The 57,671-nt window shown below is 61.0% G+C and carries 48 protein-coding genes, 2 tRNA genes and 2 pseudogenes; 24 read left to right on the forward strand and 28 right to left on the reverse strand.

Annotated elements, in window-relative coordinates:
* Positions 1 to 95: 95 nt before the first annotated feature.
* From NTD84_RS16390 to NTD84_RS16400, 3 genes are read left to right on the forward strand one after another with little or no spacing between them, the layout of a single operon-like run.
* Positions 96 to 755: a paraquat-inducible protein A gene (locus tag NTD84_RS16390; protein ID WP_262167434.1), complete on the forward strand. Its 660-nt coding sequence runs from the start codon at positions 96 to 98 to the stop codon at positions 753 to 755.
* Positions 742 to 1,365, forward strand: coding sequence for a paraquat-inducible protein A (locus NTD84_RS16395; RefSeq protein ID WP_262167435.1), 624 nt, complete (start codon positions 742 to 744; stop codon positions 1,363 to 1,365). Before NTD84_RS16390 ends, NTD84_RS16395 begins: the two co-directional genes overlap by 14 nt.
* Entirely contained in the window at positions 1,358 to 3,661 is a 2,304-nt protein-coding gene (locus NTD84_RS16400) for an intermembrane transport protein PqiB (RefSeq protein ID WP_262167436.1), read from the forward strand. Before NTD84_RS16395 ends, NTD84_RS16400 begins: the two co-directional genes overlap by 8 nt.
* A 170-nt stretch (positions 3,662 to 3,831) precedes the next feature.
* Here NTD84_RS16400 and mksF read toward each other — a convergent pair whose 3' ends face one another.
* The 3 genes from mksF to mksB are packed head-to-tail and all read right to left on the reverse strand — an operon-like array spanning position 3,832 to position 8,637.
* Positions 3,832 to 6,672, reverse strand: coding sequence for an Mks condensin complex protein MksF (gene mksF / locus NTD84_RS16405; RefSeq protein ID WP_262167437.1), 2,841 nt, complete (start codon positions 6,670 to 6,672; stop codon positions 3,832 to 3,834).
* Positions 6,669 to 7,370: an Mks condensin complex protein MksE gene (gene mksE, locus NTD84_RS16410; RefSeq protein ID WP_262167438.1), complete on the reverse strand. Its 702-nt coding sequence runs from the start codon at positions 7,368 to 7,370 to the stop codon at positions 6,669 to 6,671. The genes mksF and mksE overlap by 4 nt, the downstream gene beginning before the upstream one ends.
* Positions 7,360 to 8,637 (reverse strand): Mks condensin complex protein MksB, encoded by a 1,278-nt coding sequence (gene mksB, locus NTD84_RS16415; RefSeq protein ID WP_262167439.1) that lies wholly within the window; start codon positions 8,635 to 8,637, stop codon positions 7,360 to 7,362. Before mksB ends, mksE begins: the two co-directional genes overlap by 11 nt.
* 238 nt (positions 8,638 to 8,875) lie before the next feature.
* On the opposite strand from mksB, the gene NTD84_RS16420 reads away from it, so the two are divergent.
* Together NTD84_RS16420 and rimI are read left to right on the forward strand one after the other, a co-directional pair.
* A complete protein-coding gene (locus tag NTD84_RS16420; protein WP_262167573.1) occupies positions 8,876 to 9,616 on the forward strand; it encodes an energy transducer TonB in 741 nt (246 codons plus the stop codon).
* Positions 9,609 to 10,061, forward strand: a complete 453-nt coding sequence (rimI, locus tag NTD84_RS16425) for a ribosomal protein S18-alanine N-acetyltransferase (protein WP_214378714.1) — start codon at positions 9,609 to 9,611, stop codon at positions 10,059 to 10,061. The genes NTD84_RS16420 and rimI overlap by 8 nt, the downstream gene beginning before the upstream one ends.
* 97 nt (positions 10,062 to 10,158) lie before the next feature.
* Here the strand turns inward: rimI and NTD84_RS16430 are convergent, their stop codons facing one another.
* On the reverse strand, positions 10,159 to 10,563 hold the full coding sequence (locus tag NTD84_RS16430) for a serine kinase/phosphatase (RefSeq protein WP_262167440.1): 405 nt from the start codon (positions 10,561 to 10,563) through the stop codon (positions 10,159 to 10,161).
* A 168-nt stretch (positions 10,564 to 10,731) separates the two neighbouring features.
* On the opposite strand from NTD84_RS16430, the gene can reads away from it, so the two are divergent.
* The gene (can, locus tag NTD84_RS16435) at positions 10,732 to 11,376 is read left to right on the forward strand and encodes a carbonate dehydratase (RefSeq protein WP_262167441.1); all 645 of its coding nucleotides are present in this window, start codon (positions 10,732 to 10,734) and stop codon (positions 11,374 to 11,376) included.
* 4 nt (positions 11,377 to 11,380) lie between these two features.
* Here can and NTD84_RS16440 read toward each other — a convergent pair whose 3' ends face one another.
* The 4 genes from NTD84_RS16440 to NTD84_RS16455 all read right to left on the reverse strand — a co-directional run bounded on the left by NTD84_RS16440 (position 11,381) and on the right by NTD84_RS16455 (position 15,385).
* Positions 11,381 to 11,905, reverse strand: coding sequence for an SET domain-containing protein-lysine N-methyltransferase (locus NTD84_RS16440; protein WP_262167442.1), 525 nt, complete (start codon positions 11,903 to 11,905; stop codon positions 11,381 to 11,383).
* A gap of 180 nt (positions 11,906 to 12,085) precedes the next feature.
* Positions 12,086 to 13,258, reverse strand: coding sequence for a hypothetical protein (locus NTD84_RS16445; RefSeq protein ID WP_262167443.1), 1,173 nt, complete (start codon positions 13,256 to 13,258; stop codon positions 12,086 to 12,088).
* 223 nt (positions 13,259 to 13,481) lie between these two features.
* Positions 13,482 to 13,802, reverse strand: a complete 321-nt coding sequence (locus NTD84_RS16450; protein ID WP_262167444.1) for a hypothetical protein — start codon at positions 13,800 to 13,802, stop codon at positions 13,482 to 13,484.
* A 164-nt stretch (positions 13,803 to 13,966) separates the two neighbouring features.
* Positions 13,967 to 15,385 (reverse strand): short-chain fatty acid transporter, encoded by a 1,419-nt coding sequence (locus NTD84_RS16455; protein WP_262167445.1) that lies wholly within the window; start codon positions 15,383 to 15,385, stop codon positions 13,967 to 13,969.
* A 200-nt stretch (positions 15,386 to 15,585) separates the two neighbouring features.
* On the opposite strand from NTD84_RS16455, the gene NTD84_RS16460 reads away from it, so the two are divergent.
* The 4 genes and pseudogenes from NTD84_RS16460 (at position 15,586) to NTD84_RS16470 (ending at position 19,007) form a co-directional block, all read left to right on the forward strand.
* Positions 15,586 to 16,902 carry an MFS transporter gene (locus NTD84_RS16460; RefSeq protein ID WP_262167447.1) on the forward strand — a complete coding sequence of 439 codons (1,317 nt, stop codon included), beginning with the start codon at positions 15,586 to 15,588 and terminating at the stop codon, positions 16,900 to 16,902.
* A 220-nt stretch (positions 16,903 to 17,122) separates the two neighbouring features.
* A pseudogene (locus NTD84_RS30090) lies at positions 17,123 to 17,809 on the forward strand (PAS domain-containing protein); the annotation flags it as partial.
* Between the two features lie 105 nt (positions 17,810 to 17,914).
* A pseudogene (locus NTD84_RS30095) lies at positions 17,915 to 18,349 on the forward strand (methyl-accepting chemotaxis protein); the annotation flags it as partial.
* A 58-nt stretch (positions 18,350 to 18,407) separates the two neighbouring features.
* Entirely contained in the window at positions 18,408 to 19,007 is a 600-nt protein-coding gene (locus NTD84_RS16470; RefSeq protein WP_262167450.1) for a flavin reductase family protein, read from the forward strand.
* Positions 19,008 to 19,017: 10 nt separating this feature from the next.
* Here the strand turns inward: NTD84_RS16470 and NTD84_RS16475 are convergent, their stop codons facing one another.
* Complete coding sequence (locus NTD84_RS16475; RefSeq protein ID WP_262167451.1) at positions 19,018 to 19,386, reverse strand: cupin domain-containing protein; 369 nt, start codon at positions 19,384 to 19,386, stop codon at positions 19,018 to 19,020.
* Positions 19,387 to 19,462: 76 nt separating this feature from the next.
* On the reverse strand, positions 19,463 to 20,272 hold the full coding sequence (locus NTD84_RS16480) for an AraC family transcriptional regulator (RefSeq protein WP_262167575.1): 810 nt from the start codon (positions 20,270 to 20,272) through the stop codon (positions 19,463 to 19,465).
* 155 nt (positions 20,273 to 20,427) lie between these two features.
* On the opposite strand from NTD84_RS16480, the gene NTD84_RS16485 reads away from it, so the two are divergent.
* Complete coding sequence (locus NTD84_RS16485) at positions 20,428 to 21,069, forward strand: LysE family translocator (RefSeq protein WP_262167452.1); 642 nt, start codon at positions 20,428 to 20,430, stop codon at positions 21,067 to 21,069.
* Positions 21,070 to 21,076: 7 nt separating this feature from the next.
* Here NTD84_RS16485 and NTD84_RS16490 read toward each other — a convergent pair whose 3' ends face one another.
* Positions 21,077 to 22,333 carry an MFS transporter gene (locus NTD84_RS16490; RefSeq protein ID WP_262167453.1) on the reverse strand — a complete coding sequence of 419 codons (1,257 nt, stop codon included), beginning with the start codon at positions 22,331 to 22,333 and terminating at the stop codon, positions 21,077 to 21,079.
* Positions 22,334 to 22,491: 158 nt separating this feature from the next.
* Between NTD84_RS16490 and ddlA the strand changes: the two genes are divergently transcribed.
* The gene (gene ddlA, locus NTD84_RS16495) at positions 22,492 to 23,586 is read left to right on the forward strand and encodes a D-alanine--D-alanine ligase (protein WP_262167454.1); all 1,095 of its coding nucleotides are present in this window, start codon (positions 22,492 to 22,494) and stop codon (positions 23,584 to 23,586) included.
* 51 nt (positions 23,587 to 23,637) lie between these two features.
* Here the strand turns inward: ddlA and ggt are convergent, their stop codons facing one another.
* Positions 23,638 to 25,470: a gamma-glutamyltransferase gene (ggt, locus tag NTD84_RS16500; protein WP_262167455.1), complete on the reverse strand. Its 1,833-nt coding sequence runs from the start codon at positions 25,468 to 25,470 to the stop codon at positions 23,638 to 23,640.
* 151 nt (positions 25,471 to 25,621) lie between these two features.
* Here ggt and NTD84_RS16505 point away from each other — a divergent pair, with 151 nt between their 5' ends.
* Entirely contained in the window at positions 25,622 to 26,731 is a 1,110-nt protein-coding gene (locus tag NTD84_RS16505) for a M14 family metallopeptidase (protein ID WP_262167456.1), read from the forward strand.
* A 289-nt stretch (positions 26,732 to 27,020) separates the two neighbouring features.
* On the opposite strand, the gene NTD84_RS16510 is transcribed toward NTD84_RS16505, so the two are convergent.
* On the reverse strand, positions 27,021 to 27,899 hold the full coding sequence (locus tag NTD84_RS16510; protein ID WP_262167457.1) for a LysR family transcriptional regulator: 879 nt from the start codon (positions 27,897 to 27,899) through the stop codon (positions 27,021 to 27,023).
* Between the two features lie 131 nt (positions 27,900 to 28,030).
* Here NTD84_RS16510 and NTD84_RS16515 point away from each other — a divergent pair, with 131 nt between their 5' ends.
* The 9 genes from NTD84_RS16515 (at position 28,031) to NTD84_RS16555 (ending at position 39,793) form a co-directional block, all read left to right on the forward strand.
* Positions 28,031 to 28,897: an alpha/beta hydrolase gene (locus NTD84_RS16515; protein ID WP_262167458.1), complete on the forward strand. Its 867-nt coding sequence runs from the start codon at positions 28,031 to 28,033 to the stop codon at positions 28,895 to 28,897.
* Positions 28,898 to 29,023: 126 nt separating this feature from the next.
* Positions 29,024 to 30,592, forward strand: a complete 1,569-nt coding sequence (locus tag NTD84_RS16520; protein ID WP_262167459.1) for an ABC transporter substrate-binding protein — start codon at positions 29,024 to 29,026, stop codon at positions 30,590 to 30,592.
* 11 nt (positions 30,593 to 30,603) lie between these two features.
* Complete coding sequence (locus NTD84_RS16525; protein WP_262167461.1) at positions 30,604 to 31,545, forward strand: ABC transporter permease; 942 nt, start codon at positions 30,604 to 30,606, stop codon at positions 31,543 to 31,545.
* The gene (locus tag NTD84_RS16530) at positions 31,542 to 32,411 is read left to right on the forward strand and encodes an ABC transporter permease (protein WP_262167462.1); all 870 of its coding nucleotides are present in this window, start codon (positions 31,542 to 31,544) and stop codon (positions 32,409 to 32,411) included. The genes NTD84_RS16525 and NTD84_RS16530 overlap by 4 nt, the downstream gene beginning before the upstream one ends.
* Positions 32,412 to 32,413: 2 nt before the next feature.
* Positions 32,414 to 34,045, forward strand: a complete 1,632-nt coding sequence (locus NTD84_RS16535; protein WP_262167463.1) for an ABC transporter ATP-binding protein — start codon at positions 32,414 to 32,416, stop codon at positions 34,043 to 34,045.
* A gap of 129 nt (positions 34,046 to 34,174) precedes the next feature.
* A complete protein-coding gene (locus NTD84_RS16540; RefSeq protein WP_262167464.1) occupies positions 34,175 to 35,455 on the forward strand; it encodes an OprD family porin in 1,281 nt (426 codons plus the stop codon).
* Between the two features lie 68 nt (positions 35,456 to 35,523).
* Positions 35,524 to 37,038: a serine hydrolase domain-containing protein gene (locus tag NTD84_RS16545; protein WP_262167465.1), complete on the forward strand. Its 1,515-nt coding sequence runs from the start codon at positions 35,524 to 35,526 to the stop codon at positions 37,036 to 37,038.
* Complete coding sequence (locus tag NTD84_RS16550; protein WP_262167466.1) at positions 37,035 to 38,360, forward strand: aminotransferase class III-fold pyridoxal phosphate-dependent enzyme; 1,326 nt, start codon at positions 37,035 to 37,037, stop codon at positions 38,358 to 38,360. The genes NTD84_RS16545 and NTD84_RS16550 overlap by 4 nt, the downstream gene beginning before the upstream one ends.
* A 14-nt stretch (positions 38,361 to 38,374) precedes the next feature.
* Positions 38,375 to 39,793, forward strand: a complete 1,419-nt coding sequence (locus NTD84_RS16555; RefSeq protein ID WP_262167467.1) for an aldehyde dehydrogenase family protein — start codon at positions 38,375 to 38,377, stop codon at positions 39,791 to 39,793.
* Positions 39,794 to 40,031: 238 nt separating this feature from the next.
* Here NTD84_RS16555 and NTD84_RS16560 read toward each other — a convergent pair.
* The 6 genes from NTD84_RS16560 to NTD84_RS16585 all read right to left on the reverse strand — a co-directional run bounded on the left by NTD84_RS16560 (position 40,032) and on the right by NTD84_RS16585 (position 45,632).
* Positions 40,032 to 40,108 (reverse strand) — tRNA-Met (locus NTD84_RS16560).
* An 80-nt stretch (positions 40,109 to 40,188) separates the two neighbouring features.
* The gene (locus NTD84_RS16565) at positions 40,189 to 41,649 is read right to left on the reverse strand and encodes an amidase (RefSeq protein WP_262167468.1); all 1,461 of its coding nucleotides are present in this window, start codon (positions 41,647 to 41,649) and stop codon (positions 40,189 to 40,191) included.
* Between the two features lie 60 nt (positions 41,650 to 41,709).
* Positions 41,710 to 42,744, reverse strand: a complete 1,035-nt coding sequence (locus tag NTD84_RS16570) for an extracellular solute-binding protein (RefSeq protein ID WP_262167469.1) — start codon at positions 42,742 to 42,744, stop codon at positions 41,710 to 41,712.
* Between the two features lie 27 nt (positions 42,745 to 42,771).
* Entirely contained in the window at positions 42,772 to 43,578 is an 807-nt protein-coding gene (locus NTD84_RS16575; RefSeq protein WP_410017362.1) for an ABC transporter permease, read from the reverse strand.
* Positions 43,578 to 44,498, reverse strand: coding sequence for an ABC transporter permease (locus NTD84_RS16580; RefSeq protein ID WP_262167470.1), 921 nt, complete (start codon positions 44,496 to 44,498; stop codon positions 43,578 to 43,580). The genes NTD84_RS16575 and NTD84_RS16580 overlap by 1 nt, the downstream gene beginning before the upstream one ends.
* 15 nt (positions 44,499 to 44,513) lie before the next feature.
* Positions 44,514 to 45,632 carry an ABC transporter ATP-binding protein gene (locus tag NTD84_RS16585; protein WP_262167471.1) on the reverse strand — a complete coding sequence of 373 codons (1,119 nt, stop codon included), beginning with the start codon at positions 45,630 to 45,632 and terminating at the stop codon, positions 44,514 to 44,516.
* 226 nt (positions 45,633 to 45,858) lie between these two features.
* Between NTD84_RS16585 and NTD84_RS16590 the strand changes: the two genes are divergently transcribed.
* A complete protein-coding gene (locus NTD84_RS16590) occupies positions 45,859 to 46,764 on the forward strand; it encodes a LysR substrate-binding domain-containing protein (RefSeq protein WP_262167473.1) in 906 nt (301 codons plus the stop codon).
* Positions 46,765 to 46,804: 40 nt separating this feature from the next.
* Here the strand turns inward: NTD84_RS16590 and NTD84_RS16595 are convergent, their stop codons facing one another.
* Complete coding sequence (locus tag NTD84_RS16595; RefSeq protein WP_410017363.1) at positions 46,805 to 49,066, reverse strand: methyl-accepting chemotaxis protein; 2,262 nt, start codon at positions 49,064 to 49,066, stop codon at positions 46,805 to 46,807.
* Between the two features lie 156 nt (positions 49,067 to 49,222).
* Here NTD84_RS16595 and NTD84_RS16600 point away from each other — a divergent pair, with 156 nt between their 5' ends.
* Positions 49,223 to 50,440, forward strand: coding sequence for an MFS transporter (locus NTD84_RS16600; protein WP_262167475.1), 1,218 nt, complete (start codon positions 49,223 to 49,225; stop codon positions 50,438 to 50,440).
* Positions 50,441 to 50,616: 176 nt separating this feature from the next.
* On the opposite strand, the gene ychF is transcribed toward NTD84_RS16600, so the two are convergent.
* The 8 genes from ychF to NTD84_RS16640 form a co-directional block, all read right to left on the reverse strand.
* Entirely contained in the window at positions 50,617 to 51,717 is a 1,101-nt protein-coding gene (gene ychF, locus NTD84_RS16605) for a redox-regulated ATPase YchF (protein ID WP_008011955.1), read from the reverse strand.
* Positions 51,718 to 51,739: 22 nt separating this feature from the next.
* Complete coding sequence (gene pth / locus NTD84_RS16610) at positions 51,740 to 52,324, reverse strand: aminoacyl-tRNA hydrolase (protein WP_095169011.1); 585 nt, start codon at positions 52,322 to 52,324, stop codon at positions 51,740 to 51,742.
* Positions 52,325 to 52,494: 170 nt separating this feature from the next.
* On the reverse strand, positions 52,495 to 53,097 hold the full coding sequence (locus tag NTD84_RS16615) for a 50S ribosomal protein L25/general stress protein Ctc (RefSeq protein WP_131059496.1): 603 nt from the start codon (positions 53,095 to 53,097) through the stop codon (positions 52,495 to 52,497).
* Positions 53,098 to 53,238: 141 nt separating this feature from the next.
* Positions 53,239 to 54,180, reverse strand: a complete 942-nt coding sequence (locus tag NTD84_RS16620) for a ribose-phosphate pyrophosphokinase (protein ID WP_003208392.1) — start codon at positions 54,178 to 54,180, stop codon at positions 53,239 to 53,241.
* A 47-nt stretch (positions 54,181 to 54,227) separates the two neighbouring features.
* A tRNA-Gln gene (locus tag NTD84_RS16625) sits at positions 54,228 to 54,302 on the reverse strand.
* 36 nt (positions 54,303 to 54,338) lie between these two features.
* Positions 54,339 to 55,190, reverse strand: a complete 852-nt coding sequence (ispE, locus tag NTD84_RS16630; protein ID WP_262167476.1) for a 4-(cytidine 5'-diphospho)-2-C-methyl-D-erythritol kinase — start codon at positions 55,188 to 55,190, stop codon at positions 54,339 to 54,341.
* Positions 55,191 to 55,192: 2 nt separating this feature from the next.
* Positions 55,193 to 55,810, reverse strand: a complete 618-nt coding sequence (lolB, locus tag NTD84_RS16635) for a lipoprotein insertase outer membrane protein LolB (RefSeq protein WP_262167478.1) — start codon at positions 55,808 to 55,810, stop codon at positions 55,193 to 55,195.
* Between the two features lie 4 nt (positions 55,811 to 55,814).
* The gene (locus tag NTD84_RS16640) at positions 55,815 to 57,539 is read right to left on the reverse strand and encodes a tetratricopeptide repeat protein (protein ID WP_262167479.1); all 1,725 of its coding nucleotides are present in this window, start codon (positions 57,537 to 57,539) and stop codon (positions 55,815 to 55,817) included.
* Positions 57,540 to 57,671: the final 132 nt, after the last annotated feature.

The raw sequence follows: 57,671 nt of genomic DNA on the forward strand, positions 1-57,671 counted from the left end.
GAATAAAAGCTTTAACTGGCCCAGTACAAATTTGCGCAGTTATTTTCGACTCATGACACTAGAATAGGTCGATCTTTTTCGGAGTCAGAGCCTTTATGCCAGATCCGGTTGACGCCTCCGGGCTGTCAGAATTACCGCTGGACGACTTGGTAGCGTGTCATGAGTGCGACCTGCTGATGCATAAGCCCAAGCTCGCCCATGGCGAGAAAGCCTTGTGCCCGCGATGCGGTTATGAGCTCTATGTTCATCGGCACAATGTCGTACAGCGCAGTCTCGCCTTGGTCATCGCCGCGCTGTTGTTGTACATCCCGGCGAACTTTTTACCCATCATGCAGCTCAATCTACTCGGGCAGTCGTCGCAAGACACTGTCTGGACCGGCGTTGTCGGCTTGTTCGATACCGGGATGCAAGGTGTCTCGGTCATCGTATTTCTGTGCAGCATGGCAATCCCGCTACTCAAACTGCTCTGTCAGCTGGCGGTATTGCTGACTATCCGTTTTGATATCGGCCGTAGCTACGGCTTGTTGCTTTATCGGATTTATCACCATTTACGCGACTGGGGGATGCTCGAGGTTTACCTCATGGGCGTTCTGGTGGCGATCGTAAAGCTGGCAGATATGGCAGCAATCACCGTAGGTCTTGGCCTGGCGTGCTTTATCGGCTTGTTGTTGGTCCAAGTCTGGTTGGAGGTGGTGATGTCGCCCCATCAGATCTGGCAGGCTTTATCAGGAGAGGATGCCCATGCGGGCGATTGATGCAGGCATTCTGATTTGTACCGAATGCCATGAATTGAACAAGCAGGACGCTGACACCAACGAGCAGGTCTGCACCCGTTGTGGTGCGCTGGTTCACGCTCGCCGACCGAATAGCGTCGTACGAACCTGGGCGCTGCTGATCACCGCGGCGATCCTCTACATTCCGGCCAACGTCCTGCCGATCATGACGGTCAGTTCTCTTGGTCAGGGCGATCCCAGCACCATCATGTCCGGTGTAATCCAGCTGGTTCAGCACGGCATGATTCCCATCGCCGCCGTGGTATTCATCGCCAGTATCCTGGTGCCGACATTCAAGCTGGTGGGCATCGCCTTGCTGCTGTTTTCAGTGCAACGCCGCCAGCCGCTGTCGGCTCGTCAACGCATCTGGATGTACCGCTTCATCGAGTTCATTGGCCGCTGGTCGATGCTCGACATTTTTGTGATCGCCATCCTTGTGGCGGTGGTGAATTTTGGACGGCTCGCCAGTGTCGAAGCCAATCTTGGCGCCATCGCTTTCGCCAGCGTGGTGATTCTGACGATGCTTGCCGCAGTAACTTTCGATCCCCGACTGATTTGGGATAACACGGAGTCGGACGACGACCATGACTGATTTGCCTACAGCGAAAACCCGACCGGCCTCGAATTGGTCTGCCATCTGGGTGTTGCCCCTGATCGCCCTGATCATCGGCGGCTGGCTCGGCTGGCGTGCCTACAACGAAACCGGCATCGAGATTCAGGTGCGTTTCGAAAGTGGTGAAGGCATCCAGGCCAACAAGACCGAAGTTGTCTACAAAGGCATGTCGGTCGGCAAGGTAAAAACTCTCAAGCTCGACGACGAAGGCGCCTCGAAAGGCGTGATCGCCACCGTCGAAATGAACAAGGACGTGGAGCAATACCTGCGCACCAGCACGCGCTTCTGGCTGGTAAAACCGAGCGTGACGCTGGCCGGTATCACCGGCCTGGAAACGCTGGTGTCCGGCAATTATGTCGCGATCAGTCCGGGGGAGGGCGAGCCCACGCGCAAGTTCAAGGCGTTGGCCGAAGAGCCACCGTTGTCCGACGCAAAACCCGGCCTGCACCTGACCATCAAAGCGGATCGCCTCGGCTCGCTGAACCGTGGCAGTCCGGTGTTCTACAAGCAGATCAGGGTGGGTCAGGTCAAAAGCTACCTGCTCTCTGAAGACCAGAGCACGGTTGAGCTCAAAGTGTTCATTGAGCCGACCTACGCCAAGCTTGTGCGCAAACACACACGTTTCTGGAATGCCAGCGGCATCAGCATTGACGCTAATCTGTCCGGTGTGAAAGTGCGCAGCGAGTCGCTGGCGAGCATCGTCGCCGGCGGCATCGCGTTTGCCACGCCGGAGAACCGCAAGGACAGCCCGCCCACCGATCCGAGCCTGCCGTTCCGTCTCTACGAAGACTTTGATGCGGCCGCCGCCGGTATCCGGGTCAAGGTCAAGCTCAGCGATTTCGAGGGCCTGCAGGCCGGCCGGACGCCGGTCATGTACAAAGGCATTCAGGTTGGCAATCTGAAAGCATTGAAGATCGATCCTGATCTGTCCGGTGCGACGGCCGAATTGACCCTTGATCCGCTGGCCGAAGATTATCTGGTCGAAGGCACTCAGTTCTGGGTGGTCAAGCCATCGATTTCCCTCGCAGGCATCACCGGCCTGGAAGCCTTGGTCAAAGGTAACTACATCGCCGTGCGTCCCGGCGACAAAGGCGCGGCACCGCAACGCGAGTTCGTGGCGCGACCGAAGGCACCGCCGCTGGACCTGCGTTCGCCGGGCCTGCACCTGGTGTTGTTCACCGAGAACCTGGGGTCGCTGGAAGTCGGCAGTCCGATTCTCTACAAGCAGGTCAAGGTCGGGTCGGTTCAGAGCTATCAGTTCTCCAAGACCAAGAAGCAGCTGGTGATCGGTGTCCACATCGAGAAGGAATACGAAGGCCTGGTCAACGCGTCGACGCGGTTCTGGAACGCCAGCGGGATCACCCTCTCGGGTGGGTTGACCGGTGGAATCCAGGTCAAAAGTGAGTCGCTGCAAAGCCTGATGGCCGGCGGGATCGCTTTCGAAACACCGCTCGCGAAAGCGCCGCTGCAAAAGAAAATCCCGCGTTTCCGTCTGTTCGCCAACCATGACGACGCCAATCAGAAAGGCACCGTGGTCACGATCAAGGTTGATCGCGCGGATGGCTTGCGCCATGGCACCCCAGTGAGATTCAAAGGCCTGGATGTCGGCAAGATTGAAGATGTCGACCTCAGCGATGATCTGCAGTCTGTCCTGCTCACGGCGCGGATCACCGAAGTGCCGGAGCGCATTGCCCGGGTTGGCAGTCAGTTCTGGGTGGTCAAGCCTGAGCTGGGCCTCATCAAGACCTCGAACCTCGAAACCCTGGTGACCGGCCAATACATCGAAGTGCAGCCTGCCGCGAAGAACCTGGGGCCGCAGAAAAACTTCGTCGCCCTGGCCACGCCGCCTGAGGTGACAAAACAGGAAGCCGGCTTGAGTCTGGTCCTGAGCGCCGCGCGCCGTGGTTCGTTGAAAACCGGCGTGCCGGTGACGTACCGCGAAGTTACGGTGGGCAAGGTCACGGGTTATGAACTGGGCCAGACCGCGGATCGCGTGTTGGTGCACATCCTGATCGAGCCGAAATACGCGCCGTTGGTGCGCAGCGGCTCCAGGTTCTGGAACACCAGCGGCTTCGGTTTCGACTACGGCTTGTTCAAAGGCGCGACGATGCGCACTGAATCGCTGGAAACGCTGTTGCAAGGCGGCATCGCCTTCGCTACCCCGGAGGGTGACCGCATGGGCAGCCCGGCGCGAGCGGAGCAGACATTCCCGCTGTTCGACAAGTTTGAGGATGAGTGGCTGACCTGGGCACCGAAGATCTCGCTCGGTAAATAAGCCTGTGGTGTATGGGCTGACGCCATCGCGAGCAGGCTCGCTCCCGCAGGGTTACGGGCATCCAAAGTGGGAGCGAGCCTGCTCGCGATAGGGCCCTCAAGGCACAACAAACAAAAAGGCCGCGATCCCTCTGGATCGCGGCCTTTTTTATTGCTGTCGATTAACGCTAATCAAACCGCATCCAGTTCCGGCTCATCGGTTTCAGCGTTTACCACTGCCTTCACCTCATCATGCCGACGGATGTATTTCCAGTCCGCCTCGTCGATGTAGATCCCGTTCGGCCCGCTGCCACCTTCCAGATCGATCGCGACACTGGCGCAGACCTGCGGCTTCACACTCGCCAGAATCGGCACGAAGCCCAGTTGCAGACTGGTTTCCAGCAGCGCTGCCTGGTTCTTCTCGTCGATGTCCGCCGCCTCGTCGAGGTAGTACGGCAAACGCACGCGACCGGCCTGATCGCGATCCATCAAGTGCAGCAACAGGTACATGTTGGTCAGCGCCTTGATGGTCATCGTCGTGCCGTTGGACGCCGCGCCGTCGATGTCGGTGTGGATCACTGGCTGGCCATTGACCTTGGTGATCTCGAAGGCCAGCTCGAACAGGTCCTTGAGCCCGAGCTGGTTGTGATTCGCCGCGACCAGGCGTGCCAGGTATTCCTTGGCCTCTTCGTTCTTGTTGTCTTGATCGGCGCTTTGGCTAAGGTCGAACACGGAGAGCGTTTCGCCTTCTTCGTACTGGCCGGCGCTGTGGATGATCTGGTCGATGTGCTTGAGCGCTTCCTTGTTCGGCGCAAGCACAATGCGGAAGCTCTGCAGGTTGGACACCTGACGCTTGTTGATCTCGCGGTTGAACAGCGCCAGTTGATGCTCGAGGCTGTCATAGTCGCTGCGGATGTTGCGCAGGGTCCGGGCGATGTCGGTGACCGCGGCGCGGCGGGCCTTGCCGAGGGTCAGGGCTTCGTCGGTGCGGTGCGCGTACGCGTTGATCAGCAGTTGCAGGCGACGCTCCATATCGTCTTCGCTGTCGAACTTGGCCACGCCCTTGAGCCGAACCTGCGCGTACAGCGCGTCGATCTGCCCGTCGCTGCGCAGCAAGCCCTGCCAACTGTCCTGATAGTCATTGAGCAGCGGCAGCAGGTTGTCCATGGAATCGTCGATAGGGTCCATGAACGGCGTGCCAAACGGCAAGTCTGCCGGCAGCAACTGACGGCGGCGCAGGGCGTCGTCAAGGGTGCGTTGTTTGGCTTCCATGTCGCCGATTTGCCGGCCGACCAGTTGCAGCTTGGCCGACAGTTGCTGGACGCGTTCGGTGAAGGCGTCACTGGAGCGCTTCAGCTCGTCCTGCGCGGCTTCCATCTGCGCCAGTTGCTCAAGCTTGTCGCCTTCTTCGGCACTCAGGGTTTGCGAGCGACGGAAATCTTCCAGGGCTTTCTGCGCATCGAGCACCTGCTGATAGAGCGCTTCAGTCTGGGTCTTGCTCGCCGCACGGTCGGCTGCCACGGCTTGCTGGGTTTTCAGTTGCTTGAGTTCTTTTTCCAGACGCTCTTTCTGATCGCGCAGGGCTGCGCGGTCTGCCAGCGCTTGCAATGCCGGAGGCTCAATGTGCGAGAGGTCGATCGACAGGCCCGGCACTTCGAAGCGTTCGCCTTTGAACCCGTCGAGGATCAGCTCCATGGATTTGACCCACTGACCGTCCTCGTCCAGCGCAATGCCGTGTTCGCCCAGCGGCAGGCTGAACAACGCGCTGTTGAACAGGCGCATCAGGCGCTCGACATCCTGTTGCGAAAACTCTTCGCGCAGGCGGGCGTAGCTGTTGTTGTCGGCGTGGTCGAGTTGCTGCTTGACTGACTTCAGGCGCTTTTCCAGATCCCGTAGACGTTCTTCCAGATCTTCGGCGGAGAACTGCCGAGACTGCGCCAAGGCGCCGGCCAGTTCGTCGTGAGCGTCCTTGGCCGCGAGCAGTTGCTGTTCGAGCACTTTGACGTCATCGACCAGCGCGAAACGATTCTTCAGCGCCGAAAGTTCGCCAAGCCAGCGCTGGATGCCAGTGATTTCCCGCTCCAGGCGCATCAGCTCCTGCGTGCCGCCACGCTGATCGTTTTGCAGCGCGTCCTGCTCGTTGCGGTAATGCTCGGCCTGAAGGGTCAGCTCTTCCTTGCGCGCGCTGGCGTAATCCGACCAGGTGCCCAGCAGCGAATCGAGCAGTGGCGAAATCCGGTGCAGCTTGCCGCGCAGGATATTGCGCTGGGTCACGCCAGCAGCGAGGGCTTCAACCAAGGGGCCGGCGGTGACCAGAGAGTTGTAGTCCTGCTCCATGCGTCTTACATCGCGGAACGCTTCTTCGCACGCGGCGATGTAATCGACGCTGCCGGAACGCAAGCTGTGCTCGAAGGCATCGAGAAACAGCTGCTTGAGCTTGGCTGCGGTGATTTCGCGCATGTGCAGCAGGTTGATGAACAGCGCGCGGAAGGTCTTCAGGCTCTGTTCGCTGGTGGAGCGCAGCGGGATCAGGGTCAGGTCCAGCGGAATCGAGGTGTGACCACCGACCAGCAAGCGCCGCAGTTCATCGGGCTTGAGCTCGTAGGCTTTCAGGCCTTCGCGTTCAAGGTTGGTGAACAGCTCTTTCTGACGCAGGCAGGTGTCGTTCTTCTGGTAGTGCGCCAGATCCAGCTTGCCGGCGTAGGCAAAGAACTGGTGACCGAAACCGCCGCCCGGACCGCGACCGACCACGCCGATCACGTGCGGACCGTGGGGCAGCGAGACTTCGACCAGGATGTAACTGGTGTCCGAGGCGAAGTAGAAGCGCCGGGATTGTTCCAGGCTGTATTTGCCGAAACTCATGTCCGACATGCGCGCCAGAATCGGAAACTGCAACGCATTGATCGACGCGGATTTGCCGAGGTTGTTCGCGCCGTAGACCGATAACGGTTCTTCCAGCGGGAACAAACCGAGGCTGTAACCGGCTGTGTTCAAAAGGGCAAAGCGGCGAATGCCGTAGCGTTCCTTGCTCATGCGTCGGTCTCCTGTTCTTCGGCAATGGCGCGGGCCAAGGCGTCTTCTTCGCTTTCGCCCTCGAACTCACTCAGATCGAGGGGATCGTCGGTCTCCAGCAATTTTTCGTCGCTATCGTCGTCGATCAGCACTGGAACCGGCAGTGGCAACACGCTGTGCAGGCTGGCCGCCAGGTCGCGGTCCTGCTGCACCGACAGGCAGACGTCGAGGAAGCGGTGCATCGGCGGCAGGAAACGGTAAATGCCTGTCTCTTCGCTGGCGAACCCGAGCTGAGTCATGCGGCGCATGATTTTTTCTTCGAGCTCTTCGACGGTCTGCACTTCGGCCTGGATGAACAGGTCGCGGTACTTTTCCAGCAACGACGGCAATTCGTCGCGACCGAGGCTGCCGCCGTCGAGCACGGCAATCGGGTCGCGGCCCTGATCCGCCAGGTGCTCGACGAGGATGAAGGTGAACAGCGCCAGGCGTTGCGCGGTCTTGTTCACCGCCGCCGCCGCAAGGTCCGGAACGAAGTAGTAGAAGCCGCGGGTGTCGCAGACCAGTTCAAAACCCAGCGCCTTGAACAGCATGCGGTACTGGTCCTGGAAGTTCGACAATTGCGCGTACAGCTCCGGATCGCGGCGGCTGACGTGGTAGCCCTTGAACAGCTCGCGGAAGATCGGCGCCAGCTGGGACAGTTCTTTTAGATCAAGATGCATGAGGGATGCTCGCAGAATCCTCGGCGGCGCTGTCGCGGGCCGAGAGCAGGGCGAAGGAGCGCAGGCTGACCTGGTGCTCATGAGTGTGGTAATCGCGGCGCTCCAGACGCTCGCGCTTGAAGCGCTTCTCCCGCGACAAGCGCGAGAACCAGTACAGCAATTCATCGGTGGCGCCGTTCGGTTCCTGTTCCAGCAGCCAGGTCATCAGGTCCGGCAGCGGCAGGGCGTCTTCGCAGCGTTCGAGCATTTCCCGAACGGTGCGTGGCGCGCGCGGCGCTTCGCCTTTCTGGGTTTTGTGCGCTTTCGGGAACCGCGCCGGCTTCGGCTCGAAGCGGGCGAGGGCGTAAACGTAGGCCTCGACCTGACTGGCGCTGCCGAGGAAGGTGCTTTGCGGCCGGGTGAACATCGGCATTGCCGCTTGCGGCACCGCATCGAGGCCTTTGCGGCGGATCGCTGACAGCGCCAGCGCCGCACCACGGGTCACGGCGTTATGCCGGCGTGCTTCTTCACGCAGCGGCAGCAGCAGTTCCCGCGCATGACGCAAGGTCAACTGGGCGCTGGTCTGCATTTCGAGAATGCGCGCGTGGGTTCGCAGCAACATGTCGTCATCGACCAGGTGGCCGAGGCGTTGTTGCTCGGTGAGCATTTTCAGTAGGACGTTCTCGACTTTGCGCACGCCTTGCTCGAAGGCGCCGTCGGCATTCACCAGCTGAATCATCGGCTCGACGTATTCGTCCCAGGTCGCCAGCACTTCGGCGTATCGCTGACGCAACGGGATCTGCCGGTCGCTGGTCTTGGCGCGCTCGGCGACGGCCACAAGGGCCTGCTCGTCGTTGGCGAGTTTCTTCAGGACGTCGCGTACGCGCATGTCGAGCAGGCGCAATTGGCGCGCGAGGTCGTGGCCGTCACGGACGTCGAAGGCGTCCTGGATGTAACCGGCCAAGCGTTCGAGGTGGCGCAGATAGGCTTCGATTTCCAGGCACAGACCCAGGCGGTGTTCACGGCGCAGGTAAGCGAGGAAGTCGTGGATCTGCGCGTTGAGCTCGAAACGGTTCGGGCTTTTCGCCACGGGCACCAGAATATCGAGGCGGATCCACACGTCCAGCAGGCTGGTGATGTCCTGCGGCGTGCTGTCGAGTTGCTGGGCGGCCAGTTGCGTGCGCAGTTCGTTGAGGCTCAGTGTGCCTTGGTCGAAGTGCTCGCACAGTGGCTCCAGAAGTGCCCAGTGTTCAGCGAGGGCGCGCAAGACGCGCTTGGGTTCGATCATCGGAATGGCCGGCTGGTTGGCAATTAAAAGCCGCGATTGTACTGCATCGCGGCCGATGCGATTCACTCTCGGGACGGGCTGTCGCCATTTTTCACCGGTGCAAAGGCTATCGATGAAGTCTATCGATCAACAGCGCGGGCGATCTTGAGCGAAGGGCGGTAGAATCAGCGCACTTTAGTTATCCACAAGTGGCCGACCTTTGCTTATCGAGTCCCGTCGTCGCGCTTATCTGACCGCCATGCAGGTGGTCAACTGGCTGCCGCGCACCGAATTGCCTTTTGCCGCGCCGTCGCGGCCCGAGTTGCTGGAGATGCCCGAGCCGCTGGTCGTCGCTTCAGTGGCACCGGTATCCGTGGCCGATGCGCCCGTGGAACCGGGGGGCAAGCCGGCCGAGCGGGTAAAGATCGAAGTGCCGCGGCCGTCGTTGGCCAGCACGCGCACCCAGGCGAAGGCCGAAGAAGAGGAAGCCCCGGTCGCAGTCAGGGCGCCGGTCGTGCCACCACCGCGATTCGCCCTGCAATTGCTGCGCGCCGGTCGCTGCCTGCTGCTGGTGGAGTTACCCACAGGCGAGGCCTTCCAGACCCGCGATCCCGCGTACCTGCTGCTCAAAGACATGTTGCGCGCCGCCGGCCTGCCGGACAGCCCGCAGATCGTCGGCGAGCCGGTGCGCTGGCCGCTGCTCTCCCGCGGCACGATGGATCAAGGCCCCGAGGCGGCTCGCGACTTCGTGCAGGGTTTTCTTTCGGCCCGGCTGGAAGATGCGCCGTGCGTCTGCGTCTGGCTGATCGGACTGCCGGCGGTGCGTTTCGCCGGGGAAGCCACTGCCGAATCGTTCAACCGTGAACTCGAGGTCGAAGGCCTGGGCTCGGTCTGGGCCCTGCCGGGCCTGGAATTATTAATGGAAGAGCCACAGCGTAAGGCTGACGTCTGGCAAGCCATGCGTCGGCTGATGACGCGCTGGAAAGAATCGAATGAGTGACGCTGTATCGTTTCGCCCGATGACCGAGGCGGACCTGGACGCTGTACTGAAGATCGAATACGCGGCGTACAGCCATCCCTGGACCCGCGGGATTTTTCTCGACGGGCTGGGCAAGTACCAGATCTGGTTGATGTTCGAAGGCTCGCAGCAGGTCGGGCACGGGGTGGTGCAGATCATTCTGGATGAGGCGCATCTGCTGAACATTACCGTCAAGCCGGAAAACCAGGGGCGTGGGCTGGGCTTGACGCTGCTGGAGCACCTGATGTCGATTGCCTACAAGGCCGAGGCGCGGGAGTGTTTTCTGGAAGTGCGCGACAGCAACCGGTCGGCCTTCCGATTGTATGAGCGGTACGGGTTCAACGAGATTGGTCGGCGTCGCGATTATTATCCGGCGGTCGGTGGGCGCGAAGATGCCGTGGTCATGGCCTGCACCCTGGTGGATTGACCATCTGGCCCGCTCCCACAAAGCACTGAACCTGCGGGAGCGAGCCTGAGCGCGAAGGCGTCCTGTCAGGCGCTACAGAATCTCAGGCGCTACAGAATCATCGGTTCCCGTCCAGCGGATCCCGCCGCGCCAATTCCTCTTCATCCAGCCCGTTACCCCCGCCGATCTCATCTTCATCGACAACGCTCAAATCCCAATCGGCCTGGCCCTCTTCACCCGCCTCCCGGGCATCGCGCGCACCGTCTTCCCGGATCAACGTCTCCGGGCTCATGTCATCGTCGGTCGGTTCATGATCCGCGGTCGAGGCGCCGGTCATGCCGGCTTCGCGCACGCGCTCTTCGGGCATCAGTTGTTCGCGTTCGTTTTCGGGCAGTTCGTCGCCGATTTTCGCGCTGGGTTCTTCCTCATCGAAATCCAGCTCGTGCATCGAGCCCATGCGGTCTTCGTTGTCGTCGATGGGCTCGGGTTGTGCCGCATCGAACGGACGTCGTGAATCAGTCATGGCAATTCCTCATACTGTGGGCCTTACTAGGGTGGACCCACTGGGCTGCCGAGAATTCCGCCGGCATGGAACACCGATAACAAGCTTCATCGGCAATCTGCACCTGACGCGTGACCCCGACGGACGGACGTCTGTCAAAGCAGCGCATCATTAACGAGGCTCCCTTGCATGAACGAATTACAAGATCTGATCGATAATAACGAGCGCTGGGCTGACGCGATCACCAAAGAAGATCCTGACTTCTTCGCCAAACTAGCCCGTCAGCAAACGCCGGAATACCTCTGGATCGGCTGCTCCGACGCCCGCGTGCCGGCGAACGAGATCGTTGGCATGTTGCCCGGCGACCTGTTCGTACACCGCAACGTGGCCAACGTGGTGCTGCACACCGACCTGAACTGCCTGTCGGTGATTCAGTACGCCGTCGACGTGCTCAAGGTCAAACACATCCTCGTGACTGGCCACTATGGCTGCGGTGGCGTGCGGGCCTCGATGCAGGACCGTCAGCTGGGCCTGATCGACGGCTGGTTGCGCTCGATTCGTGATCTTTATTACGAAAAACGCGACGAACTCGTCCAACTGCCGACCGAGGAAGAGCGGGTCGATCGTCTGTGCGAACTCAATGTGATCCAGCAAGTGGCCAACGTCGGGCATACCACCATTGTGCAAAATGCCTGGCATCGCGGGCAGGCGCTGTCTATTCACGGCTGCATCTACGGGATCAAGGACGGTCGCTGGAAGAGCTTGAACGCCAGCATCAGCGGGTTTGAGCAATTGCCGCCGCAGTACCGCTTGCGCCCAGTCGGCGCGCCATAACCACTCAGTCCGGCCTTCGCCGGCGCCGGTTCTGCAAAAACAGCAGGCCATTGGCATTCGGCGACTCGTCGTAGCCGGTGATCCAACCACGGCAGCCGGGACAACCGCAGCGGCAGGCGAACTGCCGCTGCAGCTTGTCTTCCGTGGCGGCGAGGTCCATCGTCAGCCGATTACCTTTCTTGATGTCTTTCAGCGCCCATAGCCACATTTCGCTCATATCGAGGAAGACGGTGGGGTCGCAGCTGTGGTTCAGCAGGCTGCAGAACAATGGGTCGTAGACGTGGATTCCCGGTGCAAGCTGGCGCGTGTGCGCGCAGCGATAGGGCAGAAGATGGCCGGAAATCCGGCAGATTCGGCTAAAGCGCGGGAAGTTGCGCAGTACCTTGACCCCTATCGCCGAGCCTTTTCCATTGCGAACGATTGCAAAGTCGTCCCTGGACGGAAATCCGAGGTCAACCGGCAGCTCCTTGAAGGGATAAATGCCATGGGGTGGCGGTTGGACAAGCGCTTGATTCGCATGAGCTTTCATAACGGTCCCTGTTGGCTGAGTGCTGCGACCTCCGTCAGCTGACATCCCGTCAGCCCTGCAGCACGTGGGTGTGACTCAAGCCTCTCGCATAAAAAGGCCCCGGTCTACTGTCACAAGTGACAGGGGGAAAACGCGCATTTCCGCGTCAGCCATGGATCACACGGGAATGCGCGTCGATGTTCACAGGTGTGGAGCAGGCAGCGCGGTCGCCGGTGCCGGGGCCTTGAGCTGTTTGAGTTGAGCCTTGATCGGTGTGGTTGCGCACTTGGCCGTGGCTTGCCCGGGCGTCAGGTTGCGGATCGAGGTGTAGAACAGCTCGCAGGTCTTTTCTGTCTGGGCGACCTGCCATGTCTGGGTGCAGCTTCGCAGTTCGATATCCGGGTTGCTGTCGGGGTCGCGGCCCATGGCGGCCTGCCAGCACGCGGCACTCAGGTCTTGCCCCATGACTTTCAGGCCCGCCGCATCGGCCTTGGCCTGGGCGTCGCTGCCGGTATAACTCGCAGGATCGGCGGCGTACCAGATGTAACTTGGGTGGTTGGAGCCCAACACCGGCACTTTGACCCCTTCGTTCGGGCTGATGCTGACCAGGCCCAGCACGTTCACCGTCGGCCCGTATTGCTGCTTGATCCAGTTACGCACCGGCGCGCCGAACGCGACCATCGGCAGCGCCGCGCCACTGGCGTTCTGGCTGATCTGCTTGACCATGGTGGTCTGGTAGTCCTTGAAATAGTCGTAGACCCCTTCCAGGTCCTTGCCCGCCGTAGACGGCGCGGCAATCGGCGCGATGTCGATGATGGTCTGGTAAGCCGGTGTCTGCTCCGCGGGGATGCCGTTATCCGCCAGCAGCGTGGCCCAACGATCGGTGGTGGCCGACTTCAGGTAATCCTGCGCCTGAGTCAACGAGTAGTCCGGCGGGAAGTGCAGCAGTTCGACGCTTTTACGATTCTCCAACGCCATGCCCAGCGGCAGGAACAAGTACCAGCTATACGCCCACTTGCCATCGGCATTCAGCTTGCTGGCGCCGGTATAAGCCAGGTCCCCCGCATCGAGCAGCGCCGCGAGCGGTTTTTCATAGCCCTTGGGCACGCCGGTGATGGCGGCGTAGAGCTGATCGTTATCAGTTTTGACCACCACCTTCGCCGCGCTGTAGCCATCGCGCTGCACGCTTTGTGTCAGGTAATGCTCGACGGTTTGCTCCAGCGTCCAGTTGCGAAAGCAGATCACATTGCAGTTGTTGGGGTAAGCGAACAGCCGGGTGACGCGCTCGGTGCTGCCCAGCTTCAGATCGGCATCCGCCTGGGCGACGGCGCTCAGGGTGAGGGCGGCAAGGGTGAGTGCAGCGAGTTTGAACATGCTCAGATCCTTTTCAGCGTGATCCCGTTGGTAGGAGACAGCATAGTGGATCAATCGCATTACACAGAGGAGCAGGCGCAGGCAGCTTTTTGGGTTATTCACGCAGCGCCGGGATACCGGTAAAACTGCAGGAGACGGTCTGCTCGGGAAGGTCTGCAGTGAATAGCCCGGTATAGGGTCCGGCTCGCAGCAGAAGTCTACGAACCGGAGGAGGGTTGAGACGTTACAGCAGCTTCAGGGCCAGATGGGTTCCGGCGCGCAGGTATTCGACTTGTGCAAATACGGCATCTTTGACGATCGCCTCTCCGGTGTCGGTCAGGTTGGCTTTTTTCGAATCAATGATGGACGTTTGCGTCAATTGCATGACCACGTCCATGGCTTTTTGAAGGGCGGTCAGATTATTGTGCAGGCCGAACTCGCGGACGACGGCGTCCATTCGACGGTCAGCGTCATCACGCAGTTGTTTATACTCGGCGACCGACACCCTGCCGTCCTGATAGGTGTCGTTGATCATCTCTTCCAGCGTTTTTGATATTAAAGACATGTCTTGTTCATCCTTGGTCAGTGCTTTGAAGGGTTGAGCTGTCGGAGTCTACTCAACGAGTCACTGGCAAGAGATAGGACCCGCCCGAGGTTTATGTCAGGCGCAATCGAACGGGTCTGTAGGACAAATTGCACCCGCACAACAGCAGGCGCAATCAATGACATTTAAGGCATCACTGGCGGCGTATACGTCAACGTCGTGCCCAGCGCCCACAGCAGGAAGAGCACCAGCGGCGTGTGTACCAGCAGTTGCACGAATGAGAAGCCGATCAGGTCCCGCGCCTTCAGCCCGAGAACGCCCAACAATGGCAGCATGTAGAACGGGTTGATCAGGTTCGGCAGTGCTTCCGCCGCGTTGTAGATCTGCACGGCCCAGCCCAGGTGGTAGTTCAGGTCGGTGGCCACTTGCATCACGTACGGCGCTTCGATGATCCACTTGCCGCCGCCCGAGGGGATGAAGAAGCCGAGGATTGCCGAGTACACGCCCATCAGCAGCGCGTAGGTGTCGTGGGACGCGATCTGTACGAAAAAGGTCGAGATGTGGTGGGCCAGGGTCTGCGCGTCCGTGCCTTTGACGGTGGTCATCAGCGCAGCAATCGAGCCGTACAGCGGGAATTGGATCAGCACGCCGGTGGTGGTGGGCACCGCGCGGGACACTGCATCGAGAAAGCTGCGCGGACGCCAGTGCAGCAAGGCGCCGAGCATGATGAACAGGAAGTTATAGGTGTTTAGTCCGGAAATCGCACTGATCGCCGGTTTGGTCGAGAACTCGTGGAACAGCCACCCGGCCGCCAGCAGCACCAGCAAAATGATCAGCAGCGGGCTGTGTTCCAGCCATTCGCCCGGCCGGGTACGCGGTTGCAGTGGCGGCAGGTTGAAGCTTGGATCGATGCCGCACGCGTGTGCATCACGAGCCGAATTCGGGCCCGGCGCGGTGGCGTAGGCAATGATCAGCGAGATCACGATCAGTGCCAGCAACATCGCTCCGGATTGCCAGAGAAAGATTGTTTGCGTGAAAGGAATCACCCCGGTGATCGACAGGATCGACGGCGGCAGGCTGGCCGGGTTGGCCTGCAATTGCGCGGCGGACGACGACAGGCCCAGGGCCCACACCGCACCAAGGCCCAGATACGCGGCGGCGCCGGCGGCGCGGTAATCCATTTTGAGGTCAGTGCGACGGGCGAGGGCGCGCACCAGCAGGCCGCCGAATACCAGCGACAGGCCCCAGTTCAACAGCGACGCGACCATGGATATCAGCGCCACCCAAGCCACGGCGGAACGGCCGTTCTTCGGGATCCGCGCCAGGCGGTCGATCAGTTTCACGGCGGGCGGCGAACTGGCTACCACGTAACCGCCAATCACCACGAACGCCATCTGCATGGTGAACGGGATCAGGCTCCAGAATCCGTCACCGAACGCCATGGCGGCATCGGTGGGTTTGGCGCCCATGAACAGGGTGGCCACGGCGACGATGATCACCGCCAGTGCGGCGAACACCCAGGAGTCGGGGAACCAGCGTTCGGCAAAACTTGAACAACGCAGGGCGAAGCGGGCAGAGCGGGTATCTTCGATATCTGCAGCCACGGGAATACCTCGATTTTTATGTTTATTTTGGTCGTGAGGGCCGGGAAGGCCCGTCTGGACAGGTGCCAACAGTAAATCAATCGGTCACGTTTTGTGACGAAGTTTTGGCTATTCGGGACTATGGTCTAACGGGTTGTCCGCTGGCGCGTTTGCGTAGACCATGGGCGCCTTGGTTTTTTGCCTACGCCAGAGTTCTTTTGATGACTGCCCATAACGATTCGCGCCCGGCACCGTTCAGCCGCTCGGACTACAAGACCCTCGGCCTTGCGGCCCTTGGCGGCGCGCTGGAAATCTACGATTTCATCATTTTCGTATTTTTTGCCCTGACCCTCAGTCAGCTGTTCTTCCCGCCGGAAATGCCCGAATGGCTGCGCCTGCTGCAAAGCTTCGGGATTTTCGTCACCGGTTACCTGGCAAGGCCGTTGGGCGGGATTCTGATGGCGCATTTCGCCGACCGGTTGGGGCGCAAGAAGGTCTTCAGCCTGAGCATTCTGATGATGGCGTTGCCGTGCCTGCTGATCGGCATCATGCCGACTTACGCGCAGATCGGTTATTTCGCCCCGCTGCTGTTGTTGGTGTTGCGGGTCCTGCAAGGCGCCGCGGTGGGCGGTGAAGTGCCGAGCGCCTGGGTGTTCGTCGCCGAGCACGCGCCGGCCGGGCATCGCGGTTACGCGCTGGGTTTCCTTCAGGCCGGGCTCACGTTCGGCTACCTGATCGGAGCGCTGACTGCGACCTTTCTGGCGCAGGCCTTCACTCCGGCGGAGATCCTCGATTTTGCGTGGCGGTATCCGTTCCTGCTGGGCGGCGTGTTTGGCGTGATTGGCGTGTGGCTGCGCCGCTGGCTCAGCGAAACCCCGGTATTCATGGCGATGCAGGCCAAGCGCGATGCCGCCGTCGAACTGCCCTTGCGCACGGTATTGCGTGAGCATCGCCTGGCGATCCTGCCGGCGATGATCCTCACCTGCGTGCTGACCTCCGCCGTGGTGGTCTTCGTGGTCATCACCCCGACCATGATGCAGAAAACCTTCGGCATGACCGCCAGCCGTACCTTCGGCCTGAGCGCCCTAGGCATCGTGTTCCTGAACATCGGCTGCGTGCTGGCCGGGTTGCTGGTCGACCGCATCGGTGCCTGGCGCACGGTGATGCTGTACAGCCTGCTGCTGCCGCTGGGCATCGGCGTGCTCTACACCTGCCTGATCGTCGGCGGCGACTGGATCGGTCTGGCGTACGCGATTGCCGGCCTCGGCTGCGGCGTGGTCGGCGCGGTGCCTTCGGTGATGGTCAGCCTGTTCCCGGCGCGGATCCGCGTCTCGGGAATTTCCTTCACCTACAATATTGCCTACGCCGCGTGGGCCAGCGTCACACCGCTGTTGCTGATCGGCCTGATGCCGTGGAGTCCGTGGATCTGCGTGATTTTCTGCGCAGTGATGGGCGCGGTGGGTGTGAGCAGCGCGATGTATTTCGGCGCACGGATACCCTACGCGGAAGGCCGAAACGAGGCGCCCTGCATCCAGTGACGTTCAGTGGATTGCGCAGCCGTTGCAAACTATTTTTGTAGGACAAGCCTGAAATACTCTTCAGAAAATATCCCGAATGCCGATGGCTAGGCTGCATGCCGCTTTCTATCCCTGTCCATCGGTGCTTTCCATGTTCAATAAACGCTTGAAGCAAGAGTTGTCGGCTCTTCGTGAAGAACTCTCCAGCCTTCAGCAAGTGAGGGACAGTCTGGAAAGCGAGATGCTGGTCCTGACCCTGGATCCCGATGGCCGGATTCAATCGGCCAACCAGAACTTCATTGGCGAGATGCATTACAAGGGCCACGACCTGGTCGGGCGACCGATCGAAGACCTCGTGCCGGCTCACGTGAAGGCGGATGAATTTCACCACCGCTTCAGGGCTGCGCTAAGCCGTGGCGAGCACTTCGCCGGAGCGGTGCGCCTGTTGCGTGGTAATGGCCAGGAAGCCTGGTTGCGTTCGATCGTCCAGCCGGTGCGTTGTTCGGACGGACGGATCAAGGCGTTCTCGATTTTTTCCAGCGACCTCACCCGCACCATCGAGGCCTCCCGCGAGCACGAGAACCTGATCAGTGCGCTGGTGCGCTCGACGGCGGTGATCGAGTTCGACCTCAATGGCAACGTGCAGACGGCCAATGACCGGTTTCTCAACGGCATGGGTTACAGCCTGGCGCAGATCCAGGGCAAACATCACCGCATGTTCTGCGAACCGCAGGAGCAGAACAGCCCCGAGTATCAGGATTTCTGGCGCCGCCTGAATGCTGGCGAGTTCGTGGCCGGGCGCTTCAAGCGTGTCGACAGCCACGGGCGTACGGTCTGGCTGGAAGCGTCTTATAACCCGGTGGTCGACGCCAATAACAAGCTCTACAAAGTGGTGAAGTTCGCCACGGTGATTACCGATCAGATCAACCAGGAACAGGCCGTCGCTGAAGCGGCCAACATTGCCTACGGTACATCGCAGCAAACCGATCAGAGCGCCCAGCGCGGTACGGCCGTGGTGACTCAGGCGGTGAATGTGATGCGTGACCTGGCCAAGCACATGCAAACCGCAGGTGACGGCATTGAAGCGCTGAACGAGCAATCCCTGGTGATCGGCACCATCGTCAAGACCATCAGTGGCATTGCCGAACAAACCAACCTGCTGGCGCTCAACGCCGCCATCGAAGCGGCCCGCGCCGGTGAGCAGGGCCGAGGTTTCGCCGTGGTGGCGGACGAGGTCCGGCAACTGGCCTCGCGGACCAGCCAGGCTACCGATGAAATTGTGCTGGTGGTGCGTCAGAACCAGGACATGGCGCGTAACGCCGTAGCGCTGATGACCGACGGCAAACTCCAGGCTGAACAAGGCCTGGCGCTGGCGGCTGAGGCGGGCACGGTGATTGTCGAGATTCAGGACGGCGCGAAGAAAGTGGTGAACGCGGTGGGGCAGTTCGCCAATCAATTGTCGAGTTGATGGCTGCCACCCGGGCGGAAATCGCTACAATCGGCTCTTTTCCCTGGAGCAGATGTCCATGAGCGCCTTCCATCGCCGCCCGGTTCCCTTGTCCAAGGCTTATCGTCTGCTCAATCATGGGCCGACGGTGCTGGTCAGCGCGGCCCATGACGGGCAGCGCAACATCATGGCGGCGGCCTGGGCCATGCCGCTGGATTTCGAACCGCCGAAAATTGCCGTGGTCCTGGACAAGTCCACCTGGACCCGGCAACTGCTGGAAGGGGCGGGCACCTTCGTACTGAACGTACCCTGCGCCGCCCAGGCCGATATCGTGCAAACCGTCGGCTCGACGTCCGGCCTGGAGCTGACCCAAACCCAGGGCCGGGACAAATTCCAGGCCTACGACCTGCAGACCTTCAGCGGCGAGTTGATCGACGCGCCGATGCTCGAAGGCTGCGTGGCCTGGCTGGAATGTCGATTGCTGCCAGAGCCCGGAAACCACCAGCAGTACGACCTGTTCCTGGCCGAAGTGATTGCCGCCCAGGCGGATGAGCGCGTTTTCAGCGACGGCCGCTGGCACTTCGAGGGGCATGATGCGTTGCGCACCTTACACCACGTCGCGGGCGGGCATTTCCTGAAAATCGGTGATCCGGTGGATGGCAAGACGTTAACCTCGTAAACCGGCGCAATCACACCCAGACATCATTCTGCGCCGTGCGCTCGCCCCCTTCGGTGCCTGTGTTCAACACGCCGCGGGGTTCTATCAGCAGGAGTTTCACCTCCTGCTCCGCGCACGGTTTGTGCTCGACCCCCTTGGGCACCACGTACATTTCGCCGGCATTGATCAACACATGGCCATCGCGAAAATCAATGCGCAGCTGGCCCTCGAGCACAATGAACGCCTCGTCGGTATCGAGGTGGTCGTGCCAGATGAAATCCCCCAGCAACTTCACCACTTTGAACTGATAGTCGTTCATTTCGGCAATGACCCGCGGCGTCCAGTGTGGGCCGATCCGGGAGATTTTTTCGGCGAAGTTCAGGCTCTCGTAGGTTTTCATGAAGCAGCTCTCATGGTTGAACGAGAAACCACGATAGCCAGCGCTCGGGCGCGCTTCTTGAACGATTGTGCGTGGCTCAGCGCAGGTGCATTTTTATCCAGCGTGCGGGCGACAGGCCGTAGGTTTTACTGAACTGGCGGGTCATGTGGCTCTGATCGGTGAAACCGGCGATCAGTGCGGCGCTGACCAGCGACTGCCCCTGGATCAGCAGCGAGCGGACCAGATCGAGGCGACGCATGGTCAGGTAGCGATAAGGGCTGGTGCCGAACAACAGGCGGAAATCCCGCGACAGGCTCCAACGATCCCGACCGCTGTGATGCGCCAGTTCCTCCAGCGTCACCGTGCGATCCAGGGCGCTGTGCATGTACTCCCGCGCGCGCTCGGCGGCCACATAATCGAAGCGTTGGCGCACCATGGGTACTCCGCCAGCGCTGTTCAAGGCTTGCGCCAGATCGAACATCGCGTCCTGTTCTTCCAGTGGTTCGAAGGGGCTATCGAGGCTGCGCAGCAGCACTTCGGTGGCGGCGAACAGGCGTGGGTCGGTCGACAGGCCGTTCTTGATGAAGGGCAGCGGTTGGCCGCCGAGCATTTGCTGGATCAGCGCGGGTTCGATGTACATCATCCGGTAATGGAACCCGGTCTCGGTGCCGGCCTCGCCGTCGTGGACTTCGTCCGGGTGCAGCACCATAGTCCCGCCCGGCAGGCTGTGACGCCAGCCGCCGCGGTACTGAAAACGCTGCACGCCGGCCAGGGTATGGCCGATGGCGTAGGTGTCGTGGCGGTGCAGGTCGTAGCCATGACCGGCAAAAAATGCTTCGAAACGCTGAAGCCCTGTGACATCAGGTGCGCGGTGGAACCAGTCATTGCGCAGCGCAGGATGGGTCATGGTGATCGTTGCCGTGGAGTCGATGCTGACCACGTTAACCCAGTGAGCAGGCACCTGTCTTTCCGCCGATGGAAGGGGCTCGCCCCTGTAGAAAGTCGACGACAACTGTTGCATTGTGTTGCACATCCCTCGAAGCCATGAAGGCGATCGTCATTATGGAAATGTTCCATCTGAGCTACGCCGCTCCGTTGCTATCGCTGGCGCTATTGTGGACGGTTGCCGTCATCACGCCGGGACCGAATTTCTTTAACGTTGCGCAGCTGGCGGCCAGTCAATCCAAACGCCATGGCGTGGTGGCCTCCCTGGGCGTGGCGACCGGCACGGTGCTCTGGGGGTTGGCGGGTGGCCTGGGCATCAAGTCACTGTTCAGCGCGGCGCCGACGCTGTACCTGGTTTTCAAGGTTGCCGGCGGCTGCTACCTGATCTATCTGGGGCTGAAGCAGTTCAGGCGAAAACCGCCGATCGTCGCTGACGATAATGGCTCGATGGGCGGAGTGGGGCGTACGTTGTTGTCAGTGTATGGCCAGGGCTTTCTGGGCAACATGACCAACCCCAAAGCGGCATTGTTCGTTGCGACGATCTTCGCCACCGCCATGCCCGCAACCGTGCCGCCGATGTTGCTGGCGCTGGCGGTGCTGACCATGTCGACCTTGTCCTTCAGTTGGTATTGCAGCGTCGCACTGCTGTTTTCCAGCCGTCGAATGGCGCGGGTCTATGACCGTTCGCGCAAATGGCTGGATCGCTTTGCCGGCAGTTGCTACCTGCTGTTCGGGGCGCACCTGGTGGCCAATCGTTGAGGGTGCGTCAGCTCAACATGTTCGCTTCATGAGCCGGCGGGCGAGGCTGGGCAGTCCTCGGGTTGAACGTCTCCGGCATGGCCAGTAGCAATAAAACAAACGCCGTGGCTGCCACTGCCGCCAGGGTCAGGAACGCCGCGCTGTAGCCGGCCTGTTGAACCACCAGACCGGCCAGGCCATTACTCAGCGCGGCGCCGAGGCCGAACACCGTCGACAGGGCACCCAGACTGACGTTGAAGCGTCCGGTGCCTTGGGTCAGGTCCTTGACCACGACTGGAAACAGCGCGCCGAATATTCCCGCCCCAATCCCGTCGAGCAATTGCACCGCGACCAGCCAATAGGGATCGTCCGACAGCACGTAGAGCACGCCGCGCAAGGGCAGGATCAAAAAACCGGCGAGCAGCAGCGGCTTGCGGCCCCATACATCGGCTTTCCACCCCACCAGCAACGCTACCGGCACCATCACCAACTGCGCGGCCACGATGCACGCGGACGTCAGTGGCGTGGCCATCTGCAAATTCACCAGTGACAGTTTTTGGCTCACCAGCGGCAACATCGCCGCATTCGCCAGATGGAACAGCCCACAGCAGATGGCGAACACCAACAGCGGACGGTTGTGCAGCAGCACCTTCATTGCCGAGGGATTCTCCCCCTGCGCCGGTGCGTCAGGGTCAAAACCCCGCGCCACGTCGTGATCGATGGCCTGCGGGGAGATAAAGCTGATCGCGATCACACTGGCCAGTGCCATCACCGCCATCAGGTAAAACACCGCCACCGGGCCCAAGAGATAGGAAAAACCTCCGGCGAGCAACGCCGCAACGGCGTTACCTGCATGATTGAAGGTTTCATTGCGACCGGTGCGTCGGGTGAAGGCGCGAGGCCCGGTGATGCCCAATGAAATCGCGGCAATCGCGGGGGCGAACACCGACGCGGCGACGGAGCTGAGCGCCTGGGTTACGGCCACGAGCGTGAAGGAGGTAATAAATGGCAGCAGCAGGCAACCCAGCGTCACTAAAAGCGCCGCAACGATGACGACGCCACGCTTGCGTCGAGTCTTGTCGATCAGTGCCCCCGCCGGTGTCTGCGCCAGCAACGCCGCAATCCCGGCGATGGTCATCACCAGACCAATGCTCGCCGGCTCCCAGTGATGCACGGCCAGCAAATAGATGGCCAGGTACGGGCCGAGACCATCCCGTACATCGGCAAGAAAAAAGTTGAGCCCGTCCAACGAAAGGGCATTGCGGCGATGCGAATCAGCGTTCAAAGGGCGGCCTCTTCATGGCGCAAATGCAAATTCGGGCTGTGCATTAGCAATGACTGGCGACGCGCCAGGGAAGTTTCAGTTTCCCGGGTAGCGTCCGGTGCTTTAATTCGTGCCATTGGCCGTGGTATGAAACGGCACATTTACGATGAGGCCGGGTCATGAGCAAACTGCGGGTAGGCATAATTTTTGGCGGCCGTTCGGCTGAGCATGAAGTGTCGCTGCAATCAGCGAAAAACATCGTCGATGCGCTGGATCGGTCGCGCTTCGAACCCGTGCTGATCGGTATCGACAAACAGGGCCACTGGCACCTCAACGACCCGTCAAATTTCCTGCTGAACCAGGAAAACCCGGCGCTGATCGCCCTCAATCAGTCCAACCGCGAACTCGCCGTAGTACCGGGCAAGGCCAGTCAGCAACTGGTGGAAACATCAAGTCAGGAACTGCTGGGGCACGTCGACGTGATCTTCCCGATCGTCCACGGCACCCTGGGTGAAGACGGCTGCCTGCAAGGGTTGCTGCGCATGGCGGATCTGCCATTTGTCGGCTCCGACGTGCTCGGCTCGGCGGTGTGCATGGACAAGGACATCAGCAAGCGCCTGCTGCGCGATGCCGGGCTGGCGGTCACGCCGTTCGTGACCCTGACCCGCGCTACGGCGAAGCGCACCGGGTTCGCCCAGGTTCAGGGCAAACTCGGTCTGCCGCTGTTCGTCAAACCGGCGAACCAGGGTTCTTCGGTGGGGGTGAGCAAGGTCAGCGATGAAGCCGAATACCTGGCTGCGGTAGAACTGGCGTTGGGGTTCGATGAGAAAGTATTGATTGAATCCGCCGTCAGCGGTCGCGAGATCGAGTGCGCAGTGCTTGGCAACGAAGAAGCCATCGCCAGTGGCTGCGGCGAAATCGTGGTGCGCAGCGGGTTCTATTCCTACGACAGTAAATACATCGACGCACAGGCCGCTGAAGTGGTGGTCCCGGCCGACATCAGCAGCGAGGCCAGCGAGCGTATTCGGGCGCTGGCCGTGGAGGCGTTTCATGTGTTGGGGTGTTCCGGCCTTGCGCGGGTCGATGTGTTCCTGACCGATAACGGCGAAGTGCTGATCAACGAGATCAACTCGCTCCCCGGTTTTACGCGCATCAGCATGTACCCCAAGCTGTGGCAGGCCACTGGCATGGCCTATAGCGAACTGGTCAGCCGCCTGATCGAGCTGGCGCTGGAAAAACACCAGGCGCGAAAGGCGCTGAAGATTTCTCGCTAGGCTGGGTGCGGTGTACCTGGCTCCTACAGGGGCGCGCGGGCATGCAAATCTTCAATCCCCTAACGCTTCCCCTTCACGCCGCGGGTCCGCGCCGCCTGCCAGCGCTGCGTTTCCCTGGGCATCCTTGACCCGAACAATCGCCTGGGTGCCGCTCGTCATGTCGATCTCATTCACGCTGTGCCCTTTGTCCTTCAACGCCTGAATCGTCTCCGCACTGAACTGTCCCTGCTCCAGTTCGGTCGGGCCGTTGCGGCTGCCGAAATTGGGGAGGTTGATAGCGGTTTGCGGGTCGAGCTGCCAGTCGAGCAGGCCGATGGTGGATTTGGCGACGTATTCGATGATCTGCGAGCCGCCGGGAGAGCCAAGGGTGGCGAGGAATTCGCCGTTCTGGCGGTCGAAGATCAGGGTCGGTGCCATGGACGAGCGCGGGCGTTTGCCCGGTTCGACGCGGTTGGCGACTTTCTGCCCGTTTTCTTCGGGGATGAATGAGAAGTCGGTCAGCTGGTTATTGAGCATGAAGCCCTGGACCATGAGGTGGGAGCCGAATGCCGATTCGACCGTGGTGGTCATCGAAACCGCGTCGCCGCGGTCATCGACCGCCACCACCTGCGAGGTGGAAATGCGCAGGGGCGAGCGGTCCGGCGCGTAGGCGACTTGAATGCCGGGCGGGGTGCCGGGTTTGGCCATGCCCATGCTGCGCTCGCCGATCAGGGCGGCGCGGCTGGCCAGATAGGTTGGGTCCACCAGGCCTTTGACCGGCACGGGCACGAAGTCGCTGTCGGCGACATACTGCGCACGGTCGGCGTAGGCGAGGCGTTCGGCCTCGGCAATCAGGTGCACGGCTTGCGGTGTCGGTTCGATGCCGGCGGGTGCCGTGCTCTTGAGTGGTTTCAGGGACGCCAGGGCGAAGCGTGGGTCGCGGCTTTCCAGCGCCTGCAAGGTGCCGAGGATCTGCGCCACGGCGATTCCGCCCGATGACGGCGGCGGCATGCCGCAGACCTGCCAGCGCTTGTAATCGGTGCACAACGGCGCGCGCTCCTTGGCGGAGTAACCACTGAGATCGCTCAGCGACAGGCTCCCGGGGTTGGCGTGCCCTTGAACCTTGGCGACGATTTCCTCAGCGACGGCGCCTGTGTAGAACGCATCGGGGCCTTCCTGCGCGATGCGTTTGAATACTGCGGCCAGCGCCGGGTTTTTCAGCCGCGTGCCGACGGCTTTCGGGCTGCCATCGGCGTTGCGGAAATACGCCATCATTTCGGGTGAGTTGCGCATGGAGGAATCCGCAGCGATCAGCAGGTGCAGGCGCGGTGAAATGGGGAAACCTTGCTCCGCGAGGGTGATCGCGGGCTCAAACAATTGCGCCCACGGCAGGCGTCCGTGTTTCTGATGGGCCAGTTCCAGCGCCCGCAACACGCCTGGCGTGCCCACGGAACGGCCGCCAATCTGCGCCTGGGTGAACGGCATCGGTGTGCCGTCTGCCTGCAGGAACAGGTTCTCGGTGGCGCCGGCCGGTGCGGTTTCGCGACCGTCGAATGTGCGCACCCGCTTACCGTCCCAGAGCACGATCAACGCGCCGCCGCCGATACCCGACGATTGTGGTTCGACCAGCGTCAGCACCGCCTGCATCGCAATGGCGGCGTCGATCGCCGAGCCGCCCTGACGCAGCATCGCCCGTCCGGCTTCGGCCGCGAGGGGATTCGCGGCGGCGGCCATGTGTTTCGCGGCGTGGCGGGTTTGCAGGTCGGTGCGAAAGCCTGAGGCGTTTTCCGGCGCGATCGGCAACGTCGAGGCGGGCGGAGCGTTGCACGCGGCAAGGATTAATCCGCTGGCAATCAGCGAAAGGGCTGACAGGCGATAACGATTCAAGCGGAAGGTTGCGAACACGCGAGGCACTCCGTCCTTGGGAAAGGTCACCGGACTGTATCGGCCGACTGGCAGTCACGCAAACGTCGGGTGGTATTTGTCCTTCATCCGCTGAAGAAATTTCTGTAGGGTCGAAGGCAACAGACAGGTCAGAAGACCACAAGAGGCAGACATGCAGACCGACTTTCCCACCCAGCCCAGTTATCGCAGTCAGCGTGAACAATTCCTGGCCGCAGCGACCGCGGCCGGCGCGACACTGACTGAATACCCGCACCCGCTAAAGGGGCCGTTCGGCGAGCCGTTGAGCACCGATGTGGCGGTACTCGGTGATCCCGGTGCCAAGCGCCTGTTGATTGCCTTGAGCGGCACTCACGGGGTCGAAGGTTTCTATGGTTCGGGCTGTCAGATCAAATGGCTGCAGGCGTTGGGCGAGCGTTCGCTGCCGGCCGATGTCGCGGTGGTATTCGTCCATCTGATCAACCCTTGGGGCACGGCGTGGCTGCGCCGGGTCAATGAAGACAACATCGACCTCAACCGCAATCACCTGAATTTCGAACAGCCGTTGCCGGACAACCAGGCCTACGCCGCGCTGCATGAGATCTACGCGTTCACTGATTTGAATGGTCCAGAGCGTGATCGCGCCGATGCGTTGCTCGACGCGCAGATACGCGAACACGGCTGGCCGGCGGTGATGTCGATTGTCGAAGGCGGGCAGCACAGCCATCCCGACGGGCTGTTCTACGGTGGGTGGGCGCCGAGCTGGTCGAACCGCACGTTGCACCGGATCATGCAAACCCACGTCGCCCACGCCGAAGTCGCGATGTGCTTCGACCTGCACACCGGCGCCGGGGAGTACGGCCATCCGATGCTGCTGACCATCACCGAGTCCGCTTATCCGGCGTTGCCAGAAGCGCAGGCGATCTACGGGCCGTGGCTGTACACACTGCTGACCGGCGCAAACACATTGAGTGAAACCGGCGTCGCAGCCACCGCGACCGGGTACACCTCGCAAGCGCTGATCAATGCGTTGCCGCAGGTGCGATTGATGCCATTCGTGATCGAGTGCGGGACCTACCCGGGACCCGCGGTTCATCGGCATTTGCGCGACGACCACTGGTTGCACCTGCATGGCAATCCGGGCGACGCGATAGGGCGTGACATCAAGCTGAATCTGCTGGAGCAGTTCTATCCTGCCGACACCGATTGGCAGGCGATGGTCTGGCTGCGCACCTGGCAGATTTGGGAGCGGGGCTTGTCCGCACTGGCGGCGATGCGTGCGTAACCTGACGGCAGGCGCTCGAAGCAGTGGGCACTGGGCGTTTATGGGGACGGGCCTCAGCTACGCGGGCATTTGAGCGTTTCTTGCGCAATACACAGGAGGTCCGCTGATCTCCATAAAAAGGAGAATATGGCATTGGCATAACGTCAAGTCGGCGCTTCGTCGCCGCGGGGAGAGTGCACGCCCTTCGGCGCGCGCGAGATAAGTGTACAAACGGCCTTGGAATGGGTGACAGCATTCGGCCGCGGACTTTCCCGATAGCAGGCACTAATGAAACGCGCCAGGGGAAGGATTACCTCGCCACAGCCGACATCAGCAACTTGCGAATTTCCCCGGTAATTGCACTTTTGGTGCCTTGTTCCAAGATGCCCACCCGGCGTACCGCCAGGTCGCCCGGCAATGGCAGCACCCGCAGGCTTGGGTCCTTGTGCCAGTCGAAATTTTTCAGCAGCGGCACAATCGCCACCCCGACTTGCTGGCGTACCAGGTCGGCGATTCCGATGATCGAGTTCAGCTCCAGAATCTCCAGCGGTTCGACCGATTCACTCTTGATGATCGACTGCACCTTGCGGCCCACTGCCGTGGACCTGTCGTAGCGAATAAACGGCTGGGTTCTCAGTAACTCCACCGCGTCGTTGATGCCGGCGGTCTGTGTGGCATTGGCGAGCATGACGATCGGTTCGTTATAGAGCAGGGTCCAACTCAAGCCATTGAAGTTTTGCCGCGCCGTCTCGATCAGCAGCGCGGCGTCGAGTTTGGCGGCCTGCACCAGGTTGACCACTTCGTCGGAACGGGCGGTCATCAGGTTGACCGATATCCTGGGGTGCAGCTTTTTCAGTTGCACCAGGCAATTGGCGAGCAGGCCCATGCCAGAGGTAATGCCGCCGATCGACACTTCGCCCTCCATGGCCTCGCCATCGGGGGCTTCAGCAATCATTTGTTCGTAGTCCGCCAGCAGGCGCTTGGCCTTGGGTAGTAATAACACACCATCGCGGCTCAGCTTGATCTGCCGCTGGCTGCGGTCGAACAGCGGGCGGCGCATTTCCTCTTCGAGTGCGCGCATTTGTTGGCCGACGGCGGCGTTGGTCAGGGCCACTCGGTCGGCAGCGGCGGCAAAGCTGCCGTACTCTGCGACGGCGATAAATGTCTTGAAAAAACGAATGTTGCTCACGGGTCCACTCGCGGCCATGGGTAGCGCTTGATCATAAAGGTTTTGTTTTCCCTGGATAAAGTTTAATTAGTTTTTCTTTTTATAGCGCCCGGCCAATACTCAAGTCCGAACTGACTCGGCGAACTTTCCACATGAGCAATCCAGATACCAACCCCATCGACGCAGCCGTACGTGCCGCCAAAAATGTGTATCACCTCGGCGCTACCACGGTGTACTCGCACCACGAGGACAGCCGTTTTGCCTACACCCTCTATGTGCCCGAAACCATCGAAGACAGCTCCCGGCCAGTAGACCTGGTGGTGTCGCTGCACGGCTCGACCCGTGCGATGGAGATTTACCGCAACGGCTTCGCGGAGTTTGGCCGCTGGAACGATTGTGTGATCCTTTCGCCACTGTTCCCGGTCGGGGTGCTGGGTGACAGCAACGGCGATGGCTACAAGCAGCTGGTCGAGGGCGATATCCGTTACGACCAAGTGTTGCTCGACATGATTGCCAGCGTCGGCAAGCGCTACGGTCGTCGCTTCGATACCTTTGCGCTGTTCGGATATTCCGGCGGCGGACAATTCACCCACCGGTTCTGCTACCTGCACCCCGAGAAACTCTGGGCGGCGTCCATCGGTGCGCCAGGCTCGGTGACCTTGCTGGATTTCGAGCAGGACTGGTGGGTCGGCGTGCGGGACTTCGCTGCGCGCTTTGGCAAACCGCTGAACCTGCAAGCCTTGCAGCAACTGCCGGTGCATATGGTGGTCGGCGATTCGGACCTCGAAACCTGGGAAATTACCCACCGCGAAGGGGGCAAACACTACATGGTCGGTGCCAACGCTGCCGGGCGTACGCGCCCTGAGCGCCTGGCCAGCCTGAAGGCGAGTTTCGAAGCCGCCGGCGTGCAGGTGCATTTCGACCTGTTGCCCAACGTTGCGCACCAGGGCATCAAGGCCATGCCGGCTGCCCAGGACTTCTTCGTCAAGGTGTTGCGCCGCAAGCGCAACCTTGGCTGATACCCCGCTGGTAGATGCACTCAGAACAGGCCGTATAACAATAACCAAGGATTCACTCATTCTGATGCCGGTCCTGCCTTGGCCCTCGCCACTGACCGGAAAATTTCTCCAAGGAGTCTTTCTCCCGTGAATAGCTACGTAAAGACGGCACTGGCCGTCGCGATGTCGGCATGCACTTTTTCCATGGCCGTCGCGCAAGACAAGGTCATCAGCGTTGGTCTCAATGGTGATATCCGCAGCACCGACCCGGGCGTCAACCGTGACGACAATACCGATGCGGTGATGATGCATATCGTCGAAGGGCTGGTGGCGTATCGCGAAGACACCAGCATCGCGCCGATGCTGGCCAGTGCCGTCGCTGTCTCGCCGGACGGCCTGCGCTACACCTTCAGCCTGCGAGACGGCGTGCATTTCCAGAATGGCCAGCTGTTGACGGCCAAGGACGTGCAATGGACCTGGCAGCGCTACCTGGACCCCAAAACCCAGTGGCGTTGCCTGGCAGAGTTCGACGGGCGTGGCGCAGCCAGGATTGTCGATGTGGTCACCCCTGACCCCAAAACCGTGGTGTTCACGCTGGACCAGGCTAACGGTTTGTTCCTCGCCGCGATGGCTCGCCCGGATTGTGCCGGCAGCGGCATCCTGCACCCGGACTCCCTGGCCGCCGATGGCAGTTGGCATGCACCGATTGGCACCGGACCGTTCACCCTGGGCAAATGGCAGAAGGGCCAGTACGTTGAACTGGATCGCTTCAAGCAATACACGCCGCGCGCCGAGGCTGAGGCGGACGGTTACACCGGCAACAAGCAGGCGTTCGTCGACAAGGTGCGTTTCGAGGTGATCCCCGATTCGGCCTCGGCCAAGGCCGCGCTGCTCTCGGGTGGCGTCGATCTGCTGCCGGACGTGACGGCGATGGACGCCGCACAACTCAAGCAGGTCAAGAATCTGCAGATCCAGGTCAGCCCGATCATGACCATCAGCGGCCTGCTGTTCCAGACCCGTGACCCGTTGCTAAAAGATGTGCGCATTCGTCGCGCGGTGGCGTTGTCTCTGGATTACGCACAGATGGTGGCGGCCTTGTCCGATGGCTTGTCGGTGGTCAACAACTCGGTCATCCCCACCGCCAGCCCGTACTACGACGACACCGCGCACCAAGGCTACAACTACAACCTCGACGAGGCCCGTCGCCTGTTGAAAGAGGCCGGTTACGGTGGCGAAAAAATCCGCATGCTGGTCAACAAGCGTTACCCGCAGATGTTCGACATGGGTTTGCTCAGCCAGGCCATGACTCAGGCGGCAGGGCTGAATATCGAGATGGAAACCTTGGAGTGGGGCACGCAGCTGGAGCGCTACCAGACCGGCAGCTACCAGATGATGTCGTTCTCTTATTCGGGGCGTTTCGATGCAGCGCAGAGCTACGAATCAGTGATCGGCGACAAACAGAAGGAGCCGCGCAAGGTCTGGGACAACCCCGAAGCCTTGGCGATATTGCGCGAGGCCCAGCGTGAGGTTGACCCCGCCAAGCGCCAGCCACTGTTCGACAAGCTACACACCTTGATGCTCAAGGATGTACCGATGGTGGTCATCTACAACGGCACCGCCATCGGTGCCATGGGCAAGCGCATCGAAGGTTATCGCTCCTGGCCCGTTGCCAAACCGCGCCTGTGGGGCGTGAAGCTGGCCGACACCTCCAAGTAAGGCGTACCGCTATGTTTCGATTCATATTGCACAGGCTTGGCATGGCGGTGCCGACCCTGCTGTTGATCTCGGTGATTGTATTTGCCTTGATTCGCCTGATCCCCGGCGACCCGGCGTTGCTGATGCTGGGCGACATGGCCGACCCGCAAAGCCTCGCCGACATGCGCAGCAGCCTGGGGTTGGACCACTCGGTGGTGACCCAGTACCTGATCTGGATCAAGTCGGTGCTCAGTGGCGATCTTGGGATGTCCATCAGCAGCCGCCAGCCGGTATTGGCGTTGCTGATCGAACGCTTCAGCGTCAGCGCCACGGTGGTGCTCGTTGCGGTGTTACTGGCGACGCTGCTCGCGGTGCCGGTGGGTTTACTCGCGGCCTGGAAGCAAAACAGTGCGCTGGACTTGGGCCTGGTGGCGACGGCGACGTTGCTGCTGTCGGTGCCGAGTTTCTGGTTGGGCTTGTTGTTGCTTTATGTGTTTGGCATTCAGCTCGGCTGGTTGCCGGTGATCGGTTACGTCGGCTTTGCCAGCGACCCGATGAAAGCAGTGACCTATGTGGTGTTGCCGATCATCACCCTGACCTTGGTGGAGTTTGGCGCCATTGCCCGTATGGCGCGGGCCAGTACCATCGAGGTGCTGCGCCTGGACTACATCGCCCATGCGCGAGCCAAGGGGTTGTCGGAGGGGGCGGTGCTGTGCAAACACGCTCTGCGCAACGCGTTTGCGCCGACCTGGACCTTGATTGGCCTGATTCTCGGCAATTTGCTCGGCGGCATTGCGGTGCTGGAAACCGTGTTCACTTTGCCCGGTATCGGCCGCTTGATGGTCGATGCGATCTTCTCCCGTGACTATCCGGTGCTGCAGGGTTGCCTGCTGCTGGTCACCTGCATTTACGTGTTGGTCAACCTGTTGGTGGATCTGCTGTATCCGCTGTTCGATCCAAGGGTGAAGCTATGAACCTCAAGACTTCTGTGTTGCCGACAGGGCTGGATACCGCGCCTCGACGTGCCTGGCGTTACCCGCCGTTGAATGCATTGATCGGCGGCAGCTTACTCGCGGCACTGGTATTGCTGGCGTTGCTCGGCGTGGTGTGGACGCCTTATGACCCGCTCAAGCTGGACCTGTTGTCGCGTCTGCACGCGCCGACTGCTGCGCACTGGCTGGGTACCGACGAGTTTGGTCGTGACGTGTTCAGTCGATTGATCATTGGTGCACGCACCAGCCTTTGGATCAGCCTGCTTTCGGTGAGCGTGGCGGTTTTCTGCGGCACGGTTATCGGAATGCTTGCCGGTTACCTGCGCGGCTGGACCGACCGCGTGCTGATGATGCTCAACGATGCTCTGCTGGCGTTCCCGGGCATTCTCATGGCCCTTGGCATCATGGCAATCATTGGCGCCAGCCAGTACGGCATCGTGCTCGCGCTGGGCATTGCCTACACCCCGTCAGTGGTACGGGTGGTGCGGGGCAGTGTGCTGTCGTTGCGTGAGTTGGAGTTTATCGAGGCATCCCGGGTGATCGGTAACTCCGAGCTGTACACCATGTTTCGCCATATCACCCCAAACTGCATGGCGCCGCTGTGTGTGCTGGGCACCAGCATGTTCGGCTGGGCGTTGCTCTCGGAGAGTGCGCTGAGCTTCCTTGGCCTGGGCGTACCGCCGCCGGCCGCGACCTGGGGCAGCATGCTTTCGGCGAGCCGCACCTACATCTCGACGGCGCCGTGGCTGGGGATCTTCCCGGGCATCTTTATCAGCCTGACGTTGCTGGCTATCAATCTGTTCGGCGATGCCTTGCGTGATCGTCTCGACCCGCGCATGAGGAAATGAGCATGAGCGTTCCAGTGCCATTACTGGCCGTTGAAAATCTTCAGATTCGCGTCGGTGCAGACGGTCCGCTGGCCGTCGATGACTTCAGCTTCACCATGGCCCCTGGCGAGATCGTTGCGCTGGTAGGCGAATCGGGCAGCGGCAAGACCATGGCCGCACGCGCTGCCATTGGCTTGCTGCCGGCACCGATGCAGGTGTGTGGTGGACGCATCACCTTCCAGGGCGAACCGCTGGACTGCGGCAATGCCAAGGCGATGCGTGAGGTACGCGGTGCGCGGATCGGCATGGTGTTCCAGGAACCAATGGTCTCGCTCAACCCCGCGCTGACGATTGGCCGGCAGATGAGCGAGGCGCTCGAATTGCATACCGCGCTGGATGCGGCGACGATCCGCGAGCGTTGCTGCGCCATGCTGCAACGCATCGGTATCAAGGATGCCGAGAAATGCCTGGCGTCCTACCCGCACCAGTTCTCCGGCGGCATGCGCCAACGCATCATGCTGGCCTCGGTGATGTTGCTGCGTCCGGCGCTGCTGATCGCTGACGAGCCAACCACGGCGCTCGATTGCCTGGCACAACTGGACGTAATCGAGTTGATGCTGGAGCTGACACGCGAGCAAGGCACCGCGATTTTGTTCATTAGTCACGACCTGTCCCTGGTGGCGCGTTATGCCCACAAAGTGGTGGTGATGCGCGCGGGCAAAGCGGTGGAGCAGGGCCGTATCGAAGACATCCTGCTCGAACCGAAGGCCGACTACACCCGGCAGTTACTTGACGCGCTGCCACGACGCGGCGAGCTGGAGCCGTTGCCGGCCGCCGATAACGCGTTGCTGCAGGTCATGGATGTGTGTATCGAACACCCGGGACCGCGCAGTTTCTGGGGGCGCAGCGTACCCAAGCGCGTGGTGCATTCGGTCAACCTGAGCATCGCACCGGGGGAAACCCTGGCCCTGGTCGGCGGCAGCGGCTCTGGCAAAACCACCCTCGGACGGGCAGTGGTCGGGCTGGTCACGCCGTGTGCCGGGGCGATCCTGTTCCAGGGTGTGGATATCCTCAAGACCGCCAATCGTGCACACCGCCTGCAATGCCAGATGATCTTCCAGGATCCGTATTCATCCCTTGATCCGCGCATGACCGTCGGCCAGATCATCGCCGAGCCGCTGCGCCATGAGCCGGGGCTGACAGCGGCGCAAAAGCGCCAGCGGGTGATCGAGACTCTGGTGGACGTGGGCTTGCCCGAGCAGTTTCGCGAGCGCTTTGCCCACCAACTCTCCGGCGGTCAACGCCAGCGCGTGGCGATTGGCCGGGCGCTGGTCAGGCGGCCCAAACTGGTGATTGCCGACGAACCGATTTCGGCGTTGGACATGACCATCCAGAAGCAGATCCTCGAACTGTTCGAGCGTCTGCAACGCCAATACGGCTTCGCCTGCCTGTTCATTTCCCACGACCTGTCGGCGGTGGAACGCATTGCGCATCGCGTGGCGGTGATGAACCAGGGCGAGTTGGTCGAAATGGGCCCGCGTGACACGATTTTCGATGCCCCCCAACATCCTTACACCCGCCGGCTGCTTGCGGCGGCCAGCCCCTTGGAGAAACGTGCGGATGGCAGCTACCGCCTCCGTGCCAGTGTGATCTAGGTACTGCTGCACCCCAGGCCATGGCAGTGAACCCCACCCTTCGCCCATCCGTGATTGGCGAAGCGGGCGAAGCCATGGCCGAAGAAAACAACAACAAACCCATTAAACCTGTCTGCCAGGAGCGTACTAATGAAAAATCGCATCACTAAGGTTGTCACCCACGCCGGTGTCATGAGCGCGGGATTCATTCCTCTGTTTGCCTGTGCCGACTTTGTGGCCGATAGCAAAGCAACGCTTGAATTGAAGAACTATTACTTCAATCGTGACTACCGCGAAGACAGTGGGCAGAACAAGCGGGCCGAGTGGGCACAGGGATTTATCCTCAACCTGCAATCGGGGTTCACGCAGGGGACGTTGGGCTTTGGTCTGGATGCGGTCGGTATGTTGGGGGTGAAGCTCGATTCGAGCCCCGACAACTCCGGCACCGGGCTGCTGGCCCGCTCCAGCACCGCCGAGCCGGGATCTCCCAGCTACGCCCGGCGTGCCCACGACAACTACGCCAAGCTCGGCCTCACCGGCAAGGCGCGCCTGGCCCAGAGCGAGCTGCGCGTGGGCTATATGGTGCCCGACCTGCCGACCCTGCAACCCAACCTCAGTCGCCTGTTCCCGCAGAGTTTCAGCGGCACTTCCCTGGTCTCCAGGGACATCGACAAGCTCACCCTGAGCCTGGGCCAACTCGACCAGGTCAAGCAACGCGACTCGACTGACTATGAGGACATGGGCCTCACCAGCCAGTACGGCGCCTACAAAAGCAGCGCCAAAAGTGATGAGTTCCGCTACGCCGGCGGCGAGTACAAGCTCACGCCAACTACGGTCGTTACCTATCAGTACGCGCAACTGGAAAGCATCTACCAGCAGCATTACCTGGGTTTGAAAAATAGCTTCAAGTGGGGCCCAGGCACATTCAAGACCGACATCCGTTACTTCAACGCCAGTGAAGACGCCGCGGCCCTGGCCGGCAAGGTGGATAACCGTGCGTTGAGTACGCGTATCGGCTACAGCCTCTATGGCCACAACCTCAGTGGCGGTTACCAGGAACAGTATGGCTCGACGCCGTTCACCTACGTGGACGGCACTAACACCTACCTGTTTACCGAATACCAATTGGCCAACTTCTCCCAGACCGGTGAGCGCGTGTGGCATGCCCGCTATGACTATGATTTCGCCTCGCTGGGCCTGCCGGGCTTGCTGTTTTCGACGCGTTACGCCAAGGGCGACAACGCCAAGGTCATCGGCTTCAAGGGCGAAGGGCGCGAGTGGGAGCGCGATTTCAGTCTCGGCTACGTCGTGCAAAGCGGCACGTTCAAGGATGTGTCGCTGCGTTGGCAGAACGCCAGCGCCACCAGCAACTTCACCCGTGACACCAACGAAAACCGAGTGATCCTGGGTTACACCGTGGCGCTCTGGTAGCAGTTACGGCGTGCAACAGGGTTCAGCCTGTTGCACGCCAAGGGAGCGAAAATGAGGGGAAAGATCAGATGACGAGTTTGCCGTTGCGGCGGGCACCGCCCAGCCAACAACGCGTATCGGCGCGTGGCGTGAGTGATTTCATTGAGGCGGTGAACGCTGCAGGCCTGGAGTTGCACAGTTTCATGCTGTACCGCGATGGTGCGGTGGTGGCCGAAGCGTATTGGGCGCCTTATCGCGCCGAGCGGTTGCATGTTCAGCATTCGGTCACCAAAAGCTGGGTATCCATGGCCATCGGGCTGTTGGTGGATGACGGCGCGCTGTCGCTGGACGCCAAGGTGGTGGACTTTTTCGCGGCCGATTGCCCGGTACCTGTCAGCGCAAACCTGGCTGCCATGACCGTGCGCGATCTGCTGACCATGCGCACCGGCCATCGACAGGGCATTTCCGGCGGGGCCTGGCGTGGGCGCAGTGACAGCTGGGTCAAGCTGTTCCTTGCGGAACCGGTTGAAGACCCACCAGGGCAGCAGTTTATCTACAGCAGCGGTTCGAGTTTCATGCTCTCGGCAATCGTCAGCGCAGTCAGCGGCCAGACGGCCTTTGAGTTGTGCAACGCGCGTATCTTCCAACCCATGGCCATGGGCGCCATCGAATGGGACCTTGCACCTGGCGGCTTCAACACTGGCGGCAACGGCCTGAGTTGCAGCACTGAGGACTTGCTCAAGTTCGGAGTGCTGCACTTGCAACAGGGCAATTGGGAAGGGCAGCAGCTGCTGTCCCGGGAATGGGTGGCCGAAGCCACCCGTGGGCATGTTGATGATGTATGGATGGGGGCCTTCGACGGCAAGCGCTACCAGGGCCGCGACTCGAGCGATGCAGGTGTCACGCGCCGCGAAGGCTACGGCTACCAGTGGTGGATGACCCTGCACGGTGGCTACTACGCCTCCGGCGTGTTTGGCCAGCAATGCATCGTCTTGCCCCGTCATAGCGCGGTGATTGCCTTTACCGCCGGGCTGCCTTTGGGCGAGCGGCGCTTGCACAGCCTGCTCTGGGAACATCTTTTGCCGGCATTGGACGTGCCCGCCGACGGCGCGCTGGATGCCGAGTTGGTGGCCCTGTTGGCAAGGCAGCGGCGGCCGCTTCTCTCAGGGGCGTCGAGCTCGCCGCGTCAAGCTGAGTTCAACGGCACGTTTGTGATAGAGGCCAACGAAGATCAAGTCAGCGAAATACGCCTGGTGCTTGGCGTTGACCATTGCGATTTCTATCTCACCGACCCCCGTGGCACTCACTGCATTCGCGCCGGGCTGGCCGACGGCATCGAAAGCCAGACCAGCATGACCGGCCATTATCTGCATCACCAATACCAGCCGGAACTCACCCCGGTGGTGGCGCAGGCGCGCTGGACCGACGACGGGGTATTAAGCATGACCTGGCAGTTCGTCGAGATGGCGTTTTGTGACCGTGTCAGCTGCCGCATTGAACACGGCAGCTTGTATGTGGACCGCAGCGTCAACGTTAACGCAGGCCCGTTGCAGCGCCCGACGCTGATCGGCCATCCAAGCACAGCTTTGCAGGAGTCGCTATGAACGATATTTCCAATCCGACAGCTTCCGAGTGTGGCGCGTTCTGGGCACCGTTTACCCCGATGCGCCAGTTCCAGCAACACCCCATGATGTTCGCCAGCGCTGACGGCATGTACTACACCACCACCGATGGGCGCCGTGTACTTGATGCAATGGCGGGACTCTGGTGTGTCAATGCCGGGCATGGCCAGCCGAAAATCGTCGAGGCCATTCGTGAGGCTGCGGGGCGTCTGGACTTTGTCTCGTCATTCAAAATGAGCCATCCCCACGCCCTGCAGATGGCTGAGCGCCTTATCGCTATCAGTCCGGCCGGCATGGAGCAGGTCTTCTTTACCAATTCAGGTTCCGAGGCCGTCGACACCGCGTTGAAGATTGCCCGGGCTTATCACCAGGCCCGTGGCGACAGCCGCCGTACCAAGTTTATCGGGCGTGCCAAGGGTTATCACGGCATGGGTTTCGGTGGGCTGTCGGTGTCGGGTATTGGCCGACAAAAGCGTGACTTCGGTCCGTTGTTGGGCGAGGTTTCACACCTGCCGCTGCCTTACGACGCGGGTATGCGTTTCAGCGCCGGTCAACCGCGGCAGGGTGAACATTACGCCGATGCGCTGACACAGCTGTTGGACATTCAGGACCCGAGCACGGTGGCCGCGGTGATCGTGGAACCAGTGACGGGCTCCGGCGGCGTGTACCCGCCGCCCCAGGGTTATCTGAAACGCTTGCGCGAGATCTGCACCCGGCACGGCGTGCTGCTGATTTTCGACGAAGTGATCACCGGTTTCGGCCGCGTCGGCGCCAGCTTCGCCGCTCAGGCGTTCGACGTGACGCCAGACCTGATCACCACCGCCAAAGGCCTGACCAACGGCGCCGTGCCCATGGGCGGCGTGCTGGTCAGCGGTGCGGTGTACGAAGCGTTCATGGCCGGGCCGGCGAATGTCATCGAATTGATGCACGGCTACACCTATTCGGCGCATCCGCTGGCGTGTGCGGCAGGCCTGGCGACCATTGAGGTGCATCGAGAACTGGGCATCAATCAACACGTCAACGCGGTCAGCGGCCTCTGGCAGTCGGCCGCGCTGGCGCTGCGGGGCGTTGGCCCGGTGCTGGATGTGCGCACCATCGGCTTGCTCTGCGCGGTCGAGCTCGAACCGCGGGCCGGTGCCGCCGGCGCACGTGGCAGCGAAGTGGCGCAGTGGTGTTTTGAGCAGGGTGTGCTGGTACGCGGCTCGGGCGACACCATCGTGATTTCGCCGCCGCTGGTGATCAGTCCGCAGGAGATCGCCCAGGTGTTTGACACCTTGGCGGCTGCGTTGCAACAGGTGGCCTGACGGGAGTCGATGGTATGTCCGATCTTTTTGAGTTCTACATCGATGGCGCCTGGGTCAAACCCCACGGCGAAACCGTCGAGACCGTGATAAATCCGTCCACTGAGCAGGGGGTCGCACGCATCATCCTGGGTGACGCGCAGGATGTGGAGCGCGCGGTCAGAGCGGCCCGGCAAGCCTTCCCGGCGTTCGCCGCGAGTTCGCACGAGGCCCGCATCGACTTACTGCAGCGCATCATCGAAGCCTACAAACGCCACAGCGAGGCGTTGATCGAGGCGGTTCATCTGGAGATGGGAGCGCCACTGTCCCTGACCCGAAGCGCGCATGTCCCGGCAGGCCTGGGCCATCTGGCGCAGGCGCTGGAAGTGCTGCGCGAGTACCGCTTCGAACGGCGCCTGGGCCAGACGCTGGTGGTGCGTGAGCCTATCGGCGTGTGCGCCCTGATCACCCCCTGGAATTGGCCACTCAATCAACTCACCTGCAAGCTTGCACCCGCCCTGGCGGTGGGCTGCACCGTCATACTCAAGCCAAGTGAGTGTGCGCCGTTGTCGGCGCATATCGTTGCGCAAATCCTGCATGAGGCCGGGGTGCCGAAGGGGGTGTTCAATCTGGTCAACGGTAATGGACCGGGGGTTGGCGCTGCGCTGGCCAGCCATGCCGAAGTGGACATGGTGTCGTTTACCGGCTCGACCCGCGCCGGCATCGCAGTGGCCAAGGCGGCAGCCGATACAGTCAAGCGTGTGTCGCAGGAACTGGGCGGCAAATCCGCGAATATCCTGCTCGACGACGCCGACCTGCCAAGCGCGGTGCGCCACGGGTTACAGGCATGCATCCGTAACAGCGGCCAGTCGTGCAATGCGCCGACGCGCCTGCTGGTACCGCGCGCGCAGCAACAGGAGGTGACTGATATCGTCCGGGAAGTGCTGGCGCAGGTGTGCTTCGACGACAGCAACCCGACCTCCGCCATCGGTCCTGTGGCGAACGCCCTGCAATTCGAACGGGTACAGGCCATGATCGCCCAGGCCATCGCCGAGGGTTCGCGATTGATCGCCGGAGGGCTGGGACGACCACGAGGGATTGAACGCGGCTACTACGTGCAACCTACGGTATTTGCCGACGTCACCCCGGACATGCTCGTGGCGCGGGAAGAAATCTTCGGCCCGGTCCTGGCGATCATGCCGTACGACAGCGAAGCCGAGGCGATAGCCATCGCGAACGACAGCCCTTATGGCTTGTCAGGTTACGTCACTTCGACCAGCCTCGAACGCAGCCGCAGGGTTGCGCGGCAATTGCGCACCGGCATGGTCCATCTCAATGGCGCCCGGGCCGACCAGGCTGCGCCGTTTGGCGGCTATAAGCAGTCGGGTAATGGGCGGGAGTGGGGGGAGATGGGGTTTGAAGAGTACCTGGAGAGCAAGTCGCTGTTTGGGTATTAACGGCTTCAGAGGTGCGCCACGGGGCGACAGATAAATCAATGGCCCCTTTGCGCGCGTTATCGCTGGGTTTCATCCGTGTAGGCCTCCCGTTCAATTTTTATTGAAGCAAACATGGGGGCATACAAGATGTGAAGGATGCAGGTGGAGCAGCTTGGGCGTCCAGATACAAGAAAGCCCGCACGAGGCGGGCTTCTTGTTTTGATTTATAGACATCCTGAGACATCTGTAAATCGGTACTTGGTGGCTACACAGGGACTTGAACCCCGGACCCCAGCATTATGAATGCTATGCTCTAACCAACTGAGCTATGTAGCCAAGTGGCGCGCATTATTCGCGGGAAACGAATATGCGTCAAGCGCTTTTTTAAAAAATTTATCTACGCTATCAACCGTTTATCAAATTCCCTCGCTCAACAGCGGCGAAGGGCAGCGCTGGAACCAGCGACTCGCCTGTTCGTAAGCGTGGGCCAGTTGCAAGACTGCGAAGTCGGCCTGATGCCGGCCGATGATCTGCAGGCCCATCGGCAAACCGTTGGCATTGAAGCCGGCCTGCACATTCGCCACCGGACAGCCGGACAAGGTGCCCGGAATCACCACCTCCATCCAGCGGTGATAGGTGTCCATGCTCACGCCTTCGATGGAGGTGGGCCACGGTACGGTTTTATCGAACGCAAACACTTGAGCGCTCGGCAGCAGCAAGTAATCGAACTCATCAAAAAGTCGGGAGATCGCGCGGTACCAGTTGCTGCGGTCGACAGAGGCGCTGAACACCTCGCTGGCGGACAGCTTCAGACCGTGCTCGATTTCCCAGCAGGCTTCGGGTTTCAACTGTGTGCGCTTTTGCGGGTCGGCGTACGTCGCGCCCAGGGAGCCGGCGACCATCCAGTGACGCAAGGTTCGCCAGCTGCTCCACAGTCGTTGCGGGGCGAACCCCGGCTGCACCGCCTCGATGTGGCAACCGAGGCTTTCGAAGTCGGCGAAGGTCTTCTCGCAGAGTTCGAGAATGCCTTTTTCCATCGGCAGATAGCCGTTGAAATCCCCCAGCCAGCCCAGGCGTGTGCCTTTGAAACCGCGCTCCAACGGCGCTGCGAAGGCGCTGCCGGACTCGGCGATGGACAGCGGCGCCCGGGCATCGGCGCCGGCCTGCACCGACAGCAATAACGCCGCGTCGCGCACGCTGCGCCCCATGGGGCCTTCGTAACCGAGCTGATCGATGAACAGGTCGGCGCTGTCATCGAAGGGCACCCGGCCCTGGGACGGGCGGAAACCGAAGATGTTGTTGAAGGCCGCCGGGTTGCGCAGCGAGCCCATCATGTCGCTGCCGTCGGCCACCGGCACCAGATGCATCGCCAGCGCCGCCGCCGCGCCGCCGCTGCTGCCGCCCGCGGTTTTGCTCGGGTCAAACGCGCAGCCGGTGGCACCGAACAGCGGGTTGTAGCTTTGAGAGCCGAGACCGAATTCCGGGGTGTTGCTCTTGCCGATGATGATCGCGCCGGCGGCCTTGAGCCGCTCCACCATGATCCCGTCACGTTCGGGGATAAAGTCCTTGTACAGCGGCGATCCCATCGTCGTGCGGATGCCCTGGGTCAGCGACAGGTCCTTGACCGCATGGGGCAGGCCATGCATCCAGCCACGGTACTCGCCTCGCGCCAGTTCGGCGTCGCGGACATCGGCCTGGGCCAGCAGATCCTCCGCGGGCTGCAGGCTGATCAGCGCATTGATCCGCGGGTTGAAACGATCGATATGGGCCAGATAAGTCTGCATCACTTCGCGGCATGAAACCTGACGCGAGCGGATGCGTTCGGCGAGTTCATGGGCCTGCAGCAGGACCAGTTCGCTGATGTTATTAGAAGTCATTGCAACGCTGCCTTTCGGACGGCTGGAGAAACACCCCTTCGTGGGACGGGGCGGTAGAAATCAACGCATCAGGCTGGTCCAGAGACGGTCGGCCAGGCGGATCGCGCCCTCGCCGCAGGTCTTGCTGAACACCACCTGGGTGCCTTCGGGAATGTGCAGCTCCGGGGCGTCCTTGAGGCTGGCGTCGAGGAACGGTTCCACACCCTTGATGGGGCTTTGGTGCTTGAGGAAGTTCTGGGTCATGGCAGCGTTTTCAGGCTGGCTGAGGAACGCGATGAACGCCTTGGCGTTTGCCGGGTTCTTGCTGCCGGTCGGGATCACCATGTTATCGACCCACGCCAGCACGCCTTCTTTCGGGTACAGGTATTTCAGGGCGGGTTTCATTTCCCGGGCGCGCATCGACGAGCCGCCCCAGAACATCGACATGTCGATTTCACCCGCGGCCAGGTTTTCGCGAATCGAGCCGGCCTTGGAGCTGTAGGTCTTGACGAACGGTTTCTGCGCCTTGAGCAGGGTCAGCACTTGCTGCATCTGCTTGGGGTCTTCGCTGCACAACGGGATGTTCAGGTAAAGGCTGGCCATGTCGATCACTTCGCTGACCGAATCGAACATGTTGATCCGCCCCTGCAACTCGGCCGGCGGCTCATACAGCACTTTGTAACTGTCGGCCGGGCCTTTGTAGCGTTCGCTGTTCAGCACCACGCTGGTGGTGCCCCAGATGAACGGCATGGAATAGGCACCTTCCGGATCCCAGGTGGGCTTTTTCAGGTTGTCGACGACGCTGGCGTAATAAGGTTCTTTGACCGGGTCAAAGCGTTCCAGCAGGTTTTCCTTGATCAGGATCGGGACGAACTGGTGCGACGGAATCGCCACGTCGTACCCCGCGCCGCCCTGCTTCAGTTTGGCCAGCAGGGTTTCGTTGGAGTCGTAGGAATCCACCGTGACTTCGATGCCGGTCTGTTTCTGGAACTTGGCGAGGATCTCCGGCGAAAAGTAGCCGCTCCAGCTCACCACGTTGAGTTTTTCCGCGGCCTGAATGCTGCCGGCCATGGTCAGTAACAACGAGGTCCCGATGCTTGCAATCAACTTGCTCATGCTATTTCCCCACGGTAAGTAGAAGGTTCAGGTGTTCTTTTTGCCCAGCAGATAGGAGAGGCTGACGAACAGCACCGAGACGCCCAGGATCAGGGTCGACACGGCGTTGACGTCGGGTGTCACGCCCATGCGTAACAAGCCGAAGATGAAGATCGGCAAGGTGGTGGTGCCGGCCTGGGAGACCATCATCGAGATCACGAAGTTGTCCAGCGAGACGATGAAGGCCAGCATCAGCCCGGAGAAAATCCCCGGCATCAACAGCGGCAGGGTGACCTTGCGAAAGGTTCGCCACGGGCCGGCGTACAGGTCGGCCGAGGCTTGCTCCAGGGACAGGTCCATGTCGTTGAGTCGTGCGCGGATCGGCAGGTAGGCGAACGGGATGCAGAACACCGTGTGGGCGATGATCAGGTTGCCGTAGCCGAGGGACAGGCCGAGGGTGGAGAACAGCGCCAGGGTGGCGACGCCGACCACGATTTCCGGCAGCACCAGCGGCAGCATGATCGCGCCCATCGACAGTTGCAGGCCCTTGAATTTCGCTCCGCGTGAGGTGCCGAGGGCGGCGAGGGTGGCAATCGCCGTGGCGATCATGCTGGCGCACACCGCGATCAACAGACTGTTGCCCGCCGCCTGGCGCAAGGCCTGGTTGGCGAACGCCGCGCGGTACCAGTCCAGGCTGAAACCGGTCCACACGGTGGCAGACTGGTTGGCGTTGAACGAGAACACCACCAGCACCACGATCGGTGCGTAGAGGTACAGGTAGAACAGGAAACTGAAGCCGCCGAAGCCGGGAAAATCCTGCACACCCAGGCCGTTTCGCTTGAATGGACGCAGCATTATGCACCTCCCTTGGCGATGCGTTGACGTTCGGCACGCAAGGCGTACACGGTCAGCACCAGCATCACCGCAGCCATCAGCACCAGCGACAGCGCCGCGCCGAAGGGCCAGTTACGCGCATCGCTGAACTGCCGGAAGATCAGGTTGCCGAGCATCATCCGCGTGCCGCCGCCGAGCAGTTCCGGGGCGATCATCGCGCCCAGGCACGGCACGAACGTGAGAATGGCACCGGCGAGAATTCCCGGCTTGGCGATCGGCAGCACCACTTTGCGCAACGTGCGCACACGCCCGGCGTAGAGATCCTGGGCCGCTTCGAGGAGGCGGATATCCATCTTTTCCAGCGTCGCGTAAATCGGCAGCACCACGAAGGGAGCGTAGGTATAGACCAGCCCCAGCAGCACCGCGCCATCGGTGTAGAGCAATTGCAACGGCTGGTCGATGACCCCGAGGCCCATCAGGCTGTTGTTGATCACCCCGGTGTTACGCAGCAACAGAATCCACGCGTAGGTGCGGATCAGCAGGTTGGCCCAGAACGGCACGGTGATCAGAAAAATCAGCAGGCCGCGTCGATGAGCCGGTTGCATGGCCAGCCACACCGCCACCGGAAAACCAATCAGCAAGGTGATCACGGTCGTCAGTCCGGCAATGCCGATGGAGCGCAGGGCGATCAGCAGATACGAATCGGCGAAGGCCAGGCTGTCGTCCAGTTGCCGCTCGAACAGCAGCGAGGTGTAGGCGTCGCTGCTGAAGACTTTGTTGACCCCGCCGTAGGGGTTGGCTTCCATCAGCGAGTAGCCGATGACGATCAGGATCGGCACGATCAGAAACAGGCCGATGGCGATCAGCGCGGGGCTGACCCCGAGAAAGCTCTGGAAGGCCCGCCGGCGCTCCAGGGTATTGGCGATCGGTAAAGCGTGCATGGCAAATCCTCGGGCTCAATCGTGCAGGACGCTGGCGCTGCCGCTGTCAAACAACAGGCCGGCCTGGCTGCCCACGGCGAAGCGCAGGCTGCGATCGACGCTGTTGGGCGTGCGCACGGTGAGGCGCGAACCGTCGCTGAGGCTGACTTGATATTGCAGGTCGGTGCCGAGGTAGACCTGGGCATCGATCCGGCAGGGCAGCGCGCTTTCTGTACTGGCCGGCACCAGGTGCAAGCGCTCGGGACGCACGGACAGCGTGACGTTGCTGCCGACCTGCACATCGCTGCAGGGCTGTGCCGGCAGCGGGTGCCCGGCGGGGCCGGCGAACCAGGCCCGGCCGTCTTCGACGCGCGTGACCGAGCCTTCGATGAAGTTGGTTTCGCCGATGAAGTCCGCCACGAAGCGATTGCGCGGGCGTTCATAGATGTCTTCCGGGCGCCCGACCTGCTGCACTTCGCCTTCGGACAGTACGGCGATGCGGTCGGACATGGTCAGCGCTTCTTCCTGGTCATGGGTGACGAAGATGAAGGTGATGCCGGTCTTGGCCTGGATGGTTTTCAACTCTTCGCGCATGGCCTGGCGCAGCTTGAGGTCGAGGGCCGAGAGCGGTTCGTCGAGCAGCAACACTTTGGGATGCGGTGCCAGTGCCCGCGCCAGCGCCACGCGCTGTTGCTGGCCGCCGGACAGTTGCGCCGGCTTGCGTGCGGCGAAGCGTTCCATTTGCACCAACGCCAGCATCTCGCGCATGCGCTCGGCGATCCGGGCTTTGCTCATCACTTTGCCCATCGGGTGCGATTCGAGGCCGAAGGCCAGGTTTTCGGCGATGGTCATGTGCGGGAACAAGGCGTAATGCTGAAACACCGTGTTGACCGGGCGCTCGAATGGCGGACGATCGGCGATGTTTTCGCCGTAGAGCAGAATCTCGCCCTCGGTCGGAAATTCGAACCCGGCGATCATCCGCAACAGTGTGGTTTTGCCGCAGCCGGAAGGGCCGAGGAGGGTGAAGAATTCGTTGTCGAGAATGTCCAGGTCGATGCTTTTCAGCGCCACCGGACCGGTCGTTGGATCGCCGTAGACTTTGCGCACCGAGCGGATGGACACCGCCAGCGTTTGCAGCGAATGCAGGGCATTCATGCGTTACCTCCGATTCCCCCATCGCCTGCGGATACGCTGATTCAGCGGTGCCGTCGGGCCATGGATATTATTTTTCTGGGCAGGATCGAGATGTGTTTCAGGTGTAGTCAGCCAGCTGTTTTTTGTTGTGCTGTGCGTCGATTATCAGTGAGGGGTTGCGGGGGCGAAACTTCAATTTTAACATACGACCTGTTAAATAATTTAATAGCTAAAGGTGGCTGCGACCATGCCTGATCACCGATTACCGCCGCTGAACGCGGTGCGCGCCTTCGATGCGGCGGCCCGTCTTGGCAGTTACGTCGAGGCCTCGAAGGCGCTGCACGTGACCCAGCCGGCTATCGGTCGGCATGTGAAGTTGCTGGAGGAATGGCTGGGCATTCAACTGTTCGAGCGCACCTCCCGTGGCGTGACCCTGACGCCGGCCGGCGAGAAATATCACCGCAAGATTGCGGCGGCCTTGCAGCTGATTGTCGAGGCGGGGAAGGAGGCTCGGCCCAAGGACGCCGAGCGCTGGCTACGGATCATGGTGGTGCCGGGGTTCGCCAAGCGCTGGCTGATGCCGCGGATCGAAGTCATGCGCCATTTGCGCCCGGGATTGAAGTTCGCCATCGAGCCCAATTCCACGTTCACCGACGTCGATGGCAAGAGCGCCGATCTGGGGATCGTCTACGGCCTGGACGGGCAATACGCGCACTCCCGCGCAAGCCTGATCCGCCCGCGCGTGTTTCCGATCTGCACCCCGGATTATCTCGCCGGCATCGACCCCGTCGAGGGACCTGCCGACCTGGTGAAGCACAACCTGATCCACGTCGATGACGGCGAATGGTGGAACCTGTGGTTCGCCGCGCACGACCTGGATGTGCACCTCAACTCGGACATGCTCTACGTCAACAACGACCACGCGCTGTCGGTGGCCGAGAGCGGGCAGGGCATCGCGTTGGCCAACGAAGTGCTGGTGCGTGAAGAACTCAAGAGCGGGGCGCTGGTGCGGGTGCTCGACGCGGAGGTGAAACTGGAAAGCTATCGCGTGTTGACCCCATCCGCCGAACTCTCGGCGGATGTGTCGTGGTTTATCCAGTGGCTGAAGACCGAGCTGGAGCGGGATTTTCCGGAAGCTGTCATCACCCCCTGAGGTGAGGCCGTCTGTAGGCGCCGGCCCAATCAGTCCAGGGTTAGACCGTCAGGCGGAACCGTCCGGTGTTGTCGCTCAGGGCCTTGCTGCCCTGGCTCAACGTGTCCGCTGCCTTGTTCACCGCTCGCGCGCCTTCGAGCAAGCGTACCGCCGCCTGATCGACTTGCTGAATGTTACCGCTGACTTCGTCGGCGGTGGTGGCTTGTTCGTCGACCGCGGTGGCGATCTGCGCCAGGGTGTCGGTGACGCCCTGCACGGCGCTGGCAATTTCCCCCAGCCGTTCGCCGAGACCGGTGACCGCTTGCGCATCGGATTGCGCCTGGCCGCAAGCGGCTTCCATCAGGCTCACCGCTTCATTCACCGTGTTGCGCAGGCTGTCGACGGTTCCGGCGATCTGCGCGGTGGACGATTGGGTGCGTTGCGACAGGCTGCGCACTTCATCGGCGACCACCGCAAAACCACGACCCTGCTCACCCGCACGCGCGGCTTCGATGGCGGCGTTGAGCGCCAACAGGTTGGTCTGCTCGGCGACGCCACGAATGGTGTCGACCACCAGCTGAATCTGCTGCCCCTGTTCGCTGACCCGGCCGAGCGCCGCCGCGGTGTCGTTCAAACGCTGATTGAGCTGCTGAATGCTCGCGGTGGTGCGCTGGCTGTCTCGAGTGCTGTCGGCGGCGATGCGTTGGGTGCGCTGGGCGCTGTCGGAAGCTTGTTCGCAACTCTGGGCGACGCCTTGGGACGTGGCGGCGAGCTGCGTCGCCGCGGCGGCGATCTGACTGATCTGCAATTGCTGGGCTTCGACCTCGCCCAAGGCGCCGCTGGAATGGTGATTGAGTGCGCGCACCGCGTTGCTCAGTTCCAGGGTTTCGTGATCGACCCCCAGCAGGCTATTGCGCAACTGCACCACGGCGACGTTGAGCGCGGTGCTGATCGCCGCCAGTTCGTCACGACCTACAACCGGTACTTGCAGGCTGAGGTTGCCGTCGCGCAGGGCTTCGGCGAGCAGTGTGATTCCGCTGGCGCTGCGCCGGATCGAGGATTGCAGGCAGATGAACAGGTACAGCGCGGCCAGCAGCAGGCAACCGAAGATGGTCGCTACCACAATGAACTGGCGAATCGCCGAACCGTGGTAGTCATCCAGACGCTGATCCAGCGAGACCAGCGACTGCTGGCGCAACGACGCGAGGTCGGCAAGCAGCACGTCGAGGCTGCGCTCGAACTCCTCGGGCTTGAGTTTGATGCTGCCACCAAACACACCGTCATCAAGCACCTTCAGCTCGTCGTCGAGGTGTTTGAGGCTGGCATGGTATTGCCCGGCCCAGGTCTGCAAGGCGCTGGGCAATCGTGCTTCCAGCAGGCTGGCGGTTTTGACCAGCTGCTCACGGGCGTCGCCGATGCGGCCGCGCAGGTCGCGCAATTGCAGACGGCTTTGCAGGGTGAATTGCCCGGACACCACCGACGCCTGGCCGACGCTGGCCAGACGACCGACCCGCTCGATCAGGTCCGGCGCGTGCTGGGTCGCAATCTGCGTCAGCAGGTAGGTTTCCAGCCACGGCGCGAGCGTCAGGCGATTGTCCATGGCGATCTGTTCGCGCAAGGCTTGCAGGGCGCTCAAGGCATTGGTGAAGCGGTCGTAACCGTCCGGCCACCAGCCAACGCTGCCGAGGCTTTTCGAGTCGAGGCCGTTGAGCGCGGTTTGCAGGGCTTGATAGCGGGCCAGGGTTTCGCCCTCGGCGCCTTCGGTTTGCAGGGCATTGCCAAGGTCCGTGGTGGCCTGGGCGACCGCCGGTTGTACCGCATCGAACGCGGCCATCGACGCGAGGGTGGCTGGTGTCGGCTGGCGATTGGTTTCGGTGGCGCGCCAACGTGCAGCGCGGTCACGCTGGGCGGCGAGCAGGTTATCCAGCGCATCCAGGGCGAGCAATTGTCGGACCCCGGCGCGCTCGCCGGAAATCAGGCTCAGTTTGGCCCGGTACTCCTGGCCGATCATCAGCAGGCTGCCTGCGAGTGGCAGGATAAACAGCAGGAACAACAGCTGAAATTTGCGGGCGAAGCCGAAACGCCCCAGCAACCCGATCCCCGGTGATAAAAACGACATGCCCATGACTCCTCTGGACACCACGCACCATCGGCGTGCGTCGAAGTCATTGCGACCGCGACGTGTGCCCCTTTTAAAGGCCGCGAAAAGTCCGCCCTTGTCAGCTCTGTAGGCCGACTCTGTAGCGAAACTTCCCATTCTCGGCGCCCTTTGTAAGGGCGCCGCGTTGAAGCGATAAACAAGGCAAGATTCAGACCATGGCATTGCGCTATCAACGAGGCAGGCCTGTAGGAGCAAGCTCGCTCCTACAGGTTCGGGTTTTTAGTTGGTTAGCTGGCTAAGGGGATGGCGCTGCTGCACTGAAAAATGGCACATTGACGCACCTGCCCGTGTGCACCCATCTGCTGTACGGAAATTCCCATGGCTATCAGCAATGCCCAGACCGGCACCCCGCCGGCGTCCGCGTCCCCACAAAGCAGCCCGTTGGTCATGCGCATCATCGGCGCCGTGGCGCTGGCGCATCTGATCAACGACCTGATCCAGTCGGTGCTGCCGTCGATTTACCCGATGCTCAAAGCCAACTATGGCCTGACGTTCACCCAGGTCGGCCTGATCACTTTGACCTTCCAACTGACCGCCTCGCTATTGCAGCCGTGGGTCGGTTACCACACCGATCGTCATCCCAAACCCTGGCTGCTGCCGGCCGGAACGGTGTGTACCTTGATCGGCATTCTGATGATGTCGGTGGTGGGCACCTTTCCATTGATTCTGCTGGCGGCGGGGTTGATCGGCATCGGCTCATCGACCTTTCACCCGGAGGCTTCCCGCGTGGCGCGGCTGGCTTCGGGCGGGCGCTTCGGTCTGGCGCAATCGACCTTCCAGGTGGGCGGCAATGCCGGCTCCGCGTTCGGCCCGTTACTCGCGGCGGCGATCATCATTCCGTTCGGTCAGGGTCATGTGGCGTGGTTCGGGTTGTTCGCGGTATTTGCGTTGTTCGTGCTTTACCGCATCAGTCGCTGGTACGCCAATCACCTGAGCCTGTTCAAGCTCAAGCAAGGCCAGGCGGCGACCCACGGTTTGTCCAAGGGCCGGGTGATCAGTGCACTGGTGGTGCTCGGGTTGCTGGTGTTCTCCAAGTATTTCTACATGGCCAGCTTCACCAGCTACTTCACCTTCTACCTGATCGAAAAGTTCGACCTGTCGGTGGCCAGCTCGCAGCTGCATTTGTTCCTCTTCCTCGGGGCGGTGGCGGCGGGAACGTTCTTCGGCGGACCGATCGGCGACAAGATCGGGCGTAAGGCAGTGATCTGGTTTTCGATCCTCGGCGTGGCACCGTTCACCTTGATCCTGCCGCACGCCGACCTGTTCTGGACCAGCATTCTGAGCGTGGTGATCGGCTTCATCCTGGCCTCGGCGTTCTCGGCCATTGTGGTGTATGCGCAGGAACTGGTGCCGGGGAATGTAGGGATGATCGCCGGGGTGTTCTTCGGCCTGATGTTTGGTTTCGGCGGGATTGGCGCCGCGTTACTCGGGCACCTGGCGGACATCCACGGGATTGAGTACGTGTACTTCCTGTGCTCGTTCCTGCCGCTGTTCGGAGTGCTGGCGATTTTCCTGCCAAGAACCAAAAAGGCCTGATCGGCTCCCTGCCTGTAAAAAACTGTGGGAGCGAGCCTGCTCGCGATGACGGTGTGTCAGACACATCGTTGGTCAATGACACACCGTCATCGCGAGCAGGCTCGCTCCCACAGTGGATAAATCGCAGGTACAAAAAAGCCGCGTGTCGAACGCGGCTTTTTCATGCTCAGGGCGTTTTAAACGTTGAAGCGGAAGTGCATCACGTCGCCGTCTTTAACGATGTAGTCCTTGCCTTCCAGACGCCATTTCCCGGCTTCCTTGGTGCCGGCCTCGCCCTTGTACTGAATGAAGTCGTCATAGGCGATGACTTCGGCGCGGATAAAGCCTTTCTCGAAGTCGGTGTGGATCACGCCAGCGGCTTGTGGTGCGGTGGCCCCAACGCGGACGGTCCAGGCGCGGACTTCTTCGACACCGGCGGTGAAGTAGGTCTGTAAGTGCAGCATTTCGTAGCCAGCGCGGATCACCCGGTTCAGGCCAGGCTCTTCGAGGCCCAGGGCTTCGAGGAACATGTCTTTCTCTTCACCGTCTTCCAGTTCGGCGATCTCGGCTTCGATCTTGTTGCAGACCGGAACCACCATGGCGCCTTCTTCTTCGGCGATGGCTTTGACGATGTCCAGCAGCGGGTTGTTCTCGAAACCGTCTTCAGCAACGTTGGCGATGTACATGACCGGCTTGGTGGTCAGCAGATGGAAACCGCGAATCACCGCTTTGTCATCGGCGCCCATGTTCTTCATCAGGGTGCGCGCAGGCTTGCCGAGGGTGAAGTGCGCGATCAATTGTTCGAGCAGGCCTTTCTGGACCACGGCGTCCTTGTCACCACCCTTGGCGTTGCGGGCGACTTTCTGCAGTTGCTTCTCGCAGCTGTCGAGGTCGGCGAAGATCAGTTCCAAATCGATGATTTCGATGTCGCGTTTCGGGTCGACGCTGTTGGACACGTGAATCACGTTCTCGTCTTCGAAGCAGCGCACCACGTGGGCGATGGCATCGGTCTCGCGGATGTTGGCGAGGAACTTGTTGCCCAGGCCTTCACCTTTCGAGGCGCCGGCAACCAGGCCTGCGATGTCGACGAATTCCATGGTGGTCGGCAGGATGCGCTTTGGATTGACGATGGCCGCCAGGGCTTCCAGACGCGGATCCGGCATTGGCACGATACCGGTGTTCGGCTCGATGGTGCAGAAGGGGAAGTTCTCGGCCGCGATCCCGGATTTGGTCAGGGCGTTAAACAGGGTGGACTTGCCGACGTTAGGCAGGCCGACGATGCCGCAATTGAATCCCATGGTGTTTCCCCTCGGAGTAGAGTCAGGCCTTCTGGCTGTGCAGGTTTTTCATCGCGCGGTTCCATTCCCCGGCGAGGATATCCGGCAGCACGCCGAGGGCAAAGTCGATGCTGGCATCGAGTTTTTCCTGTTCGGCGCGTGGCGCACGACCCAGGACGAAATTTGAAACCATACTGGCTACGCCCGGGTGGCCAATGCCAAGCCGCAAGCGGTAGAAGGTATTCTGATTGCCCAGTTGCGCGATGATGTCGCGCAACCCGTTGTGACCGCCATGGCCGCCGCCCTGTTTGAGTTTGGCAACGCCCGGAGGCAGGTCGAGTTCGTCATGCGCCACCAGGATTTCTTCCGGCTTTATACGAAAGAAGCCGGCAAGTGCCGCGACGGCCTGGCCGCTGCGGTTCATGTACGTGGTGGGAATAAGCAGGCGAACATCCTGACCCTGATGCGAGTAGCGCCCGGTCAGGCCGAAATATTTGCGATCCGCCACAAGGTTCACGCCTTGTGCGTGCGCGATGCGCTCAACAAAAAGGGCCCCTGCGTTATGCCGGGTCTGTTCGTATTCAGCGCCTGGATTTCCCAGGCCAACGATCAGTTTGATGGCAGTCACGATAGGGGCCCTTCCTTGGAGTGGTGGTTAACATCGCCGCAATCAGGGTGTGCGGCGAAAGTGGACGACAAGTGCTCATTTACCATTATGTAAACTCCGCGTTCTCGCCCGCTTTCTCGCTACGTTCCAGTCCGCGATGTTACCTGGTCACTCCGGCATCACAGAGTGAATTACTCTGCTGCGCCTTCTTCAGTAGCTTCTGGAGCAACACGTGGAGCGTGGACGTTGGCAACAGCCTTGTCATCGCCGTGTGCCAGAGCAACAAACTCAACGCCTTTAGGGGCTTTGAGGTCGGACAGGTGAATGATCGAACCGATTTCGGCGTTAGCCAGGTCGACTTCGATGAACTCAGGCAGGTCCTTCGGCAGGCAGGTCACTTCGATTTCCGAAACAACGTGCGAAACTTCGCCGCCTTTCTTGATCGGAGCTTCTTCACCGACAAAGTGTACAGGCACGATAGCGGTCAGTTTCTGACCCGCTACAACGCGTACGAAGTCAGCGTGCAGCACGTGGCCTTTGGCCGGGTGACGCTGCAGAGCCTTGATGATTACGTTTTGCTTGGTGCCGCCAACGTTCAGCTCGATGATGTGGCTGTAAGCCGCTTCGTTTTCGAGCAGTTTGGCAACTTCTTTAGCCAGCATGCTGATGGATTCAGGGGCTTTTTCGCCACCGTAAACTACAGCTGGAACCAGGCTTGCGAGACGACGCAGGCGGCGGCTCGCACCTTTCCCCAGGTCGGAACGCACTTCAGCATTCAGAGTAAAATCGTTCATGTTGTATCTCCAAAATAACCACATTCGCCCCAGCGTTTGCGACCAGCGCTAAAGGCGATATGGGCAAAAAAGCCCCGCCCCGACAGGAATGCCGGGGCGGGGCGCTTTTCGTCAACGAGATGTTCGAGAAGGGCAGGGCCCTTAACGGAACATCGCGCTGATCGATTCTTCATTGCTGATGCGGCGAACCGCTTCGGCAACCACCGGCGCGATATCCAGTTGACGGATACGCGAGCAGGCTTGAGCAGCTGCGGACAACGGGATGGTGTTAGTGACCACCAGTTCGTCCAGCATGGAATTTTCAATGTTTTCGATCGCCCGACCGGACAGCACAGGGTGTGTGCAGTAGGCGAAAACCTTGGCAGCGCCATGCTCTTTCAGGGCCTTGGCCGCGTGGCACAGGGTGCCGGCGGTATCGACCATGTCATCGACCAGAATACAGGTACGCCCTTCGACATCACCGATGATATGCATCACTTCAGAGTGATTGGCTTTCTCACGGCGTTTGTCGATGATCCCGAGATCGACGCCCAGGGATTTGGCAACGGCACGTGCACGCACGACGCCGCCAATGTCCGGGGATACGATCATCAGGTTTTCGAAGCGCTGATCTTCAATGTCATCCACCAATACCGGGGAGCCGTAGATGTTATCTACCGGAATATCGAAGAAGCCCTGGATCTGGTCAGCATGCAGATCAACCGTGAGAACACGGTCGATGCCGACTACGGTGAGCATGTCAGCAACGACTTTCGCGCTGATAGCCACACGTGCGGAACGCGGACGGCGATCCTGACGGGCATAACCAAAGTAAGGAATAACAGCAGTGATACGAGTAGCCGAGGAGCGGCGGAAGGCATCAGCCATCACTACCAGTTCCATCAGGTTATCGTTGGTCGGAGCGCAAGTCGGCTGAATAATGAAGACATCTTTACCGCGGACGTTTTCATTGATCTCGGCAGTAATTTCACCGTCGGAGAACTTACCGACAGAGATGTCACCGAGAGGGATATGCAGCTGACGTACGACACGCCGAGCCAGATCGGGGTTAGCGTTCCCCGTAAAGACCATCATCTTGGACACGCGCAGTACCTGAAGGCTGAGGGTATACCTGGATGAGTATAGGAAAATGGCAGGGGCGGCTGGATTCGAACCAACGCATGGCAGGATCAAAACCTGCTGCCTTACCGCTTGGCGACGCCCCTGTATCTGTTGCAACGAATACCCAGTATTCGGTTCCTTTAGAGCAGACTTTGCAGCTTGCGATGCAACATCGAAACGTTGCTTCCTTTTGCTACAAACCCTGTAAGGGTCTCTGTAAGAAGGGCCGAGACTTTATCAGCTTCAGCTTTGCTTGGGAAGCCCCCAAACACACAACTTCCAGTTCCGGTGAGTTTTGCTTCGGTAAATTTACCTAACAAATTCAATGCGTTACGAACATCTGGATAACGCCTTGCTACCACCGGTAAGCAGTCATTTCGACTGTTTCCCTTGGGAACGGGGCGCACTTTAATGGGAGGAGAGTTACGTGTCAACAGCGGATCTGAAAAAATTTCTGCTGTACTTACAGATACTTGCGGAACAAGCACGAGATACCACGGTTCTTCGGGTTCTACGGGGGTGAGTTTCTCTCCCACACCCTCGGCGAAAGCCGCGTGGCCACGCACGAAAACCGGGACGTCGGCGCCCAGCGTCAGGCCTAGCCCGGCCAGTTGGTCCTCATCCCAGCCCAGTTGCCAAAGGTGATTCAGACCGAGCAATGTCGTCGCGGCATTTGAGCTGCCGCCGCCGATGCCGCCGCCCATGGGCAGGATTTTTTCGATCCAGATGTCGATGCCGAGCGAACAACCGGATTGCTCCTGAAGTTTTTTCGCCGCGCGAACAATCAGATTGTGGTCGTGGGGCACGCCCTCGAATTCGGTGTGCAGTTGAATCACGCCGTCGTCGCGCACGGCGAAAGTGATTTCATCGCCGTAGTCGAGAAACTGAAAAATCGTCTGCAGCTCGTGATAACCGTCTTCACGACGACCGAGAATGTGCAGCATCAGATTAAGTTTGGCCGGGGAGGGCAGCGTCAAGCGTGGGGTAGTCATGATCATTGCCCCAGTTTGCGCGGTTGCCATTCCTTGATCACCAGCGTGACGTCAAGGTCGGCGCCGTGCAGCTTGATCCGCTCGGGAAGCCAGAAGCCGTTTTGTTCGGCATAACTCAGGTATTCGACTTGCCAGCCATCCTGATCGAGATTGGCCAGGCGGCTGTCGCCGTCCAGCGTCAGGCGACTCTTGCTGTCCGGCGCCGGAAGCCCGCGGACCCACCAGGCCAGGTGCGATACCGGCAGCTTCCAGCCCAGCTGTTCTTCGAGCAGTTGCTCCGGTGTCGTTGCTTCGTAGCGTCCCTGGTTAGCCACTTCCAGCGAGACCTTGCCCGGGCGACCGGTCAGGCGTGCGGCGCCGCGACCCAGCGGCCCGGAAAGGCGGATGTCGTAGTAATCCTGTCGTTGCAGCCAGAACAAGGTGCCGCTGCCCGAATCCTTCGGTGCGCGAATGCCGATCTTGCCGTTGATCTGCCAGCCATCAAGGCCGGTCAGTTGCTGTTTGTGCTCGCGCCATTGGGCCGGGTCGCCCTGGCCCTGAACCGATTCGCGAGCGCCGAAGCCCGCGCAACCGGCGAGCAGGGCGATGAAACTGAACACGATGAAGTGGCGCAAAAACATAATCTTAAAGAGTCTCTGATCCGGTCAGGCGTTTGATGGTGCCGCGCAGGAGTGGGCTGTCGGGTTGATCCTTGAGGAACTTGCCCCAGATTTGCCTGGCTTCCCGTTGCTTGCCGTTGGCCCACAGGACTTCACCAAGGTGAGCGGCGACTTCCTGGTCGGGGAAGCGATCCAGCGCCTTACGCAGCAGGCGTTCGGCTTCGTCGAGGTTGCCCATGCGGTAATTGACCCAGCCGAGGCTGTCGAGTACCGCCGGATCTTCCGGATTGATCTGGTGCGCCTGTTCGATCAGGGCCTTGGCTTCGGCATACCGCGTCGTGCGATCGGAAAGGGTGTAGCCGAGGGCGTTGAGCGCCATCGCATTGTCCGGGTCGCGCTTGATGATCAGGCGCAGGTCTTTTTCCATCTGTGCCAGGTCGTTGCGTTTTTCCGCCTGCATGGCGCGGGTATACAACAGATTCAGATCGTCCGGGTATTGCTGCAAGGCTTTTTGCAGAACACCCCAGGCCTTGTCCTCCTGTTTATTCGCGGACAGGGTTTCGGCTTCGATCAAATACAGCTGGATCGCGTAGTCGGGCTGTTCATCGCGCTGGGTCGCCAGGCGACTTTGTGCTTCGGCCGTCTTGCCGTTGTTCATCAGGATATCGGCCTGACGCAATTGCGCCGGCAGGAAATCGTTGCCCGGCCCGACCTGGGCATATTCGATCAATGCGCCCTGGGGATCGTTGCGCTCTTCAGCGATGCGCCCGAGATTCAGGTGTGCCGAATCGACATGGCTTTCCCGTGCGATCAGGTCTTCAAGATAGCCCTTGGCCTCGTCCCAGGCCTTGGCTTCCAGGCACACCAGCGCCAGGGAATAACGCAGCTCGTCGTCTTCGGGGTACTGCTGAACCAGGCTGGAGAACTCGGCTTTGGCGTCGTCCATGCGGTCCTGTTCGACCAGCGTGCGCGCGTAGGTCAGGCGCAGCCGTTTGTCGTCCGGGTATTTTTTGATGCTTTTTTGCAGCAGCGGCAAGGCTTCATCGCCGCGGTTGAGGGTTTGCAGCAGGCGTGCGCGCAGCAGGATCGGCGCGATTTCGCCTTCGTCCGGCGGATTGTCTTCCAGCAGGGTCAACGCGCCTTTACTGTCGCCGTCCTGTTGCATCAACAAGGCCTTGCCGAAAATCAGCTGGCTGTTGTTCGGATGACGCTGCAACAAGCGGTCAAAACTTTTCATCAGGCCGTTGCGGGTTTCCTGATCGGTATCGGCCGCGGACAGGGCGAGGAAGTCGAAATGCGTGTCGCCCTTGCCTTGCAGAACTTTCTCCATATAGACCATGGAGTCGTCATAGCGACCGGCGCGCGCCAGTTGCACGGCGGCAGCCCGTTGCGCCTCGAGGTCGTCCGGCGCGTTTTTCGCCCAGATCAGTGCCGTGTCCAGCGCGGCCTGATCGGCGCCCAGGTATTCGGCGATGCGGAATGCCCGCTCGGAGATGCCTGGGTCCTGGGTGTTGATGGCCTGGGTCACGTAGTTGTCCAGGGCAATGTCGAAACGATTGCGCTGGCCAGCCAGTTCGGCGCTCAACAGGCTGAAGACGGTTTCTTCGCTGAATGAGCTGTAGACCTTGGGCTTTTCAGGGGCCGGAGTGCTGTCTTCGACCGGCGGCGTACCGTCCGACGAAACGGGTGCCATGGCCTGGCAGCCGCTGAGGAAGACAAAAGCGAGGAGCAACGCGGAAGATCTATTCATATAGGAAGAGGACGACTAACCTGCGGTCGGATCATCATGACACAAGCCTTCGGTCAAACATAACCGCCCGGCCATTTTCCCTTCGACGCCGCTCGATGCAGGAGCTGGCTCGCCAGCGATGGACTGACCAGC

The organism is Pseudomonas sp. 14P_8.1_Bac3 (assembly GCF_025466085.1).
Classification (GTDB): Bacteria; Pseudomonadota; Gammaproteobacteria; order Pseudomonadales; family Pseudomonadaceae; genus Aquipseudomonas.

Coding starts and splice junctions, on each gene's coding strand:
- ispE (WP_262167476.1), bottom strand. CDS start 55,190: ATGACTACCCCACGCTTGACGCTGCCCTCCCCGGCCAAACTTAATCTG.
- NTD84_RS16565 (WP_262167468.1), bottom strand. CDS start 41,649: ATGACTTCTAATAACATCAGCGAACTGGTCCTGCTGCAGGCCCATGAA.
- NTD84_RS16585 (WP_262167471.1), bottom strand. CDS start 45,632: ATGAATGCCCTGCATTCGCTGCAAACGCTGGCGGTGTCCATCCGCTCG.
- NTD84_RS16515 (WP_262167458.1), top strand. CDS start 28,031: ATGAGCAATCCAGATACCAACCCCATCGACGCAGCCGTACGTGCCGCC.
- NTD84_RS16590 (WP_262167473.1), top strand. CDS start 45,859: ATGCCTGATCACCGATTACCGCCGCTGAACGCGGTGCGCGCCTTCGAT.
- NTD84_RS16540 (WP_262167464.1), top strand. CDS start 34,175: ATGAAAAATCGCATCACTAAGGTTGTCACCCACGCCGGTGTCATGAGC.
- NTD84_RS16615 (WP_131059496.1), bottom strand. CDS start 53,097: ATGAACGATTTTACTCTGAATGCTGAAGTGCGTTCCGACCTGGGGAAA.
- can (WP_262167441.1), top strand. CDS start 10,732: ATGAACGAATTACAAGATCTGATCGATAATAACGAGCGCTGGGCTGAC.
- NTD84_RS16440 (WP_262167442.1), bottom strand. CDS start 11,905: ATGAAAGCTCATGCGAATCAAGCGCTTGTCCAACCGCCACCCCATGGC.
- NTD84_RS16505 (WP_262167456.1), top strand. CDS start 25,622: ATGCAGACCGACTTTCCCACCCAGCCCAGTTATCGCAGTCAGCGTGAA.
- NTD84_RS16525 (WP_262167461.1), top strand. CDS start 30,604: ATGTTTCGATTCATATTGCACAGGCTTGGCATGGCGGTGCCGACCCTG.
- NTD84_RS16530 (WP_262167462.1), top strand. CDS start 31,542: ATGAACCTCAAGACTTCTGTGTTGCCGACAGGGCTGGATACCGCGCCT.
- NTD84_RS16450 (WP_262167444.1), bottom strand. CDS start 13,802: ATGTCTTTAATATCAAAAACGCTGGAAGAGATGATCAACGACACCTAT.
- NTD84_RS16460 (WP_262167447.1), top strand. CDS start 15,586: ATGACTGCCCATAACGATTCGCGCCCGGCACCGTTCAGCCGCTCGGAC.
- NTD84_RS16570 (WP_262167469.1), bottom strand. CDS start 42,744: ATGAGCAAGTTGATTGCAAGCATCGGGACCTCGTTGTTACTGACCATG.
- NTD84_RS16550 (WP_262167466.1), top strand. CDS start 37,035: ATGAACGATATTTCCAATCCGACAGCTTCCGAGTGTGGCGCGTTCTGG.
- NTD84_RS16535 (WP_262167463.1), top strand. CDS start 32,414: ATGAGCGTTCCAGTGCCATTACTGGCCGTTGAAAATCTTCAGATTCGC.
- rimI (WP_214378714.1), top strand. CDS start 9,609: ATGAGTGACGCTGTATCGTTTCGCCCGATGACCGAGGCGGACCTGGAC.
- NTD84_RS16445 (WP_262167443.1), bottom strand. CDS start 13,258: ATGTTCAAACTCGCTGCACTCACCCTTGCCGCCCTCACCCTGAGCGCC.
- NTD84_RS16545 (WP_262167465.1), top strand. CDS start 35,524: ATGACGAGTTTGCCGTTGCGGCGGGCACCGCCCAGCCAACAACGCGTA.
- ddlA (WP_262167454.1), top strand. CDS start 22,492: ATGAGCAAACTGCGGGTAGGCATAATTTTTGGCGGCCGTTCGGCTGAG.
- mksE (WP_262167438.1), bottom strand. CDS start 7,370: ATGCATCTTGATCTAAAAGAACTGTCCCAGCTGGCGCCGATCTTCCGC.
- mksB (WP_262167439.1), bottom strand. CDS start 8,637: ATGATCGAACCCAAGCGCGTCTTGCGCGCCCTCGCTGAACACTGGGCA.
- NTD84_RS16420 (WP_262167573.1), top strand. CDS start 8,876: ATGCAGGTGGTCAACTGGCTGCCGCGCACCGAATTGCCTTTTGCCGCG.
- NTD84_RS16390 (WP_262167434.1), top strand. CDS start 96: ATGCCAGATCCGGTTGACGCCTCCGGGCTGTCAGAATTACCGCTGGAC.
- NTD84_RS16580 (WP_262167470.1), bottom strand. CDS start 44,498: ATGCACGCTTTACCGATCGCCAATACCCTGGAGCGCCGGCGGGCCTTC.
- mksF (WP_262167437.1), bottom strand. CDS start 6,672: ATGAGCAAGGAACGCTACGGCATTCGCCGCTTTGCCCTTTTGAACACA.
- NTD84_RS16400 (WP_262167436.1), top strand. CDS start 1,358: ATGACTGATTTGCCTACAGCGAAAACCCGACCGGCCTCGAATTGGTCT.
- NTD84_RS16575 (WP_410017362.1), bottom strand. CDS start 43,578: ATGCTGCGTCCATTCAAGCGAAACGGCCTGGGTGTGCAGGATTTTCCC.
- NTD84_RS16595 (WP_410017363.1), bottom strand. CDS start 49,066: ATGCCATGGTCTGAATCTTGCCTTGTTTATCGCTTCAACGCGGCGCCC.
- NTD84_RS16395 (WP_262167435.1), top strand. CDS start 742: ATGCGGGCGATTGATGCAGGCATTCTGATTTGTACCGAATGCCATGAA.
- ychF (WP_008011955.1), bottom strand. CDS start 51,717: ATGGGATTCAATTGCGGCATCGTCGGCCTGCCTAACGTCGGCAAGTCC.
- NTD84_RS16600 (WP_262167475.1), top strand. CDS start 49,223: ATGGCTATCAGCAATGCCCAGACCGGCACCCCGCCGGCGTCCGCGTCC.
- NTD84_RS16475 (WP_262167451.1), bottom strand. CDS start 19,386: ATGAAAACCTACGAGAGCCTGAACTTCGCCGAAAAAATCTCCCGGATC.
- NTD84_RS16555 (WP_262167467.1), top strand. CDS start 38,375: ATGTCCGATCTTTTTGAGTTCTACATCGATGGCGCCTGGGTCAAACCC.
- NTD84_RS16640 (WP_262167479.1), bottom strand. CDS start 57,539: ATGAATAGATCTTCCGCGTTGCTCCTCGCTTTTGTCTTCCTCAGCGGC.
- NTD84_RS16480 (WP_262167575.1), bottom strand. CDS start 20,272: ATGACCCATCCTGCGCTGCGCAATGACTGGTTCCACCGCGCACCTGAT.
- lolB (WP_262167478.1), bottom strand. CDS start 55,810: ATGTTTTTGCGCCACTTCATCGTGTTCAGTTTCATCGCCCTGCTCGCC.
- NTD84_RS16430 (WP_262167440.1), bottom strand. CDS start 10,563: ATGACTGATTCACGACGTCCGTTCGATGCGGCACAACCCGAGCCCATC.
- NTD84_RS16470 (WP_262167450.1), top strand. CDS start 18,408: ATGAGCGCCTTCCATCGCCGCCCGGTTCCCTTGTCCAAGGCTTATCGT.
- NTD84_RS16485 (WP_262167452.1), top strand. CDS start 20,428: ATGGAAATGTTCCATCTGAGCTACGCCGCTCCGTTGCTATCGCTGGCG.